This window comes from Ruegeria sp. BA12, from assembly GCF_056539625.1.
The window spans coordinates 1-57,671 of sequence record NZ_JBQFVF010000008.1; the positions used below are offsets into that span (position 1 = coordinate 1).

A 57,671-nucleotide genomic window follows, 5' to 3' on the forward strand; every position below is an offset into this window, starting at 1 on the left:
CGTCGACAAATACTGGTCCCCCGTCAACCGCGTCGACAACGCATATGGCGACCGAAACCTCGTCTGCACATGCCCACCAATGGACGCATACCTCGACGCAGCTGAGTAAATCACACCCCCCGCCAAAAGGCGGGGGGCACACCGACCAAAACAACGCAGCCAAATCAGGCAGGGGGAGGAGAAATGAAACACTATGTCCTCGGCAACAACCACGTACAGTTGGCCCGAACGGCCTCTGAACGGCTGCGAAGTATCGACGTTTTTCTAAACGATCCCGAGGCCGAAGGTTCGGCCGAAATGGTTACCGAGTTTTTTCATGCTCTGAATGATCTTGTCGAAGATCACTCCTATGCCGTCACCATTCGGAATACATCCGAAGCCTTTACTGGCGACCCCCTGTATTGGGCGGGTCGCACTGCGATTTTTTGGGGCGACATTCACAAACCCTGGCACTGCGCCAGACAGGACAAGACCCGCGTTGCGCAGATACTGAATCTGGCGTCACGCTCCATTCTGGTCGGGGGGGCTGCTCTGCTGCTGGCGCACAGCGCGAAGACTGATGAGCCCCTCGCCGCCATCCATCCGAACTTCTCGGCCGCAGCGCAGGAGATCGGGCTTGCCGACTGTCACAAACCCACGCACAAATCACCCGATGGGCGGGTACACAGTGCCGCGACCAAACTGAGCGCCCTGCGCCTGCTGGCGGAATTCGTAGCATTGGACCACGGTGAACATCTAGCCGAAAGTCTACGCGGCTACATTGGCCTGACCGAACCAAAACGCGGCTGTGCAAGCCAGTTGGCCAACCGCCTGATCCAACGGTCCGGGGCTGATCCGATGGTCCGGCAGGTGATCGATAAGATGCTAAACAATGTCGAAGACCCGCTGAAAATTTCGGACCTGTCGCAAGCGCTCGGGGCCTCGACCCGACAGTTGCAGCGGCGGTTTCTGAACAAGACCGGTGTCAAATTGTTGACCACCTATCGCGAGCTGCGGCTTGAGCGCGCCTACAGCTTGCTGCGCTATACCGACATGCCACAGCTTGAGATTTCAACAGCAACCGGGTTTTCATCAGCTTCTGCCCTGGGGCGGGCTTTCAGGGCGCAGTATTCCACCACGCCCGAGGCCGTTCGCAGCTGCCGATTTGCCGGAGAACTTAGGGATCACGGCGCGCTACACTAACCTGCCAGACACCCCTTGCCGGGCCCGTAGGTCCGGGCCAATCTGCACGAATTCTGCACAACTGCTGCAAAGGTTCTGCGATCTGCCCCTGCAATCTTGAGGAAACTCAAGCAGGAGGCTGATATGCCCAATGAACTTATAATCCGGGGGGTGCCCCGCTCACTTGCCCATGATGGCTGGTGGCTGGCCAGTGAAAGTGGCACGTCGGTTGACCTAACGCCCCCGCCTGCGACCCCGGGAAACGTGCTGGACGGCGTCCGAAGGTTTCCGCGGGTTACTGCACTGATCCTGCTTGTTCTGCTGGGCGATCTACTGTTCTGGGGCCACAAACCCGGGCTCTCACTGGCCCTTTTCGCTTGGTGCATCTTTGCTGCCGTCTGGGTGAACAAGCCCACCCGCTCAAAACTACTGGTGCCCTCAGCTGTGTTGATGCTGGCCACTCTGCCCTTGATAGAACATGTCCAGCTTTTGTCGGTGACCTTCCTGATCGCGGGGCTGCTCAGCGCGATCGTGTTGTTGCAAATCCCACCAGAGGTCAAATACCGCAAGCTCCTTCCTTGGCTGGCAGGTGGAGTATTGCACATTATCAAAAGGGTTCCGACTGCCGGGCTGAAGGAATGCGCAACGCACGTTCGGGGATGGCGCCGTAAACCGGTAGCACATGGCGAAACCGGCCGTTCAATAGTTCATGTATTCATCCACAACTGGGCCTTTCCGTTGGGTGGCTTCTTCGTGCTTGGGGCGTTGCTGATCAGTGCTAATCCGGTGTTGGAACATGCTTTGGTCCGAGTGCTTAAGGTCGATTTCGACCTGTTTGTGCTGATCCGCCGGATCGCGTTCTGGGGCGGACTGGCCTTGTTGATCTGGCCGTTCCTGACAGCCCCCGCGCCGGATGTGCCTATGGCAGCCCCCACCCTAAGCTGGAACATGTCACGCCTGTTGAACGCCGGATCGGTTTTCAGGGCATTGGTTCTGTTCAACCTCATGCTGGCGGCGCAGAGCGTCATGGACATCTCGATCCTGTTCGGCGCCGCCGCCCTGCCCGAAGGTATGAGCCACGCCACATATGCCCATCGCGGCGCTTACCCCCTGCTGATGACGGCCTTGCTGGCCGGGGCCTTCGCACTGGCGGCGCGCCCCTTTCTTGGGCAAAGCCCAGCGTTGAAACCCTTGTTGCTTGTATGGCTGGCACAGAACGTTTTGCTGACCTTGTCCGCAGCGTTCCGGTTGGACTTGTATATCGACGCGTTTGGCCTGACTTACCTACGGATCTACGCGCTGATCTGGATGGGATTGGTGGCAATTGGGTTGGCCATGGTGGCCTGGCAGGTGCAAAGGGGGCGTTCGTCTGTCTGGTTGATCCTGCGGGTCACTATGTTGAGCGTGGGAACCCTCTATATCTGTGCGTTCATAAATTTCGCTGCGCTGATTGCGGCGGATACATTGTCGCGTGCTGCAGATTCGGATACTGCGACCCGGACCGACTGGACCTATCTGTGTGGTTTGGGGCACTCGGCCTCCAAGGCAATTTCTACCCAGATTGCCAAACAGCCGATCATGCACATTCCCGACTGGGCCCAAAGCTGTGTGCATCCTGCCCCAACCCATCCGAACTGGCGCGAATGGGACTTTCGCACCGCACGTGTGAATGGCTATCTTACGGCGAACCCCAAAGGCGAGGCGCGATGAAAATCCTGTTGGTTGATGATGATCCCCGCCTGCGCGATCTGGCTGGTCTGGCGTTGGAACGCGCCGGCTTTCAGGTGATCACCGCCAGCGATGGCCAGATGGCCGTGACCCACGCCGCCCGCGAAGCACCGGATCTGATCGTCCTGGATATTGGCCTGCCCGAGATGGACGGGTTCGAGGTCTGCCGTCGCATCCGCGCCCGATCCGAGGTTCCGATCCTGTTCCTGACCGCGCGCGATGATGAGATTGACCGGATACTGGGCCTGGAAATGGGCGCAGATGACTATGTCACCAAACCCTTCAGCCCGCGTGAGCTGGTGGCGCGGGTGCGCGCGATCCTGAAACGTGCATCCGGGTCGCGATCCAGCCCGACCTTGACCCATGGACGGATCACGCTGGACCCAGGCGCGCATGTCTGCAGGTTGGACGGAAACGCCATATCGCTGACCGCGACCGAGTTCACTTTGCTGGCCACGCTGGTCGAACGTCCCAGTCAGGTACACACCCGCGCGCAGCTGATACAGGCGGTCTGGGGGGCGTTGTCGCAAGTCTCGGACCGTACTCTGGACAGCCATCTACGCAACTTGCGAGGTAAGCTGGCGCAGGCCGGTTGCACTGGGGTGATCGAAACTGTGCATGGTGTCGGCATCCGCATTCAGGACACCGCGGCATGAGGCGCAAGTGGCGCCCCAGCCTTGCCTTCGTGCTGGGCGGCGCCCTATGCGGCACATTGCTGTTGTCCCTGACCGGGCTGGTTGCGTTTCGGTATCTGGGACCGGAACTGGGCTATCGCAATGCCGCCGTTTTGCTGGCGGTGATCATCACGGCGGCCACGGCTGTTCTAGGCTGGTTGTTGGTGCGGCTATTGCTGCGACCGATCTTTGCGCTGGAACGTTTTGCCACGCAGGTTGTTCGGCACCCCGCCGATCCCCTCTCGCCGCCCTCACGTTTTGGCACTCAGGAGCTTGGCACCACCGCCCAGCGCGTCATCGACATGGCCGAAACCCTGCGCAACCGTGAAACCACTATCCGCAGTTTCTCGGACCATGTCACGCATGAGTTGAAGACGCCTGTTGCAACACTTAGGGTAGCGACGGAATTACTGCGCGATGATGACACGCTATCGGCTGAAAACCTGAGGCTGGTGGACCAGATTGCCGGCGCGGGCGTGCAGATGGAACAGCAGATCGACGCCATGCGTCAGGTAGCCCGCGCGCGCGAGTCGCGTCATGAGGGGGTGACCTGTCTGAACGCGGTGCAAGACGCATTGTGCCGCGATTTTCCCACTCTCGAAATGCGTTTTGACGGCGGCGATCTAATTATCCCGATTGGTTCCAATGGCTTGCTGGTCGTGTTGCGCCAATTGCTCGGCAACGCGCAAGAACATGGCGCGCAGGTTGTGACCCTGTCGGCAACAGAAGACGATACCGAAGTGATCCTGCGGCTTGGCGATGATGGGCCAGGAATTTCCTCCGGCAATAAAGCGCGGGTATTTGATCCGTTCTTTACCACTAAACGCGATCAGGGCGGGACTGGTATGGGGCTGTCCATCGTGCGCAATACACTGCGGGCACATGGTGCGGATATCTCGTTACTACCGACACATGACGGCGCTGCTTTTTCGATCTGTTTCTCGACCAAATAGGCGCAGATCATTCCCAGGATCAGTCAGTGTTCTCGACGGTGCTAGTCGATCCAATCTAATGCGCCCCTGAAGGTCACGCTCAGACAAGATTAGGTTTCAGTCTCGTTTTCTTCGTGGCGCGCACGCCGCAGATCATTGATCATCGCCTTGGCCAGCGAGACACACATCAGCAACAAGACCACGCTAAAAGGCAGCGCACCAATGATCATGGAATTGGTCAATGCCTCAAGCCCGCCGCCCCCGGCCATCAGCAGGGTTCCAATCACCAGCGTCAGCAATCCGCCCCACAAAACACGGTGCATGACCCCGGTTTTTTCGGCCCCGCCGGACATAATCGTGTTCATCACCAGAATGCCGGAATCCGCAGACGTGACCAGAAAGGTCATGGTCAGCACCACGCACATAAAACTGATGATTACCAGCAGATGTCCCGAGATCATCTCGCTGAGCGTCACAAATAGCGTCGCCGTGGTCGAGGCCGCGAGAATGGCGCCATCGGCGTCTCCGTTCAGTTCCAGATCAATGGCCGAGCCGCCCAGAATGGTCATCCAGGCAAAACAAACCAAAGACGGTGCAACCACTGCGCCAAGGATGAATTCGCGCACTGTGCGCCCACGCGAGATGCGGGCCAGAAACAGACCGACAAAAGGGGAAAAGGCAATCCACCACGCCCAATAGAAGGTCGTCCAGCCCGATTGCCAGCCGAACAGCCGCCCCGGTGTACCTGCATCATAGGCGGCCTGCTTTGTCGTGTCAGGCAGGTCGGCCACGTCCCCGCTTAACCCTGCCAAAAAGCTGTCACGCGTGTCCCAGGCATCAGTAGCGCCGGGAAACAGCTCGGCCACGAAGGGGGCGGCTTCAGGTGGCAGGGCTGCGGCATACTCGGATTGGGACATCGGGGAATGGGCCTGAAGGCTGAGCGGTATAAAATTGACGATATAGTCCACCAATGCCTGCCCATAGATCCTGATCGCTAAAGAAAACGAGCCAAAGAAAATGAACACCGCCAGAAGAATCAGCGACAGGATCAGATTAAGGTTCGAAAGGTATTTCACCCCTCGCCCCACGCCGGACACCGCCGAAAGGGTCGACATCATCATGACTAACGCCAGCGCCGCAATCAGACCAGCGGTCGAGGGTTTCATGACCCCTTCCATCAACCACTGCGCACTGGTGATCAGGAAGGCGCCGTCGACAAGCTGCGACACTCCGTACCCGATGGTCACCGCCACCCCGAGGATGGTCGCCACCACGCCCAAAATGTCGATCACGTGGCCCGCAACCCCGTTGGAATACTCGCCCAACAGCGGCGTCAGCGCCGTTCTGATCGTCAGAGGCATGTCGCGAGTATAGGCGTAGTAGGCCAGGCTCAACCCTGTCACCACGTAGATTGCCCAAGCGTGGAACCCTGTATGCAGAAAGGTATAGCGATAGGCACCCTGAAGTGCCTCGGCGCTTTTCGGGGCGACCTCACCAGACATGGTCAGCGGATTTGATTCCCACAGGCCTAGTGGTTCTGCCGTGGCATATACCATCAGCCCTACGCCCAGCCCGGCCCCGAACATCATCGAAAACCATGAGAAGTTGGTGAATTCGGGCCGCTCATCATCACCCCCCAATCGCATACGCCCGGTGGCAGGAAGGAGAGCAACCACAAACAGAAAGAAGGCAAACAACGCGACCGAGAGGTTGTAGAAGACGTTGAACTCGCTCAGCAGCCCGGATTTCCACGACCTCAGCGTTTCATTCGCATTCAGCGGCCAGACCAACGCCCATAGCACCAGCAACGAGACAGCGATCTTGCTGACCAGCGCAATCGGCAGGTTGTAGCCCTTGTAAAACCCGCTGTCCTGCCGTTCGATTTTAAGATCCGTAAAGGGGTCTTGCAGCGACATTTTGCGTGGGCCCACCTCGGTTTCCGTGCCGTTCAGCATCCGAGAAACCCCGGAAGACTGCAACAATTTTCAGGTCTTGCGGGAACTACTCGTTGGCAGTTCGCAACCCAGACAGCCATTCCCGAACGGTCTGAAATGCCGCATACAGCACCGGGATCATAAGCAGACCCAGCGTGCTGTCCAGGATCATGCCAAACAGTACCGGATACCCCACCGAGACCCGCGCCGCCGCCCCTGCCCCGCTGGACAGAACCAGAGGCATAACCCCCACGATGAAACACAGGCCCGTCATCGTCACCGGCCGGAACCGGATTTCAGCCGCCTTTAAGGCCGCGTCCTTAATGCTGGCCCCGCTTTCACGTTGCTGATTGGCAAATTCGACCACCATGATCGCCTTTTTCGCGGCCAACCCGATTAGCAGCACCATCCCCACCTGCGCAAAGATATTGCTGGTCAGGAACGGTAATACCACCAATGGGATCAACGCGCCCAACAGGGCAAAGACCGCCGACGTGATGATCGACAGCGGCAGAATCCAGCTTTCATACAGCACCACAAGAAACAGATAAGCCAAGACCAGCGCCGACAGCATGATGAAGGGCACAAGCCCCTGTGCCTTCACCTCTTGCTGGGTGACACCCGACCAGTCGATCCGAAACCCGTCAGGCAGCGTCTTGTCGGCAATCGCCTGCATCGCGATGATTCCGTCGCCCGAACTGACCCCTTCGGCCAATTGCGCACTGACCGAGGCCGCCGTGAACAGGTTGTAGCGCGGGATCGTGTCCGGTGCGAGGACCGGTTCGCTGCTGACGAAATTGCGCACGGGCAGCGAGTCTCCGGCGCTGTTTTTGACATAGATGTTATCCACGTCATCCAGCGTCTGACGGAATTCGGCATCGGCTGAAATCACCACCCAATAGACGCGCTCGTCCAGTATGAAGTTGTCCACGAAGTACGAGCTAAGATTGGCCTGCAACGCGGTAAAGATATCCGCCACGCTGACGCCTAGCGTCTCGGCACGGTCTCGGTCGATGGACAGCTTGTATTGCGGGCTTTGGGCCGAGAAATCGCCATGTGCACGCGAAAACTCGGGAACGGCATTCAGGGCGGTTACAAAGCCGTTCATTACCGCATCCAATTGTGCCCCGTCGCCTTTGCCCAGATCCAGCAGTTGGACCGAGATACCCCCCGTCGAGCCCAACCCGTGAATGGTTGGAAAGGGAAACACGTATGAGACCCCTTCTGACAATGTCGCCAGCTGTCGTTCAAGCCCATGCATGATGGCGTACCACTGCAAATCCGGACTGGTGCGTTGATCCCATGGGGTGAGCGTAACAATGGCCATGCCCACATTCGAACGCCCCCCGGCCAGCATGGAATGACCCGAGACCGTTGTGACCGCTGCAACCCCTGGCGTCTGTTCGATCAGCTTACCCACCTGCGCCATGAAGGCCTGGGTGCGCTGTAACGAGGCCCCGTCCGGCAGTTCCATCGACGCCATCAGAACGCCGTTGTCTTCCTGCGGAATCAGGCCGGTGGGCACAGTTTTGAACAGATACACCGTCACGCCGACGGCCCCGGCAAACACCAGCAGCGACACCGCCATATAACGCAGCATCAGCGCCACAAGGCGCAGGTATTGGCGCCGTAGCCAGACAATCACTGCCGGAACAATCGCCAGCGGACCGATGGGCCTGCTGTCAGTTTTCAGCATCATCGCGCACAAGACCGGTGCCAACGTCAGGGCGTTCACCGCAGACAGGACAAAGGCAAAGATGATCGTCAGCGCGAACTGGAAATAGATCGTCCCCGTCACGCCCGGAAAGAAGCACACCGGCACGAACACGGCTGCCAGAACAAAGGTCGTCGCCACGATCGGCCGGTTGACCTGAGACATCGCCTTCAGGGTCGCCGCACGCGGGTCCAGCCCCTCATCCCGCAGGATACGTTCGGCGTTCTCGATGATGATGATCGCGTCATCCACCACTAGGGTAATGGCCAGAACCAAAGCGAACAGCGTGATCATGTTGGCGCTGAACCCGATGGCATAAATCAGCGCCACAGCACCCAGCAGCGACACCGGGATTGCGATGGCCGGTACGATGGTTGCACGCAGGCTGGCCAGAAACAGAAAGGTCACCGCAATCACCAGCCCCGCCGTCAGGGCCAGCGTCGTCATGATATCGCGGATCGAAACACGCACCGCGTCAGTAACGTCATAGGTGATCTCATACGACACGCCCTTGGGAAATTTCGCCGACAGATCCTTCATCAAGGCGCGCAGCGAGTCTGAAATCTCAAGCGCGTTGGCGGCGCTTTCCTGATAGACGGCGATTGTGGCCGAGTCGTTGCCGTTCAGCTTGGTCGACCCGGAATATGTAGCCGCGCCCAGCTCGATTCGAGCGATGTCCTCAAGCCGCGTGACTGACCCGTCGGGGTTCGAGGCGACAATGATCCGCCCAAATTCCTCGGCATCGCGCAGCAGCCCCTCAGCCCGCAGCTTAAACTGGAAATCGGTTCGTCCCTCGGCAAATGGCGGAGCTCCGACCTGTCCGGCGGCGGCGATGACGTTCTGATCCTCGATGGCGTCGGCAACCTCGGACGCGGTGATATTCAACGCGGCCATACGCACCGGATTGATCCAGACCCGCATGCTGTATTCCAGCTGACCGAATTGCGACACCGTCCCTACCCCCGGCAATCGCTGCAACGGGTCGTGCAGGAAATCAGCACCGAAATTGCTGAGAAACAGCTCATCCCGCGATCCATCAGGCGAGGTCAGGTTGATCACCACAATCATGTTGCCTGACCGCTTGGTAACCTCGACCCCTTGCTGCAACACGGCCGAGGGCAGTTCGGAACTGGCCAATGCCACACGGTTTTGCACCTCAACAGCCGCCACGTCGGGGTCAGTGCCTAGCTCAAAGGACACGTTCAGCATGTAAGTGCCGTCATTCGAGCTTTTGGACGACAGCGATAACATGCCCGGAATGCCGTTCACACGCTCTTCGATGGGGGTGGCGACGGATTCAAGAATGACCTGCGCGTCCGCCCCCGGGTAAGACGTATCCACATAGATCTGCGGCGGCGTGATATGCGGGTATTCGGTAATCGGGATCAGGCGTACACAGACCGCGCCGAACAGAACCATCAGGATCGCAATCACGGCTGCAAAATGCGGCCTGTCGATGAAGTAGCGTGCGATCAAACCGGCCCCTAACCCTGACTGTCGACCGCTTGCACGACCAGCCCGTCATGTATTTTCTGAAGTCCCTGCACCACCACACGGTCGCCTTCGCTCAGCCCAGATACCACCTGAGTGCGGGTCGCGGTCTGAGTGCCGATCTCGATATTCCGCCGGTGGGTTTTGCCGTCACCGTCGACCGAAAACACGAAATAACCCTGCTTGTCGAACTGCACAGCGTTGCGCGGAACGGTCAGCACTTTGGGCTCCTCTGAACCGGCCAAACCCACGGTCACGAATTGACCGGGGATCAGCACGCCGTCAGGGTTGGCGAAACTGGCGCGTAGCTCAATCGTGTCGGTGTTCTGGCTGACGCTGTCGCCCACGAATATGACTTTGCCCGTGGAGGCATAGGTTTCCCCATCCGCCAGTTTGATGTTTGTGGTCAGTTTGATGTTGCCCGGCGTGATGCGCCCTTTGCGGCGTTCTTGCAGCAAGACCGGCTCGCTGATGTAAAAACTCACCATCATCGGATCAACGCTGTTAACCGTTGCCAAAACTCCGGTATCGGAGCTTACCAAATTGCCCGCATCCACCGCTGACAACCCGATGCGCCCATCAATGGGACTGAGGATTTCCGTGTAATCCAAATCAATCTGCGCGATTTTCAGATCGGCCTTCGCCTCATCCACCGCAGCCTGCCCTGCGGCATAGGTTGCCAATGCCGTGTCCAAAACAGCCTGTGGGACATCGCCCTTATCGAACAGAGCCTGCTGGCGATCCAGCGCCGCCTTGTCGGTCTGCGCGCTGGCCAGCGCGCTTTTCAGCGCCGCCTGTGCGCTGTCCACACTGGCCGCGTATTTCTTCTTTTCGATGCGAAACAGCACATCCCCTTTGGCAACTGTTCCGCCTTCGGTAAAATTGACCTCTTCCAGAAACCCTTCGACACGGGCCTGCAGATCGACGCTTTGATCCGCCACGACCCGGCCAACAAACTGGGCCTTTTTCTGCAAATCCTCCAACGTCACCGGCGCGACGGTCACACTTGGCGGCGGCGCGTCGGACTGGGCCGCTGCCGGGCCCGGCAGAAACAGGGGGATCAATGCGCAAACAAACAGCTTGGTAGGGTTCATCAAGGATCCCCGGTAGTTTGTGATCCCTTCACTATCCCTGCATCCCCCAAACGGTGCAACGGTTTTCTGACTGTCACGGCGTACGCATTTCCCTGCTATATCAATCCCTTTGATACAGGGCTTGCCTGTCGCTGGTTCTTGGGATTTTCTGACGCCAACCACCAATTAAAAGGCCGGGCCTTCATGAAACTTGAATTCCATCACATCAACTTTGTCTCGGACGATGTTGAGCGGTTGCACCGTTTCTACACTCAGGTTCTGGGGTTGGCCGATATCCCGATCGAGAATTTCCCTCGGCCCGATGAGACCGACGACAAGGGCTATAGCGGCAAGATCCGCTTTGCCACCGACGGGGCCATGCAGATGCATCTGGCCGAAAAGAACCTCGACGTCGCGTTCAAACATGGTGAGACTATCAACCCTGTCGAACGCGGCCACATCGCGTTTCGCACCGATGATATCGAGGCGTTCAAAAAGCTGCTCGACGACAACGGCATTCCGTATTCGGACTATGGCACCGCATTCGCGAAAGAGTGGCACCAACTGTTCTTCTACGACCCCGAGGGCAATATCATCGAGGTTCATCAAGCGGTTTAGCCAGCATCGGAGGCATTGATTGAAACAGGCCGTATTGGTTGTCGACGTCCAACCCAGCTTTGACCCGCCTGATTGGCTGGTCGAACGCAGCCGTCTGTTGGCGACCAAATTCCCCTCGGTCGCTACCGTTGAACGCCATGACGAGGACAAAGTTCCTTTTTTTCGGCAAATTGGGTGGAAGCCACGTTCTGTCGACGAAAGCCTTGTTCAGGCAGATCATATTGTCCTGAAATACGGCTACAGTCCGCCCCTGGAAGTCATCGCACAATTTCAAAGCTGGAAAGTCGACCGTGTGCTGGTCTGTGGCATCCAGGCCGACACCTGCGTTCTTGCCGCAGGGTTCGCCCTATTTGACGCGGGCCTGCAACCGACCATAATTGCCGATACGGTTGTTGGGTCTTCGCTTGATCGCAGCGGTAAACTGGGCGTGGACCTGTGGCAGCATCATTTTGGCCAGGTGATTGATAGGCACTCGGATATTTTGTGACGTCGCAATCCCTGTCCGCATCGGAGAGGAGAGCTATTGTGACCTCGAACCCCATTTTAAGAAAACAGCCTTTGCCATTTTTGCGGCCATCCCTTGTGCAGCATATGCAGAAGGCTTTTCACTGACCGGCCAATACGAAGGGCGCTATGCCTGTGACAGCACCACGGGTGGCGTGCCCTCAAGCTGGTCCGACCCCATGAGCGCCGGGATCGTTCAGGACGGAGACCGCATATCCATCGACCTGCGATACACGGACAAACAAGAGCTTGGGGCTGAATACTCGCTTTATACCGGATCAGTTGTTCTGAACCCCGAGGGCACCTTGGTCAGCGGCTATTTCGAAGCCTGCGGCGGCACTTTCCCGTCGAAAGAACTTGCGCGGTTTTTTCCCGCTGCTGCAAACACGCCATTCAGTTTTTCGGTGACCAGTGTTTGGGCTTCGGATCAGGTGCCAAACCTGCCAGGTCTAACTGTTCAAACCTGCACCTGGAGCCTGCAGCGCGTGTCCACGGAAACACCCACAGTCAGGCCGTGCGAGACGGCGGCTCAATAAGGAAATTTTCAATCTGGACCTATTTCTTAAGTCCAGATGTTTAAATTGGATCCAAAAGACCCATATAGCCGCAATCTTATAAATTAACCGTGCTTGAACAGCGACAATACCCCTGTCAGGCCCCCAATCAAACTGGATGGTCCCGATGAATTTTATTCTACGCGGTAGCCTGGTTACGCAAATCATCATCGGTCTGGTAGCCGGTGCCCTTCTCGCCACCCTCTGGCCCGCTGCTGGTTCAGCCGTCGGTCTGCTGGGTGATTTCTTTGTCGACGCGCTAAAAGCCGTCGCCCCCGTTCTGGTGCTGATCCTTGTCTGCGCCGCAATCACCAACCACAAGAAAGACAGCCAGGCCCGCATGGGGCCGGTGGTGATGTTATACATTCTCGGCACGTTTGCCGCTGCACTGGTTGCAGTGGGCGCCAGTTTCCTGTTCCCCGTCTCTTTGCACCTGACTGGCACGCCCGAGCTTTTGGACGCCCCGGACGGGCTGGCAGAGGTGGTCAAGAACATCCTGCTGAAGATCGTGGACAATCCGGTGAACGCGCTGGCGCAGGCCAACTATATCGGCATTCTCGCCTGGGCCATCGGCCTTGGGCTGGTTTTCCGCCACGCCAGCGACTCGACCAAGACCCTGATGTCTGATCTGGATGGCGCGATCACCAAGATCGTGGCTGCCATCATCCGGGTTGCACCCATTGGTATCTTTGGCATCGTGGCCTCGACCATTGCTGAAACCGGCTTTGAAACGGTTGCCAGCTACGGCCAGCTGCTGTTGCTGCTGATTGGCTGCATGGCGTTTATGGCGCTGGTTGTGAACCCGCTAATCGTGTTCCTGCGCATTCGTAAGAACCCCTATCCGCTGGTCTTCACCTGCTTGAAGGAATCCGGGATCACCGCGTTCTTCATGCGCAGCTCGGCCGCCAATATTCCGGTCAACATGGAGCTGTGCCGCCGCATGAATCTGGATGAAGAGACCTATTCGGTCACCATCCCCATCGGCGCCACAATTAACATGGCCGGTGCCGCCATCACCATCACGGTGATGACACTGGCGACCGTGCACACCATGGGAATTCAGGTCGATTTCTTCTCGGCTCTGTTCCTAAGCATTATCGCTTCGGTTGCAGCCACCGGCGCGTCGGGCGTCGCGGGCGGGTCCCTGTTGCTGATCCCAATGGCCGCCAGCCTGTTCGGTATCGACAACGCAACGGCCATGCAGGTGGTCAGCATCGGGTTCATTATCGGTGTTCTTCAGGACTCGGCGGAAACCGGTCTGAACTCGTCCACCGATGTGCTGTTCACCGCGGCAGGATCGTACAAGCAAGGCGATCCCTATCCCCGCAAACTGCCGATGGAGCAAGTCGCCGCCTAAGCGGCCCTGACCCCCCCACAACCGTCAGGTTTTACTCGGCGGTTGTGGGGTCTGCACTACCCCACCCGGCGGCGCGCATTGCCGAAGTCAAATCCCGTACAGGACCTGGATCGGCAAATACCCTGGTTTTCAACGCCCCCAACGGAAAGTTTGGCCAGGTCCTGGCGTATAATTCGGCCAGTCTGCGTGCCTCACCCCGATCACCGTTTCTCCAATGCGCGGCCATCAGATAGGCAGTTGAAATTGGCCCGAATGGGCCGCCGCGCGCGATCGTATTCTCATAGGTTCGGATTGAGCCCGCATAGTCGCCGGTGTGAAACTGCGCCGCACCCAGCGCGTTTCCGGCCACCGACCCACCACCATCTTCAGCCAGCGCCTGATAATGCTGTGCCTGTGAAAGTACGCGTTCAAAGTCAGAAGTATAAAGCGATATCAGGGCGTCAAATTCCGCAATATGTGGATCATTGGGGGCCAGCTTGGTTGCCCTGTGAGTCAGACTGACGGCCTGATCGAAATTGCCAGCAGCGAACTCAGACCATGCTCTGGCAGACAAAGCCCAGGGCGCATCCGGGGCCAGTTCAAGTGCATGGGCGCTGTTCTTATCGGCGGCTGCAAGCAACTCCTCTGCGACAGGATCGTAGAACTGCAAAATGGCAAGCATGGTTTCCACCTGCGCAGCCCCTGCATAGCCGCAGTAATACAGCGGGTCTCGCTGTATAGCCGTTTCAAACACCATCAGAGCCGGGCGGAGTCGTTGTAAATCCACAACCGGAAAAATCAGGTCCTGACCAGCGCTACACAGGTTCATCGCCTCGACCCGTGTCGGAGAAACATCGTAGATCGTGGATTGATCGCCGGTGATCGGTGGCCCATTGCGGCCGCTCAGATGCGTGGTTGCCACATAACCGCCAAGGCCCAGCAGAACCGCTCCAGTCATCGCTCCGACCAGCAGCAGGTTGCGCTTACCTCCAACCTCGGCCGCACCCGACTGAAACTCTGGCGCGTAGCTGCCGACGGGCAAGGTGATGACCACCGGGTCCGACGCGCCTTGCCCCCCGTAATACGCCTTAAGTTTGCGCCGAACGCGACCCGCGTCGACACGCACCACCCCCTCACGCCGGGACAGGTCATCGGTGCTGTAACCGTAGACATCCATGGCAATCGTCTTGGCGCGGATTTCATCCGTGCGTCCGGCAAGCGCCTCGGTCACGACATAGGTCAGAAAGGACTGCATCCGCGCCGAACCCTTGAAATCCTTCGACGCAAGAACCCGATCAAGCGCCGACTGGATCTGTTCCTTTGGGAACGATCCTGCATCCCTCTGCGTGGTATCGTCGGTTGCGGCAGTCAAGAACTATCCTTTCAAGGTAAGGACTTGGCGGCATGCTGCTACGGTAGCATGCGGTTTAATACGTTCAAGACATATTCTTGGACAGGCATGTTTGAATGGCGAATCCAGCGGATGCCGTTACAATGACAGATGATGACTTCTTTGCAGCACAGTTTCCCGGCGCGGCACATCAATTGCAGGCATTGCGCGCGCGGGACAAGGAGTTTGACCAAATCTGCGCCGATTACCACGAGGTACTCCGCGAGTTGGCGCTTGCCCCGCGATCCGCAGGTGGAACGCAGACCCGTTACCTCGCGGATCTGGCCGAAAGTGTCTCGGACCTGCGAAGCAGTATTGAAAAACGGCTGCACGCCCCTGACCGCACAAATGAGTGAAAGGTTGACTATGAAACTCTGTACCCTTCTGCCCCTGCTGATCCTGACCGCCAGCCCGGCCATTGCTCAGGACACCCCAATCATTCACGATGGTGAGTTCGAATACCTGCGCGCGCAGTTCGGCACGGCCTGGGACGCACAGGATGTTGAAATTGACGCCAAGCTTGCCGAAATCCGCGATGCGAATGGCGGCCAACCACCCAATTTCCTTTACATCCTGATTGATGACGTGAGCTTTGGTCAGATGGGCGACCGCAAGATGAACTACGTCATGGGGATCGAGACACCGAACATCAACCAGCTGGCAACCGAGGGTCTGTCGCTGATGCGAATGTATACAGAACCCTCCTGCACACCCACACGCACGGCAATGCTAACGGGCCGCCATCCGGTGCGAGCCGGGGTGGAAGAGGTCAAGGTGGCGCTGGTGGGCGAGGGTCTTCCGGCCTCAGAAGTCACTCTCCCTGAAATCCTGAAACAAGCGGGCTATAACACCGCCCATGTCGGCAAATGGCATCAGGGCGATATCGAACAATCCTACCCCCACAATCAGGGGTTCGACTGGGCCGCCTTCCCCCTGCACCAACAAGTACAGCTGAGCCTCATGACCCCCGAGGCGATGCGGTCCAATGCCATGCTCGGCTATGTACCCGAAGGACAGAACAATCAGTTCCTTCTGGACGCGCGGTTCAAACCCTACGGTCTGGTCACAGGTGTCGAGGCCGAGGCGGGGGGCGTGGCCCGCGAAGTCGACATGGCGGCGGGCGAGGTTTGGACGCAGGTGAAATACGAAGACATGAACCTGCGCTATCAGCAGCAAGCTCTGGAACAACTTCAGCGCGTTGCGGCTGAAGATGCGCCATTCTTCCTGCAATACTGGCCGCTATACCCGCTGAATTTCGTCTATCCCGATCAAGCGATTTCACGCAACGGGGGCTTTCACGCGGACAAGCTACAATTGCTGGACAGCTGGATCGGTGATCTGCTGGCCGCGCTGGAAGAAACCGGCGAAGCCGACAACACGATCGTCGTCCTGATGGCCGACAATGGCCTGATGTATCACTACGAGGGCACGTCGGGTCTGAACCAGCTGATTTATCGCGGCGGCAAGACCCAGCATCTTGAGGGCGGCGTACGCACCGATGCCTTTATCCGCTGGCCCAATGTGATCGAAGCCAACAGTGCAGCAGGCGATATCTTTCACGTCTCTGATATATACACCACCATGGCCAGGATCGCGGGAGCGACGGACTATATCCCGCGCGACCGTGTAATCGACGGCATCGACCAGACCGCCCTTTTGCTGAACGGCGAAGGCCACGGACGGCGCGATTATGTCTATGTTTACGAGGGGCCGGTCCTACGGTCTGTGGTCAAGCAAGAGTTCAAGATGCACCTGCCCGCCCCCGGACAACCCGGCGCTGGCGCACCGACCTACAACATATATCGCGACCCGCGCGAACAACACCCGCTGGTGGGGTATTCCCTTTGGGCCGGGGCCTCGTTTCAGGACATGGTCAAACGCCATCAGAAAATGATCGCCAAATACCCGCATTCCGAGATTGGCACTGGCCTGCCCTATGAAGGGATCGAAAACCTGCGCCCAGAATCGGAACTGGCGCGCGAAACCTTCATGAGCTGGCAATGAGGTAAACCGTAGAAATTTAGAAATAAACATCATAATGTTTCAATGTGAGAATGCCTCGGCAGCCATAGGCCAAGAGAACATCTTGCATACAAGGGGAGTACGGAATGAAACTGGGATGGTTAATCACCTTGTCATCAGGTCTTGTGGCCACATCGGCATTGGCGCAGGAAAACCCCATTCAGCACGACGCAGAATTTTACGTTCTGCAAGCCCAGCACGCCGACCAATGGGCACAGGATGATGCTGCTGTAAACGAAGCATTAGCCGCGTTTAGGGACGGCAACGGTGGCAATCCTCCGAACATCATCAGCGTGTTGATCGATGATTTGGGCTTTGGCGACATGGGCATCCCCGAATTGAACGCAGTGCGGGGCTATGAGACGCCAAACATCAACGATTTCTCGGATCAGGCCATGCGAATGGTGCGTATGTACACCGAGCCATCATGCACGCCGACCCGTGTGGCACAGATGACTGGGCGTTTGCCGGTAAGGATGGGGATGGGCGACACCGCCGTGGATATAGCAGGGTTTGGCTTGCCCGGCGATGAGGTCACCCTACCGGAAGTTTTGAAACAGGCGGGCTATGCCACAAGCCATGTGGGAAAATGGCACATGGGGGACATCGCAGAAAGCTGGGCCATGAACCAAGGCTTTGACTACGCCCAAATGGCCGTACACCAGCAAGGACAACTAACCATTTTCAACGATGATGCCATAAAGGAACAGGTATCTGTCGCGATCCGCGATTATGACGACAAATACACTTTGGACAATTGGTTCAGACCTGATGCATCCGCGATGATGACAGTAATCGAAGGCGAGGCCGACGGACCGATCCGCGAAATCCGCATGGAAACAGGCGAACGTTGGAATGCCGCCAAATACGACGAGATGAACCAAGCCTTTCAGGACAAAACCTTGTCTGAACTTGAGCGTTTGGCCGGCGATGAAGAACCTTTCTTTCTCCAATATTGGCCAATGATTCCCCTTGATAACACGCGTGCTGGTCGTGACGGACCCGAAAGCGCCAACGGCGGGCTGTATGTCGACAAAATGCAGTTGCTGGATCAATGGCTTGGTGACCTATTCGCCAAAGTGGACGAGCTTGGGCTAACCGAGAACACCATCATTGTCGTAATGGGCGACAATGGCCATTTCACCAAGTATTCTCCGCAATCAGGGTTCACCCCAATGATCTTCCGCGGTGGAAAAGCTGACACGACAGAAGGTGGTGTTCGTGTTGATGCCTTTATTCGCTGGCCGGGAATGATTGAAGAAGACGCATTGTTGAACAGCATTGTTCATGTCTCTGACATGTACACAACGTTTGCGCGGTTTGCTGGTGCGGAAGAGTTCATCCCTCGCGACCGGCTTGTCGATGGTGTGGACCAGTCGGCCGCACTTCTTTTTGCCGATGAATCCAAAGCACGCCGGGATCACGTGATCATCTATTCGGTCGCCAAGCCCGAAGCTATCGTCAAAGATCAGCTCAAGCTCAAGCTGCCGGGACCCGGTGAAAGCCCGATTGTTGCCAAGTTTTTCGACCTATATCGCGACACGCGTGAGGAGTATTCGGTGTCGACCGAAGTTGGTGCCTGGGGTGGACAGGAGTTCGTTCGGATTCTCGGGCGCCACAATGCGCGAAAGGAAAAATTCCCGGATACTCCTCCGGCCACGGGTGTTCCGTACGAGGGCATCGACAACATCCGCCCCGAGACACAGCAAGCGGTTGAAGCGTTCCTGGTCAAACGCCAATCGTCACAACAATAAGCTTAGACTGCCCGCAGTATTTCCGCGGGCGGCCTTTTCAACTGACAGCAGGTAAGGCGATGGCTGGAAACATAATCTTCGCACTTGGCATAGTGGTGTCGCTTGGCATTGGCTTTGTCTATTTCCGCGATCTGGGCGACATCTCGCAAATGCTGTTGAAGGTGAAGCGCGAGAATATGGTGCGGTTCATCCGGCATGAATACCGCCTGATCGGTATCGGGTTGGGTGCATTTGCCGTCTCCACGCTGACCTTTCTCTTTTTGGGTGGCGGGTCGTTCTGGTTGTGGGCTTTGTCTGCGTTGCTGGTGCTGTTCTTTTACGGCTTCCCTTTTGTCTGGGTGCATCTGGGCCTGCGTAACCAGTTGAACGACGCGGCCTTCTTTCCGATCAGCGAGGCCCGCAAATATGTCGGCCCAACCGCGCCGGTCATTGTGATGGATCACAACGGCCATGCCCGCGCGCACCCGGATGCACAGATCATGCGACCTCATCTGGCCGGTGACGTCGATGGGTTGGGCGGTGAAGATGTGGTGATGACCTATTGCGCAATGGCCAACCTCGGCCAGGGATACACCCCACGGATCGAGGGCAAGCGGCTGGACCTTGAGGTGCTGGCCCAGCACGGCAACAACCTGATCCTGCGCGACAATGAATCCGGCGAGCCGATCCAGCATATCTATGGCTTCCGCGAGGCTGACCGCGACCCGAACGCAGATGGGCTCGCCTGCCCCCTGCGCCCCGAGGCGCAGATGAAGCCCTGGCCGACCTACCGGATGACGTTCCGAGGATTCCAAAAGGCCTTTCCCGACGGCGAAGTCTTTCTGAACAAACCCTCGTCCAATCCTCTGCTGCGGCTGCTGGACATGGTGACCGAGATCACCTTTGGCTGGGGCATCGGCCGCCAGCATCAGGAAGAAGCACCCGTGATGGACAATATGGATCGTTCCGATGACCGGCTGCCCAACAAGACCTATGTCTGGGGGATCACAATCGGCAAGGATGCCGCCTGCTGGACGGATGATTTCGTCATCGACAACAACTGGATCGTCAACGCTACCGTCGGTGGCCGCGACATCGTTGTCAGCCTGGACCCGAAGTACGAAAGCCTGGGCGTGTGGTATAATGACAGTGGTCAGCTCGTTTCACATTGCGATTTCTGGGGTGTGTCGGACCAGGGTCAGTTGCAACGGGTAGAAACCCTGCGGGCCGGAATATTCTGGCACGTCTGGTCCGAGTTTTTCCCGGACACTGACATAAATCGCGTCGGCTCGGGCGCAACGGATTCTGAGGACGTAGCGGCATAGGACCCATTTCGGAAACACATAATTTAAGACAGAAATAGTGAGGGACAGAATGGTACAAACCAAAAAAACAAGGCTCGGCACCGTCGCAGCGGCCTTACTGACATCCGTGGCAGCACCCACCTCAGCGCAGCAGTCCGATTGGTCTTACGAGGCCACTATCTATCTGTTCATGCCCGAGACCGAGACCAGCATTGAAACCCCTAGGGGTACGCTTGACGCGACACTTAGCTTTACAGACGCGCTGGAAAACCTCGACTTTGCGTTCATGGGCGCGCTGGCGGCAACAAACGGGCAATGGAGCGTGCTGGCCGACTATAACTATACCAACTTGTCCTTTGGCGATACCGGGCCTGGCGGCGGCGACCTTGAAACTTCGGTCAAGACACAGTTCCTGACGGCCTTACTGGGTTACCGAGTGCGCAATGATCCAACCGTCAAGGTGGACCTTGCGGGCGGCTTCAGGTGGTACAGTACCGACACTGATTTCTCGCTGACACCTGTAGGAGGTCCCGCCTTTACCTCTACTGCCGACGAAAGTTGGGTCGACCCGGTAATTGGGGTCCGGGCACGGTTTACGCTATCCGATTCATGGACCAGCACCGCTTATGTGGATTACGGCGGATTTCGCAGCGGCAGCCAGACCTGGTCGGTTCTGCTGACTGCAGACTACATCATCAACGACAGGTGGATGCTGCGGGGTGGATACCGTTACATATCTTTCGACCACGATATTGACGGCAATGATTACGAATTCGATCAATCCGGCCCGCTGATAGGTGCTACTTACCGGTTCTGAGTGCGCAATCTTTAACAACTGGGGTTACGACAGATGCGCTGTGGCCTCAATCTCAACCATGGCTTCGTCTTCGACCAAACCGGCAACGATGATCATCGACATGGCGGGGAAGTGTCTGCCAAACACCTCTCGGTAGGCTGCGCCGACTTCGGCCTGTTTTGCCAGGTATTCGCTTTTGTCGATGACAAACCAGGTCAAGCGGGTCACGTCGGCTACCTCACCACCTGCGGCTTCGACAATGTCCACGATATTTTGCAGGGCCTGTTTCATCTGGCCAATAAAGCCGCCGTTGACGAATTCCTTGTTCGCGTCCCATCCGATCTGGCCGCCAATATGCAAGGTTCCGTCCTTAGTCAGAACGCCGTTCGCATAGCCTTTGGCCGGAAGCCAGCCGTCGGGCTGAATGATCTTGTGGCTCATGTCGCGTCCTTTCTGAATGTTTCCAGCTTGCTGCGGATGGTATCTGGCCACGCCTCGGGGCGGCCATCGGCGTTGACGTGGACCAATGTCGCCAAAGTTGCCAGCCGCACCTCATCCCCACAACGGGCGGTCATCGTGTACCCCGCCGAGCTGTTGCCGATCTGTGTGATTTCAAGTTGGAAAACCAATTGGTCTCCATGGCGGCTGGGTGCGGGAAACTGGGTCTGGATCTGAACAGTTGGTACAGCACCTGCGCGATGCAGATCGTGGAACGGCGCGTTCAAACCCTGATCGAAGAACGCCTCGACGCAATCATTGATCATCTCGAAGTAACGCGGAAAGAACACGATCCCGGCAGGGTCGCAATGTTTGAACAAGACTTTTTGATGAAACTCAAACGCCATCAGACCCCCACATATTTTTCGGAAATTTCAGGGGTCAGGTCAGTGATGGCACCGGTCCAGACGGTGCGGCCCCGCTCCAGAATGACCGCTTTGTCAGACACAGCCGCCAACTCCTTCAAAGATTTGTCGATCAGCAGGATCGCCACGTTGGTCTCTTGCCGCAGGCGGTGCAGCGCTGCCCAGATTTCCTGCCGGACGATCGGGGCAAGCCCCTCGGTGGCCTCATCCAGGATCAGCAGTCGGGGGTTAGTCATCAGCGCGCGGCCTATCGCCAGCATCTGCTGCTCTCCTCCCGAAAGGGAAACCGCCCGTTGCCCCTGCCGTTCACCCAACCGGGGAAACAGCTCGGTCACACCACGCAGGGTCCAATCCCCTGGACGTGCCGCCGCAATCAAGTTTTCACGCACAGTCAGGTCGGCAAAACAGCGGCGCCCTTCGGGCACCAGCCCCACGCCTTTACGCGCGACCTTGTGACTGGGCAGCGCATGCAGATCCTGACCGTCCAGCGTCAGCGTGCCGTCTGACCGGATCATCCGGCAAATGGCCTTTACCGTGGTGGTCTTACCCATCCCGTTCCGCCCCATCAGGGCAGTGACCTCACCCTGCGCAATCTCAAGACCCACACCAAACAGGGCCTGACTGACACCGTAAGAGGCGCTGAGGTTTTCTATCCGCAGCAGACTCATGCCTCGTCCCCAAGATAGGCGTCGCGCACCTCGCGGCTGGTGCGGATTTCTTCCGCCGTGCCCGTGGCGATGACCTTGCCATAGACCAGCACGCTGATCCGATCAGCCAACGCAAAAACCGCGTCCATGTCGTGCTCGACCAGCAAAATGGGCGCTTCCTGCCTCAGTCCGTCCAGAAAACCCGTCAGCCGTTTCGACCCTCCGGCACCAAGCCCGGCCATTGGCTCGTCCATCACAAAGGCTTTGGGGGACAAGGTCAAAGCAACTGCAACCTCCAATTGCCGCCGCTGACCATGGCTGAGGTTGGCACAGCGCGTATCGCGGTCATCGCTGAGGCCCACGCGCTCCAACGCGGCCTCGGCCCGCTCGCGCAGCGCGGGTCGTTTCAAGGCAGGTCGCCAGAACCGCCAAGCCATATGCTCGGCCCCCATCGCGCCCAGCACGGCGTTTTCCAGAACGGTATCTTCCATGCACAGTTGAGAAATCTGAAAGGTGCGCCCCAGCCCATCCCGCGCCCGCACCTGCGTGCTATGCCCCGAGACATCTTGACCATTCAGCAGGACCCGCCCGGAATCTGACTGCAACCCACCGCAAATCTGTTGGATCAGCGTCGATTTGCCCGCCCCGTTTGGGCCGATGATCGCATGGATTTCGCCGGGTATCAGGTCAATCGACACGTCGTCCGTGGCCTTGAGTGCGCCAAAGCTTTTGTTCAGGTTCAGCGTGGAAAGGACGGGATCAGACATGTGCCCCCTCTTTCCCGGTCAGCAGACCGATCAGCCCCCCACGCCCGAACAACACAATGCACAGCAGGACCACGCCCAGGTAGACGTGCCAGAAGTCAGTTAGCTCGCCCAAAAAATGTTCCAACGCGACAAAGACGCAGGCCCCGATGACCGGCCCCATCAAGCGCCCCACCCCTCCGATGATGATCAGCACGATCAATTCACCCGACAATTGCCAACTGAACATCGTGGGGGAGACAAAGCGGTTCAGGTCTGCAAACAGCGCGCCTGCCAACCCGGTGATTGCCCCCGAAAGGACAAAGGCCAACAGCTTCAACCGCATCGGGTTCAGGCCCACGGTCTCAACCCGAGTGGGCGTCTGACGCGCCGCGTTCAGCGCCAATCCGAAGGGTGAGCCCTGAAGGCGGGCGAACAGAAATAGCACCACACAAAGCAGCGTGAAACAGATGCCATAGAACTGGATCGGTGCTAGTGTGTTCAGACCAGGAAAGTCGTTGCGGACATAGATCGACAGCCCATCTTCACCCCCGTACTGCGCCCAGGAGATCGCGAAGTAGAAAAACATCTGCCCAAAGGCGAGCGTGATCATGATGAAATACACCCCGGACGTGCGCAGCGACAGCAGCCCGATAAAGAACGCCACCATCCCTGAAAGGATCATCGCCACCAGCCAGATCACCGGCATAGCTTTGGTGCCATCGGTGGTGAATAGTCCCAGATCAAGCGCCGTGTAGGTCTGCGCGTGATAGGCAAGGATGCCCATCGCGTACCCTCCGATTCCAAAGAACACTGCATGACCAAAGCTGACCATGCCGCCGATCCCAAGGATGATGTTCAACCCCACAGCCGCCAGCGCAAGGATCACCGCCCGCGTCACCAATGTGATCGTAAAGGGTTGATCAGCCACAACGGCCCAAAGCGGCAACACCAGCAGGCCCAAGATCATCGCGGCATTGAGGTATTTTTCATTCAACCTCATGTGCGTGCTCCGAACAACCCGGTGGGTCGCCAGATCAGCACCAGCCCCATCAGCACGTAAATCCCCATAGAGGCCAGCGCTGAGCCGCTTTTCTGTGCCGCGCCATTGTCCATGAACAGCTTGAACAATTCGGGCAGGAACACCCCGCCCAGCGTGTCGGTCAGCCCGACCAGCAGCGCGCCGATAAAGGCACCACGAACTGAACCGATCCCGCCGATGACAATGACCACAAAGGCCAGGATCAGCACCGGTTCTCCCATCCCGACCTGAACCGATTGAATCGCCCCGACCAAAGCGCCAGCCAATCCGGCCAGCGCCGCGCCCAACGCAAAAACCAGCGTGTAGAGTTTCGAGATATCGACGCCCAGTGCCGCGATCATCTCACGATCATTCTCTCCCGCTCGTATTTGAATGCCTAGACGGGTGCGTTCAATCAGCGCCCAAAGACCCACAGCCACGGCTAGCCCGATGCCAATCAGGGTCAGACGATACAGCGGGTATTCGATCCCGCCCGGCAAAGTGACAGGTCCGGACAGCGCGTCGGGAATGTCCAGAAACAACGGAAAAGAGCCAAAGACCCAGCGTGTTCCTTCAGAAAAGATCAGGATCAGCGCAAAGGTGGCCAGCACCTGATCCAGATGCGGCGCGTCATACAATCGCCGGATCACCACCATCTCGACAATCGCTCCGGCCAGCGCTGCGGCGGCCAGGGCGGCAACCAGCGCCAGCAGGAAAGACCCAGTTGCGCCCGCCACAGCCGCCGCCGCAAAAGCCCCCACCATGTAAAGAGACCCGTGCGCCAGATTGATCAGGCCCATCACGCCGAAAATCAGCGTTAGACCAGCCGCCATCAGGAACAGCATCACACCGAACTGCAGCCCGTTAAGGATCTGCTCGATAATCAGGATCGAGGACATGGGAACTCCGGTGGTCTGCCCGCCCCGCAATCGGGGGCAGGCAGAGGGTCAGTTACATTTTGCACTCGGCCGCATAAGCGTCAGAGTGGTTTTCCAGCGCAACGCCGAGGATCTTGTTGGTGAATACGTCACCTTCCTTGATCACTTCACGCGCATAGATGGTCTGAACCGGGTGATGGTTTGGGCCAAAGCTGAAATCGCCGCGGGTGCTGTCGAACTCGGCCGCTCGCAGCGCCTCACGGAAAGCATCGGCATCTGACGGGTCGGCCTTGTCCAGCGCCGACAGCAGCAGATTGGCGGTGTCAAACCCTTGGCTTGCGTAGAGCGAAGGCAGACGTCCGTATTCCGCCTGAAAGCTTTCCACAAACGCCGCATTGGTCGGGTTGTCGATATCCTTGTTCCACTGCGAGGTGTTCACCACCCCCATCGCCGCATCACCAACTGCCTGCAGGATGCCCTGATCAAAGCTGAAGGCCGGACCGACCACGGGCAGGTCGATCCCACTGTCGGCATATTGCTTGAGGAAGGAAATCCCCATACCGCCTGGCAGGAAGAAGAACACGCTATCCGCATCGCTGGCCCGGATCTGAGCAATCTCGGCGGCATAGTCGGTCTGTCCCAGTTCGGTATAAATTTCACCGGCCAGATCGCCTTCGAAGAACCGTTTGTAGCCTGTCAGAGCATCCACACCAGCCGGATAGTTTGGGGCCAAGATAAAGCTGTTCTTGTAGCCCGCACCGTTGGCATAGGCCCCCGCAGCCTCGTGCAGGTTGTCGTTCTGCCAGGCGACGTTGAAATAGTTCTGATGGCAACCTTTCCCGGCCAAGGGAGACGGGCCCGCATTGGGCGACAGATAGAATACGTTCTGGTTCACCGCCGCAGGCACAACCGCCATGGCAAGGTTGGACCAGATGATACCGGTCATCACATCGACCCGTTCGGATTGGATCATCTTGTCCGACAATTGCACGGCGATGTCGGGCTTGCGCTGGTCGTCTTCGATTACAACCTCAATATCGTCGCGGCCCGATTGCGTGATGGCCAGCATGAACCCGTCCCGCACATCGATGCCCAACCCGGCCCCGCCACCAGACAGCGTAGTGATCATCCCGACCTTAACCTCGGCCACCGCACCGGTGGCGCACAGCGCGGAAACCGCAGCGGCCGCTAGAAACTTTTTCATCTTCATCTCCCTTCGTTGGTCTTTCGAACGCGCCTTTTGCCAATCTTCCCCGCGTTCAGCCTATGCCCCTGACAGGGCGTTCTTTTTTGTTATGCCGCTATTCACACCGATCACGCCCCGTTCGTCGAGGGGGATTTCAACCTGAAGCGCTGAATTTTTCCCGTCGCGGTCTTTGGCAACGCGTCGCAGAACCGGATCGAGCGTGGGTATTTGTAGGGCGCGATGACGGATTTAACATGAGTTTGCAGCGCCTCGCGCAGGCTATCCTCTGCCACAGCACCTTCGGTCAGCACGACATGCGCCTCGACAATTTCGCCCCGATCCGGGTCTGGGGCACCGATCACGGCGCATTCCAGAACAGCCTCATGCGCCAGCAGCGCGGCTTCGACCTCGGGGCCTGCGATGTTGTAACCGGCCGAGACGATCATATCGTCATTGCGTGCCGCGAAATGGAAATAGCCGCCTTCGTCCTGATAGAAACTGTCGCCGGTGATGTTCCAGCCGTCGTGAACATAATCCTTTTGACGATCATCATTCAGATATCGGCAGCCGGTCGGGCCTCGCACCGCCAATCGGCCAATGTCGCCCGTTTTGGCCTCGGTCCCGTCGCGGTTCAAAACCTTCGCTTCGTACCCTTTGACCGACCTTCCGGTGCAAGCGGGCCGGTGATCGTCGAACCGGTTTGAGATGAAGATATGCAGCAATTCCGTGGCCCCGATGCCATCGAGCATCGGCTTGCCTGTACGTGCAATCCAGTCGTCATAGACGGGTTTGGGCAACGTCTCGCCCGCCGAAACGGCAGCGCGCAGGCTGGACAGATCGGCCCCGTCCTCCATCGCTTGCAACATGACCCGATAGGCGGTTGGAGCTGTGAAACAGACGGTGGCTTTATACTTCTCGATGATCTCGATCATACCGGAGGGAGAGGCTTGTTCCAGCAAGGTCGCCGTTGCCCCAAATCGCAGTGGAAACACCGCCAGTCCACCCAGCCCGAAAGTGAATGCCAATGGAGGGGACCCGACAAAGACGTCCTCAGGCTGCACGTTCAGAACCTCGCGCGCATAACCATCGGCGATGATCATCAGATCGCGGTGAAAGTGCATCGTGGCCTTGGGCTCTCCGGTCGAACCTGAGGTGAATCCCAGAAGGGCAACGTCATCGCGACCCGTTTGCACGCATTCGAACTGAACCGGTTTTTCCAGCGCCAGACGATCAAGTTCGGCATCGTGGTTTGAGGTGCCGTCGAACCCCACGACGCGCTCTAGGGACCGGCTATCCTGTGCGCAGGTTTCCATTTCCTCCATCAAACGCGTATCGCAGAGGGCGAACTGGATCTCGGCCTTGTCCACATGTTTGGTCAACTCTCCCGCCCGCAGCATGGGCATGGTGTTGACGACTACGGCCCCAGCTTTGGTCGCGGCCAGCCAGCAGGCCACCATGGCCGGGTTATTTGCCGACCGGATCAACACCCGGTTACCGGGCTGTACCCCCAGATCTTCGACCAGCACGTGCGCCAGACGGTTGGTCCAGTCGGTCAGCTCTTTATAGGTCCGCTGCCGCCCATTTCCGATCAGGGCGATGTTGTCGCCAAACCCCTTGTCCACCATCGCATCAGTCAGCTCATACGCAGCATTCAGAAGGTCGGGATAGTCGAACCCGTCCAACAGAAAATCTGGCCACTGCTCCTCGGACGGCAAGCTATCGCGGCTGAACGTATCGATATGTGCGGACGGTCCCAACATCACTTCCCCTCCCTATGCGCGGCCATTGCCTGACGGGCGATGACCACTTTCTGAACGTCCGAGGCACCCTCGTAGATGCGCAACGCCCGGATTTCACGGTACAGCGCCTCGACCGGCATGCCCGATCGGACACCATCACCGCCGAACAGCTGTACCGCCTTGTCGATGACCTGCTGCGCGTGGTCGGTGGCAAAAAGCTTGGCCATTGCGGCCTCACGTGTGATCCGTGGTGCCCCACTGTCTTTGGTCCAGGCGGCGCGGTAGACCAGCAGCGCCGCCGCATCGACGTCCAGCGCCATATCGGCGATGTGACCTTGCACCATCTGCAGATCGAACAGCGGGGCGCCTTGCACATGCCGGGTACTGACCCGCGTCAACGCCTCATCCAACGCGCACCGGGCGAACCCCAAGGCCGCTGCCGCCACGGTCGAGCGGAACACATCCAGCACTGACATGGCGATCTTGAACCCGGCACCGGGCGCGCCGATCATCGCCGACGCTGGGATACGCGTATCAGAAAACCGCAGTGTCGCCAGCGGATGCGGAGCGATGGTGTGCAGCTGTTCGGCAACCTCAAACCCCGGCAAGTCGGGTGTTACCACAAAGGCAGACAATCCCTTAGCACCCGGCGCCTCGCCCGAGCGGGCGAACAGTGTGTAGACATCGGCAAGGCCCCCGTTCGATATCCAAGTCTTTTCGCCGTTCAGAACATAGTGATCGCCATCTCGTATTGCGGTCATAGTAGAATTCGCCACATCCGATCCTGACTGTGGCTCGGTCAGCGCAAAGGCTGAAATCGCCTGCCCGCTGCGCGTTTTTGGCAACCATTCGGCCTTTTGCTGGGGTGAGCCGAACAGGGAAATCGCACCGGTGCCAAGGCCCTGCATGGCAAAGGAAAAATCGGCTAACCCATCATACCGGGCAAGGATTTCCCGGGTCAGACACAAAGTCCGCACATCCAACTGGCCGTCTTCATCCGCAGTTGGCTGCAGCAGCCCCGCCGCACCCAAGTCGCGCACCAGCGCGCGGCAGGCGGCATCCGTGTCCGCGTGGTCGACCTTTAGCTCCTGCACGACCTCTTCGACTCGCGCGGCCCAGCTGCGGTGGCGTGGCTCGAAAAATGGCCATGACAGGAAGCTGCGATCTGCCATCAATCCCCCTCGAACTCTGGTTTTTCTTTGGCGACAAAGGCGTTGTAGGCACGCTCAAAATCGCCGGACTGCATGCAGATGGCCTGCGCTTGTGCCTCGGCTTCGATGGCCTGTTCGATCGACATGGACCATTCCTGCGCCAACATGGTTTTGGTCATCATATGCGCGAAATTCGGTCCCGCAGAGATACGCCGGGCCATGTTCTGCGCCGCGCCCTCAAGCTGATCCGCCTCGACCACGCTGTTGTAGAACCCCCAGCCAAGCCCCTCCTCGGCGCTCATAGACCGCCCGGTATAGAGCAGCTCTGCCGCCCGCCCCTGCCCGATGATACGGGGCAAGATGGCACAGGCTCCCATGTCACAACCAGCCAGCCCAACCCGTGTGAACAGAAAGGCGCATTTCGCCTGTGGTGTGGCGATACGCAGATCGGATGCCATGGCGATGATTGCTCCAGCCCCAACGCAGATACCGTCCACCGCCGCAATCACCGGCTTACCGCAATTCACCATCGCCTTGACCAGATCGCCGGTCATGCGGGTAAAGGCCAACAACTCTTTCATATTCATGCGGGTCAGCGGGCCGATGATGTCATGCACATCGCCACCTGAGCTAAAATTGCCACCATTCGACGCAAAGACCACGGCGTCCACATCATCGACATAGACCAGATCGCGAAACCAGTCGCGCAGCTCGGCATAGCTGTCGAAGGTCAGCGGGTTTTTCCGCTCAGGCCGGTCCAAGCTGACCGTGGCAACGCGGTCCTGCACCTCACACTGGAAATGTTTGACGTCACGGATCATTAGGCTCCTCCGGCAGGCTGAATTCGGTGGTGAGCGTCCTTGCATCCTCGGCCGAGAATTGGCCCAGCATATCGGCGATCCATGCCTCATGCGCAGCGGCCTGGCGGGCGAATTCCGCGCGACCCTTTTGGGTCATACACACGCGATGGGCGCGGCGGTCTCCGGGCACCGGCACCCGCACCAGCAGACCATCGTCAGCCAGCCGGTCCACGATCCCGGTCACGTTGCCATTGGAGACGCGCAGCACGCCCGAAATCTCGCTCATTTTCAGGCCGCCCTCAAAGCGCGAGAGCGCTGCCATCACGTCGAACCGGGGCAAGGTCGTGTCGAACTCGGCCCGGAAATTCTCACGCAGTTTGGCCTCGATACCTCGGGTGGTTTTCAACAGACGCAACCACAGACGTAGCCGTTCTTTCGAGGCATCCTCAAGCGGGGGGTGTGCAAGGGTCGGGGTCATAATTCACCTCCCGAAAGGCTGAGCGTGTGTCCGTTCACGGATTTCGCAGCGTCCGAGCACAGCCATTTCACTGCGCTGGCGACCTCATCCGTTTCGATAAACCGGCGTTGGGGGTTGCCCCGGTGAAGCGAGGCGGCGGCGTCCTCTGCGCTCATCCCCGTTTTTTCGACGATGGTTTCGATCGAACGTTCCAGCATCGGCGTGTCTACAAAACCGGGGCACACGGCGTTGACGGTGATCCCGGTCGGGGCCAGTTCAACTGCCAGCGCGCGGGTAAGGCCGATAACCCCGTGTTTCGCGGCGCAATAACCAGAGACGTAAGGATAGCCTTTCAATCCCGCTGTCGAGGCGATGGCGACCAGACGCCCGGCGCCCGCCGTCTGCATGTCTGCCAGCCCGGCCTGCCAGACGTTGAACACACCGATCAAGTTGACCTCGGTCATGCCGCGCAGGTCATCCGCCGTCATTTTGGCAAACGGCACCGAATGCGCCGCGCCTGCATTGGCGATGACCGCCGTGACCGGGCCGCGTTGGGCGCGGGCGGACTCGAAAGCGGCCTGTACTTGCACCGTGTCGGTCACATCGCAGACTTCGAAAGGTAGGCCCTGCTGTTGCAAGGTAGCCTCGGTCCGACCTAAAAGAGTGATCGCCACGCCATCCTCAGCAAGCGTCTTCGCAATCGCTGCACCGACCCCGGTGCCACCGCCTGATATGACTACGTGACTCATACCTTACCTGCCATTTCTGCGTCGCGGTCGGCCAGACGCCAGGCCTGATCGCGCCCAGCCTCATAGGGTTTTGGCCAGATCTCCTGCCGGTCGCCCAGCGCCGTGGCTGCGTGCAAGGTCCAATAAGGGTCGTTCAGATGCGGTCTGGCCAGACAGACCAGATCGGCGCGCCCTGCCATCAAGATCGAATTGACGTGGTCGGCCTCGTAGATGTTGCCAACTGCCATTGTCTTGATGCCACGTTCATTGCGGATACGGTCCGAGAATGGGGTCTGGAACATCCGCCCATAAATCGGCTGCGCCTGTGTCGAGGTCTGGCCTGCGGACACATCCACGATATCCGCCCCCGCCGCCTCGAACATCGCCGCGATCTCAACGGCCTCTTCCGGTGTGATGCCGTTTTCACCCGCCCAGTCACTGGCCGATATACGCACTGCCATCGGCTTGGCCTCGGGCCAGACCGCGCGCATGGCCGCGAACACCTCAAGCGGGTAACGCATGCGGTTTTCCAAACTGCCGCCATAGTCGTCGTCTCGTGTGTTTGAAAGCGGAGAAATGAAGGACGAGATCAGATACCCATGAGCCGCGTGCAGTTCTATCATGTCGAACCCGGCGCGATCAGCCATTTGGGCGGCTGCTGCGAACTCAGCCATGACGCGATCCATATCCCACCGATCCATCGCTTTGGGTATGGCGTTGTCGTCTGACCACGCAATGGCCGAGGCGGAAATCAGGGCCCAGTTGCCTTCCTCCAACGGCTGATCCATGCCCTCCCACCCGATGCGCGTCGATCCTTTGCGCCCGGCATGACCGATTTGGCAGCAAATCTTGGCGTCGGTCTCGGTGTGGACGAAATCGGTCAGGCGGCGCCATGCCGCCTCATGCTCGGGCGCATACAGACCGGGACAACCTGGCGAGATGCGACCATCGGCACTGACACAAGTCATCTCGGTATAGACCAGCCCTGCCCCGCCCTTGGCGCGCTCGCCATAGTGGATCAGATGCCAGTCGGTCGGGCAGCCATCCACGGCCTTGTACTGTGCCATGGGTGAGACCACGATCCGGTTCTTCAACTCCATCCCACGCAGACGGAATGGCGCAAACATGGGCGCGCGGGCGGGAGCGTTGATCCCGACCCCCGCTTGCGCCATGAACCAGGCCTCGGCCCGGCCCAGCCACCCGGCATCGCGTTCGCGCAGGTTTTCATGGCTGATCCGTTGCGACCGGGTCAGCATGGAATAGTTCAGCTGCACGGAATCCAGATCCAGATAGCGTTCAACATCCTCGAACCACTCAACCGAGTTCCGCGCCGCCGATTGCAGTCGCAGTACTTCGAGCCGCCGTTCGTCTTCATAACGGGCAAAGGCAGCCTCAAGCGTGTCTTCGCTGTGAATATACTCGGCCAGCGCAATCGCGCTTTCCAACGCCAATTTGGTTCCCGACCCGATCGAGAAATGCGCCGTAGCCGCAGCATCCCCCAGCAAAACGACGTTGTCGTGGCTCCATTTCTCACACAGCACGCGCGGAAACCGCAGCCAGGCTGAGCCACGGATATGGTTGGCATTAGTCATCAGAGCATGCCCGCCCAGATGATCCTTGAAGATGTCTTGGCAAACGGCAATCGAGTCCTGCTGGCTCATCTTGTCAAAGCCATAGGCATCGAATGTCTCTTGTGTGCATTCGACAATGAAAGTCGCGGTGTCTGGATCGAATTGATAGGCATGGGCCCAAACCCAGCCCTTATCGGTCTTCTCGAAGATAAAGGTAAAGGCGTCGTCGAATTTCTGGTGCGTTCCCAGCCACACAAACTGACACAGGCGCTGGTCGATATCCGGTTTGAACACATCTGAAAACTCGGCGCGGGTTTTCGAATTCAGCCCGTCCGACGCAATGACGACGTCATAGTTGGCCATATAGTCCAAGGCGGATGCAGCCTCGGTTTCGAACCGCATCTTCACATCCAATTCGCGGGCGCGGGCCTGCAGGATCAGCAACAGCTGCTTGCGCCCGATGCCGCAGAACCCATGCCCGCCAGACACAGTGCGCTGGCCTTTGTGAACCAGCGCCACATCGTCCCAATAGGCAAACTGTTCCCGAATTCTCTCAGCGCTGATCGGATCGTTGACCGCCAGATTGTCCAACGTTTCATCGGACAAAACGACGCCCCAGCCAAAGGTGTCATCGGGTCGGTTGCGCTCGATCACCTCAATCTCGGCCGCCGGATTTCGAAGCTTCATCGAAATCCCGAAATAAAGACCCGCCGGTCCGCCGCCAAGGCAAGCAATGCGCATCGCTAAACTTCCCCTCATCCGTCTGAATACCTGAAACGCTAGACCGAGTCGCTGATCCCTTCAAGTTAAAATATTTTATGCTTGAAGTTTTTTTGCGAGAAGTTACGCTTTCAATTATTCTCCAAAACGTCGGGTGGCCGGATGGTGGTGCGTGTCGAAACAAAGGACGATTTGGCGGTTGTGACGATCGACAACCCGCCTGTGAACGCAGCCAGTCAGGCAGTGCGCGCGGGGCTGTTGGCAGCCATTGCCGAGACCGAAGCGAACACTTCTGCCAAGGCCGTCATACTGTGCGCTGAAGGTCGGACATTCACTGCTGGTGCGGATGTACGCGAGTTTGACAAGTCGCCAATGGAACCCCACCTGCCGGACGTCATCCAGGCGATTGAAGACACAATAAAGCCCTGGGTCGCGGCACTGCACGGTTCTGTCCTTGGCGGTGGACTTGAGATCGCGCTTGGGTGCAGTCACCGCGTGGCGCTGCGCAGCACCAGGTTTGGCCTGCCCGAGGTAACGCTGGGCCTGATCCCTGGCGCGGGCGGCACCGTTCGACTACCGCGCCTGATCGACCCGCTTGAGGCGCTGAACATGGTGACCAGCGGTAAGCCGATCTCTGCTATGACGGCGCTGAACCTAGGTCTGATTGACGGTATCGCCGACGGTGACCTGATGGCCTGTGCCAGTGCGCTGGCCCGGTCGGCCGCAAACGTTCGGCCTAGAACTGCATTGCGGCACCGGAACGCCAAACCAGTTATGGACTTAACAGCTTGGGAAGCAGCAAAGACCCGCATCATCACAAAAGCGCGCGGCGCACATGCGCCTGCCGCAGCAGCAAGGGCCGTGCAAGCCGCGCTCGATCTGCCCGCGGATCAAGCTCTGTTTCAAGAGCGTGAGACGTTTTTGACCCTGAAATCCGACCCGCAAAGCGCGGCCTTGCGCTACATCTTCTTTGCTGAACGATCAGCGTCAAAACTGTCCGAACTGAAGGACATGGAACCCCATCCGCTCACAAGCATCGGCGTGATTGGTGGGGGCACCATGGGGGCCGGGATCGCCGCCGCCTGCCTGCTGGCAGGGCTGCCAGTGACCTTGGCTGAACGGGACGACGCTGCCCGTGCAGCCGGGCAAGGTCGCATCACAGCCATCCTAGACAACAGCAGAAAGCGCGGCCTGATTGACCAAGGCAAGCAGGAGGCTCTGACCGCCGCTTTATCAACCACGACCACATTCAAGGCTCTGACCGAAACCGATCTGATCATCGAGGCCGTATTCGAGGACATGGAGCTGAAAGCGCAGGTGTTTCAGGAGCTTGATAAGCATATCCGGCGCGACGCCATTCTAGCCAGCAACACGTCTTATCTGAATATCAGCGCCATGGCCGCCCAAACCAGACACCCCGAACGTGTGATCGGCCTGCACTTTTTCTCACCCGCGCACATCATGAAACTGGTTGAGGTCATCATCCCAGACAATGCCGCCTCATCCGTTGTTGCCACAGGGTTTGCGCTGTCGCGTAAGCTTGGAAAGATCGCCGTGCCCGCCGGTGTATGTGACGGGTTTATCGGCAACCGCATCATGTCTGCCTATCGACGTGAATGCGAATACATGGTCGAAGACGGCGCCCTGCCTTGGGACGTTGATCAGGCGATGCGCGATTTTGGCTTTCCCATGGGGGTGTTTGAAATGCAGGACCTTGCGGGCCTCGACATCAGATGGGCCAAGCGCAAAAGCCAAGCTGCGACCCGCGACCCCGCCCAGCGCTATGTTCACATTGCCGACAAGCTGTGTGAGGCGGGACGTTTCGGGCGCAAGGCTAGCCAAGGTTGGTACGATTACGCGGACGACAAAGCGACCCCATCGCAATGGGTGGAAAACCTTGTTCTGGCCGAATCCGCGCGCAAGAAGATCGCGCGCACTCCGATATCCGACACCGAGATCATCCAGCGCATTCTGACCACTATGCAGACCGAGGCGCAGGCCCTTTTGACGGAAGGCATAGCGCGGCGCCCCGAGGATATCGACGTGGTCATGGTCAACGGTTATGGCTTTCCACGCTGGCGCGGCGGCCCGATGTTCCTGAAAAACCACCCTTAGTTGGATTGAACACCCTCAGAAACTCGGCGCGATCATGTTGGCATAGTTGTTGGCCAGCACCTCGGCATCAGCGCGGTTGAACTTGACCGAGGGCAGCGCCTGCATGTCGATCTGTGCCGCATTGTCGAATAGTTTCGCCAGATCGACGGTCAGATGAACCTCTTGCTTTCCGTCTGCCAAAACCTCCGCCGGAACTAAAAATTCGACCTCGCGCGCGTTCTCGGAAAACCCCACGTGATAGACCAGGGGGGACACGTCCCCACCCACTTGCAGCGCCCCTTCGAACACGACAAATTTGTACCCGACCTCCCAATTCCAGGCCATCTGACTGTTGGGGTCCAGATCCCCGCGCACCTCAATCGAACTGTTCGCAGCCGGGTCGACACCGATCAAAAACCGCACAGTTTCAATCGATGGCAATGGCACGGCAGGCAAGGTGATCGAATGCGCGCTGTCCGCATTGTCAAAGCGCAGCAAATGATAACTTTCGGGTTCGGCATAGGTCTCATCCCCGTGCCCGAAAGACAGGTTGCTGAGGTAGAACCTGAAGTCGCGAACCCTGAACTGACCCTGCCCGCCCGGATTTTCATAGATGAATTGATCATAGATCAGAGGCTCATCCCCCATCTGGGCGTGGAATGTCAGCGTGATCGGCGTGGCTTTGTTTTGCCCCGGGTTCAGCACGAACCACCCCGCGATCAGGACCACCAAGGCTGAAATTACAATGATCGGACGCATCACGACCCTCCCTCGAACGGGTTGGAAAACTGCGGGTTGGTCATAAACGCCTCATCCGTCAGAGTGTGCAGGAAGGCGATGATGGCCTGGATTTCATCGGGCGTCATGCGCAGGCCCACCGTTTCCTGCCCCGCCTCGGGCGCGTTGTCGGCCTCAAGGATCAACGGGCTGAGTGTATCGCTGACCACGATACCATCGTTGTAATGGTCCATTACATCCTCCAGCGTGTCGAACCGACCGTCATGCATGTAGGGAGCTGTGACGGCGATGTTGCGCAGGGTCGGAACCTTGAAAAACCCCTTATGCGCCGGGTTGCCCGTCACCGCCATCAGACCGTCGGGCAAGGTCTCATCCGGATCCAGCCCGTTGTTGGAAAACCCGTCCAGCGCATCGCGAAAGCCCGAGGTCAGGAACTGACTGTGGCAATCGATGCAATTGCCGCCCCTCAGGGACACCTTGGTATCGGGATGCGCCATGAACAGCTTGCGCCCATGTTCTTCCTGCGCGGTCAGCCGGACCTCACCCCGTAGGTATTGATCGTATTTCGAGTTTGACGAGATCAAAAGCCGCATGAAAGTCGCCAGCGCCTTGGCTGTATTTTCGGGCGTTACCGCACCATAGGCCTGACGAAACATCTTGCGATAAGACCCTGAGGCCTGAAGCTCCTCCATCAGCGCATCGATATCCTGCCCCATCTCATCCGGATGTTGGATCGGCATCAAAGCCTGCTCTTCCAACGAGGTCGCACGGCCGTTCCAGAAAAACCTCTCCTGCCCCCAAAGCAAATTGGCGAGGCTCATCGAACTAAAGTCCAGCTCACCCCCGGACAATGTCGGCGACTTTGCCAGCCCATCGGTAAACGCCAATTCCTGCACGTGACAGGTTGCGCAGGACACCTCATTGTTGCCCGACAGGATGGGGTCATAGAACAGGTGCCGGCCCAACGTGAACGCCTCTTGCGTCAGCGGGTTGTCGGGCGGAACGGCAAACCGCCCGAACACAAAAGGGGCTGAGAAATCGGCAATGGGCGTTACCGTCGGGCCGCGCATCCGATCCCAGACCATCCAACCAGCCACCGCAATCCCTGCGGCGGCCAGGATCAACACAACCCAACGCATTCCGCCCCCCCAACGGCCGTCAGTGGTGGTGAACAAACCCCGAGCCGAACAGTCCTTCGAGGTTATCCACTCCCTTGTTGTAACGCTCTTTGAAATCAATCGTGGCCAGACGCTCTCCGGTCTCCAGATCATGAACCGAGATCGTATGGCTGGCCAGATCGGCGATGAAATCCACATCGGTCGGATCATCTTCAGCCCCGTTGCCCAGATTCAGCAGATTGTTCTGAACGGCAATCAAATCGCGCCCCGAAGCCGAGGTGAAAAAGATCATATGATGCGCCCCCGGATCGGCGACGATATCCGGCCCGCTGGGCACCAGCTCGGGCAACGCGGCCAATTCATAGCGTTTCACCACACCCGGGAGGGCATGCGAGATGAACAGCTCATCCTCGGTGCCGTAGAATTCCAGAGGTACAGCCGTTTCATTGGCAACACCGCTATAGATCACTTCGGCCTCACCAAAACTCTTGGAACTGGCGTCATAAGGTACTTTCCACGTCTCGAACCCGAACATTGTATTGGCCAGAATGGCCGGTTCGATATCTGGATGGATGCCCGGGCGGGCAAACAGCACCTCGACCGGAGAGGACGGAAAGTCCAGCGGCTTTTCTTTCTCAACCACGATGTTTTCAATGGGCTCCAGCGCGTTCAGATCAATGATCGTCAACATGTTGCCAACACCGGTGGCCAGATCCGGATGCACGGTCGAGGTCACGACCATGCGGTCCTCAAAAGCCGAGATACCATGCGGATACATGATATAGGGCGCGCCTTCGCCCACCTGGCTTTTGCGGGCTTCGATCACTTTTACGACCTCATTCGTCTGTGGATCAAAAACGCCCACCGAACCGCCATCATCGCCGCCGGTTCCGCCCATGAAGGTCACGAACATGTATTCCTGACCGTTCGAATTGGCCCACATGATGTCTTCACCCACCATCTGTCCCTGCGTATCCAGACAGGTAAAGCCCGAAATTACCGGCGCACCGCCCGCATCGCGGGCCAACCCGACCTCGGCCAGGCTGCACGAGGGATCAAGCCCCGTGGCATAGAGCCTGCCATTCGGGCTGTAATACAGATGGTGCAAGGGATGCTCCATCTCAGGCTGTTCAACCTCGCTGAGGATTTCTCCGAACCGATCCGACTCCGGGTCCAGCTCAATGATTGCGATACTGTGACTCGTATCCAGCGTCGGCAGCCCGCGCAGCAGCACCATGCCCTGGCTTTCCTCGCGGTCCTGCGACAATGCAGGCGACAGACCTGCCAGTATCAGGCCCGCACCAATCAGAACACTGCGTGTAGTATGGCTGAATTTCATAACTTCCCCCCCTGAGATGAAATTTAGGAATACTTGAGAATAAGATGCACCTTACCCTACGTCATATCACAATATTGGAATGGAACCAAATTCATGGGGGCCGAAAGATTTGTTGACGGATGGGGCATTCCTCACTCAATGTTCTAGGCATCAGAGGATAAGGAACCGAAGCTGTGACAGCCACCCTTCGACAACCGATGATGCGTCGCGACACCGGGTGCGATCTGGTCGTCTAACCCGCGGGGACAGACCGTTATCATCTGACCCGGCTTCGGGTTTGTTCCACCTTTTCAGGCTGATACCCAAATGATCCAACCAGATGGATTGCGCATGGCAATCGATATCGGCGGTACGTTTACTGATACCGTCCTGCTGAACAGCGCATCGCAGGTGGTGGCAACCACCAAAACTCCCACCACTCCACATCGCCCTGCCCTTGGTGCCGTTGCGGGTGCCACGCATGTGCTTGAAGCCGCTGGTGCCGATTGGCATCGGGTAACCGGTTTCATTCATGGCACCACGCTGGCCACCAATGCGTTGATCGAACGGCGCGGGGCCGCGACCGCCACCATAACCACGCGAGGGTTCCGGGATATCCTCGAAATCGCTTATGAACGGCGCTACAGCCAATATGCGATTGATCTGGTCAAACCCGACCTGATCGTGCCGCGTACCCATTCGCTGACCATCGGTGGGCGCATGGACGTCAACGGGCAGGAACTGGAACCGTTGGACGCTGCGGCCATCGCGCCTTTGGTGGACGAACTGACGGCGCTTGAGGTCGAGGCCGTCGCCATCTGCCTGCTGCACGCCTATGCCAACCCTGCACACGAACTGGCCCTGCGCGATCTGCTGGCGCTGCATATGCCCGATTTGGTCATCTCACTCAGCCACGAGGTCAGCCCCGAAGCGCGCGAGTTCGACCGGCTGTGTACCACCATTGCCAATGCCTACGTGCAGCCGCTCATGGCCGGATATCTGCAGGATTTTGAGGCGCGCTTTCGGCAGATGGGATTAACCTGCCCGATCCTGATGATGACGGCAGGCGGCGGCATGACCACGCTCGACACCGCTGCCCGGCTACCGATCCGTCTGGTCGAATCCGGCCCCGCCGGTGGCGCCGTTCTCGCCGCTCGCATCGCCGAGGCCACTGGAGAGGCGGACGTGCTGTCCTTTGACATGGGCGGCACCACGGCCAAGCTGTGCCTGATCGACGAGTACCGCCCTCAGACCGCGCGCAAGTTCGAAATCTCGCGGGCCAAACGCTTTATCAAAGGCTCAGGCATGCCGGTTCGGATACCTGTGATCGAGATGATCGAAATCGGCGCTGGGGGCGGTTCCATCGCCAGCGTCGACCGTCTAGGCCGCATTCAGGTCGGCCCCCATAGCGCGGGATCAGACCCCGGCCCGGCAGCCTTTGGAAAGGGCGGGGAAAACCCCACCGTCACCGATGCCGATCTGACGCTGGGTCTGATCGAGCCTGGGCGCTTTGCCGAAGGACGGCTGCAGATCGATCAGAGCGCAGCGCAACAGGCGATGGCGAAAGATGTGGGCGACCCTTTGAGCCTTAACCCCGATCAGGCCGCCTTTGCGGTCAGTGAGATTGTCGACGAAAGCATGGCCAGCGCAGGTCGTATGCACGCGGTCGAATCCGGCAAGGACCTTGGCAATCGGCTTATGATCGCGTTTGGCGGCAACGGTCCACTGCACGCCACCCGTGTGGCCCGTCGCGCCCAGATGCGGCGCGTTCTGATCCCGCGTGACCCGGGCGTCGGCTCAGCTGTTGGATTTCTGTTCGCGCCGGTTTCGTACGAGGTCATCCGGTCACGCTATGCCCGGTTGGACAGCTTGGATATCGACGGGTTGAACCGGTTCTTCGATGGTATGCAGGCCGAAGCGGAACAGGTTGTTCGCGCCGGTGCGCCCGAGGGCGAATTGCTGCAACGCCGGATCGCCTATATGCGATATTACGGGCAAGGGCATGAGATCGAAATCCGTCTGCCGGATCGGGCTATGGCCGCCTCGGACCTCGACGCGCTGAGGCAAGCTTTTGAGACGGAATACAGCCGACAATTCAGCCGGATCGTGCCCGGCATGACGATCGAGATTCTGAACTGGGGGCTGTCTGTTTCATCGCCCGCACCTGCGCATGAACCTTATCCCGACAACCCGGCCCATCAACAGGCAGAAACCACCGAACAGCGCCAGATCCTGTGCGACGTCACCGGAGAATGGCGCGCCGCAGGCGTCTACAACCGCACCGACCTGACGTCCGGAGCCGCGCTCAGCGGTCCGGCGCTGATTGTCGAGGCACAAACGACCACATTTGTTAGCGCAGATTTCAGCGCAACCGTGGATGGCCAGGGCAATATCTGGCTGACGCGGCAAGAGGAGGCACAGGGATGATCCAATCAGATACACGCCTGCAAGTGATGTGGAACCGACTTCTGGCCGTGGTCGAGGAACAGGGTCAGGCGCTGATCCGCGCGGCCTTCAGCCCCATTGTGCGCGAATGCGGCGATATCTCGGCCGGGATATTCGACATGCAGGGCCGGATGCTGGCACAAGCTGTCACCGGCACGCCTGGACATATCAACACCATGGCCGAGGCGGTCAAAACCCTGCGCGCCAGATTTGCCCAAACCAATATGAAACCCGGCGACATCTATATGACCAACGATCCTTGGATTGCCTCGGGTCACCTGAACGACTTTTTGCTGATGATGCCCGTGTTCTTCGGCGACACTGTTATCGGCTATACAGCCTGCACCTCGCATCTGGTCGATCTCGGCGGGTTGGGCATGGGGCCGGAAGGGTCGGATATCTATGACGAAGGGCTGCTGATCCCCCCCTGCAAACTGGTCAGCCAAGGCGAAGTCAACGCGCTGGTGCTTGAGATCGTCAAAGCCAACTCTCGCGAACCCATCGCCAACGAGGGCGACATTTATGCCCTGATCGCCTGTTGCGAGGCCGGGTCAACAAGGCTGGTTCAGATGATGCAGGAATTTGGCATCACCGACCTGAGCGCGCTGTCCGATTACATCATCGAAACGTCACGTCGCGGCACGTTAGAGGCCATCGCCGGCCTGCCCAAGGGCACATGGCAACACGTGCTGAAAGTAGATGGTTACGACAAAGAGATCGAGCTGCACGCAGCGCTGACCATCGCCGATGATCACCTGTTGCTGGACTTCGACGGCACAGCGGCCTGTGTGGGTAAAGGGATCAACGTGCCACTGAACTATGCAACCGCCTATTCCGTCTTTGCCCTACGTTGCATCATCGGGGCGGATATCCCGAACAATGCGGGTTCGCTCGATCCGTTTCGGGTGACGGGCCCCGAGGGTTGTATCCTGAACGCGCAACCTCCGGCACCGGTGGCGATGCGGCATACGTTGGGGCAGATGACCCCCGACCTGGTCTATGGCTGCCTGTCGCAGGCCCTGCCTGAAAAGGTTCCGGCCGAGGGGGCATCATGCATGTACGATCTGCCCCTGCGCCACGCGCCGGAAGCGATCGACCGGGGCGATGACCAGTTTGCGTTGGAATTGGTGTTCAATGGCGGCACAGGCGCACGCCCCGGGCTGGACGGTTTGTCGGCCACGGCCTTTCCCAGCGGCGTTTGGGGCAGTCAGGTCGAAACCACCGAGGCGGTTGCCCCTGTGCTTTTTCACCGTCGTGAACTGCGGCCCGATTCCGGTGGCGCCGGGCGTCTGCGCGGCGGTCTGGGGCAGCATATCGAACTCAGCGCGTCCAAGGATCAGGATTTGATGCTGTTCCTGTCGGTCGAGCGGATCAAGAACCCAGCCAACGGCCGAGAAGGCGGGTTGGACGGCGCGCCCGGTCGCATCACCGTGATGCCGGAAAACCGCCAACTGCCGGGCAAAGGTGAGGTTCGGATCAAGGCCGGTGAAACGCTGATCTTTGAAACTCCGGGTGGGGGTGGCTTTGGCCTGCCCGAGGAACGCCCGGAGGAGGCGGTGCAAAGCGACGTCCGCGCGGGCCTTGTCAGCGAGGCGATGGCCCGAACCCAGTATCGGAGGCAAATATGACCCAACCGCACCCGCATATTGCGTGCATGTCCCCTTATGCGCTGGCCAACCTTGACGCGCCCGAGGGCAAAACCCTGATCTCGCTGTCGCAAAATGAAAGCCTGCGCCCGCCCAGCCCCAAGGCGACCGAGGCGGCAGCGCAGGCGTTGGGCAGCTCGATGCTCTATCCCGATCCGGACTGGACGGACCTGCGGCACGCACTGGCCGAACTGCACGGAATAGATCCCGATGGTATTTTGTGCGGCAACGGATCGCTCGACCTGATCGGATGCCTGGCGCGCGTGTTCGCAGGGCCAGACCGGGCGGTGTTGGCGCCCGCCCATGCCTATCCGTTCTTTCAAACGGTGGCGCAGGTGACAAACGCGCGGTTCGACCCTGCCGCCGAAGTAGATGCCGTCGTCAGTGTCGACGCCATGCTTGCCGCGGTCCAACCGGATACCGGGATCGTCTTTGTCGCAAACCCCGGCAACCCGACCGGCACGCGCATTCCGAAAGCCGAACTTGTCCGCCTGCGTCAGGGCCTGCGGCCTGACATTCTGTTGGTGATCGATGAAGCGTATGGCGAATTTTCTGATCACCTGGGCGAGCGGTGTTTCGATCTGGTTCAGGGCGGAAACACAGTCGTTTTACGCACGTTTTCAAAAGCCTACGGCATGGCGGGGTTTCGCGTCGGGTGGGGTCTGTTTCCATCTGCCATCGCCAGAGAGTTGCGTAAAGTGATGAACCCGAACAACGTCCCGGCCAGCGCCCAAATCGCTGCAGCGGCAGCCGTGCGGGACGATGCCTATATGCGCGAAACCTGCGCGATCACCGCAAGCTTGCGGGATCAGGCAACGGCCCAGTTGAAACAGGCCGGGTTCGCGCCTTATCCCAGTTTCACCAACTTTGTGCTGCTCAACATGGGCAGCACCGAAGCCGCAGCAAGCGCGGATCAAAGGTTGCGGTCCGAGGGCGTGTTCCTGCGCCCGCAAGGCGGCGCGGGCCTGCCTCATACCCTGCGCATGACCGTCGGTCCGCAGGCGGCGCTGGTCAAAGCGATAGAAATCCTGACGCAATGGAAACAGGAGGGACAGATATGACAGCTTCCAGAGGGCGGGCCCGGTTCGGCCTGCTGGTGCCCTTCACCAACACCAATTTTGAGCCTGACCTGGCCCTGATGTCCCCGGCAGGCGTTTCACTGCACGTAGCCAGATTGGGTGGGTATGACGAGGACGAAATCCCCGACGAATCCCAGATGCACGATCTAGGGGCCGCCGACTTGGATGAGCCTTTGCGCCTGTTGATGGGAACCAAGCCGGACGTTGTCTTTTACGGATGCACCTCGGCCACGCTGACTCATGGCCCCGAGTTCGACCGAGATCTGGCCAACCGCATCAGCGCCGATAGCGGGGCCAAGACGGTGACCGCAGCAGGGGCGTTGGTCCATGCGTTGTCCACCTTGGGGGCCAAGCGTATCGGTTTCGCCTCGCCCTATGTTCCGGCGATCAACGACATGGCAATTGCTTTTCTGGGCAAGCTGGGGGTGGACACGATCCAACGCTCGGAAGTGTCTGAACCGCTTGGCAATGAAGGCCAGGGGGCGTTGGAGCCGGATGCCGTATTCGAACTGGGCCGCGGGGCTGATCACCCCGAGGTCGACGCGCTGGTTCTGTCCTGCACCGACATGCGCAGCGTCGAGGTCATAGCCCGGCTGGAAGACGCGGTTGGGAAACCGGTGATCAGCTCGAACCAGGCGATGCTGTTTCAGGCGTTGCAACTGTTGAATATCGATGAACCCATCCCCGGGTACGGACAGCTATTGGAACGCGAAAGGTGATCCGAGCGGTCAATCCTTCAGTTCACCAACGGATGTCACTCCGATTTGGGCCATGGTGATGCTGAATTCTTCGCTCAACACATCCCAAAGCTGCTGCAGGCCCGCCTCGCCTGCGGCGGACATGGCAAATTGCAGGATGCGGCCAAAGAACACATAATCCGCACCCGCGGATAAGGCCTTTATGGCGTCCTCACCGGACTGCAACCCGCTGTCATAGAACAACGGGTATTCGTTGCCCACGGCGGTGCGTATCTCTCGCAGCGCTTCAATCGCCGCCGGGGCGCTGTCCAATTGCCGCGCGCCATGGCTTGAGACCTGAAGGGCATCAGCGCCCGCTGCTTTCACGGCCAGCGCGTCCTCGGGGTCTAGCACACCTTTGACGACCAGCTTGCCCTCCCATTGATCGCGCAGACGGGCCAGCGTCTCCCATGTTGCCTTTGCGCGGCTTTCGGTGCGGTCGAACTCGTAACCCTCAGTCAGAAAGTTCGCCATCTGAGGTTTACCTGCCATCAGGGTTGAAAGGGACCACTTCGGATGCAGGGCAAAGTCCACGAATTGGCGTGGGCCGATCCGAAAGGGCATCTTGAACCCATGGCGCAGCTCACGTGGGCGCCGCCCGACCTCGGGAACATCCACGGTCAGCACCAGCGTCTCGTAACCTGCAGCGCGGGCGCGATCGACCAGCTTGAACGTGCCCGAGCCGTCGCCGCTGAAATAAAGCTGGAACCAGGCGTTGCCTTCGGCTTCGACAATAATCTCCTCCATCGACGTCGAAGCGACCGTGGACACGCCCAAGGGCACGGAATACCGCGCGGCCAGACGGGCCAGCATCAGATCTGCCCCGGGTGCGGACAGGTTACACATGCCCATTGGCGCGATACCGAAGGGGCGTTGTGTGGGCTGGCCGAAGACTTCGGTCGCCAGAGACCGTTCGCTGACGTCCCGCAACACCCGCGGGCGTATTGTCATAGCGTCCAGGGCGGCACGGTTGCGGGCCGCGCCGGTTCCAAGCCCCGCCGCGCCGTCAATATAGTCGAATACCATCCACGGCAGACGCCGCCGCGAAATGCGGCGAGCGTCTTCTGCGCTGTGGATCGCATTGCTTGGGATCAAGCCTGAACGGCCTTCATAAAGCGGTCACGGATGACTACCGGATCCATTGTGATGACAGGCATCTTGGCATTCCCGCTTTCGCATTTGCTGACAATGATGGTCATCTGTTTGGCATCCAGCGCCTCTTGCAGCACACGACCTGTATCTTCGGCCTGGCATTCGATCACACGTTCGCACCCGGCAGCCTCGGCCATTTTCGCCAGAGAAGTTTTCTGCCCCGCATAGGTCGGTTGATCCCCGGTTGAGCCATAAGAGCCATTGTCGACGATCAGCAGGATATAGTTATCGGCCACGTTGTTGGCGATGGTCGGCAGCGTGCCAAGATTGGTCAGTATCGAACCATCCCCGTCAATAACGATCACCGGCTTCGGCTGCGACAGCGACAGCCCAAGACCGATGGATGAGGCCAGCCCCATCGTGCCCAGCATATAGAAATTGGTCGGCTGATCATCGATGGCGTGCAGTTCCTGGCTGGGGATACCGATGTTGCAGACAACCAGTTGATCACGCAGGATCGGGGCGATTTCTTTCAGAATCTCAGAACGGATCATTGGTCGCCGTAGCCTCCCCAGAAATTGGCATCGGTCAGGATTGCGACCGGCTTGTTGCACATGAAGGTGTATTTCAGGATCGCATCCAATTCCTCGACATCCGCCTGATGGTGAAAGTGGTAGGTCGGGATGTTCATCTGCGCCAACAGGGCCTTGGTATGCACCGCCATTTCCACCTGACAGGCAACGGGTTCGCGCAATTCTCCACGGTATGAGATCAGCATAGGCAGCGGCATGCGATAATACTGGATCAGCGTTGCCAGCGTGTTGATGGTCACTCCAATCGCGGTGTTCTGCATGATGATGGCCGGGCGCTTACCGCCCATCCACGCGCCTGCGCACAGGCCCATCCCTTCGTCTTCCTTGTTTGACGGGATGTGGAAAATCTCGTCCCGCGCGTCGATCTCCTCGATCACGCCAGCAAGCTGCTTACACGGGACGGTGGTTACAAACGAAATATCGTTCGCCACCAGATCGTCTGTGATCTTCTTGTCTATGTTCATTTCCGGTCTGTCAGTCCTGTTTGGGGCGCCCGGGGCGCGATTGATGGTTCAGATGCCACGATGCACATGCACCGCACATCCGGCATGACGGACGACGCGCGACGCGGTCGATCCCAGAAAATAGTCGCTGAGGCCCGGCTTGTGCGAACCGATGACGATGCAGTCAAAATTATTGCTGTTGGCGTAGTCAATGATGCTCCGGGCGGTGTGGCCCTTGACGATCTCGGGCTGGATGCCCTCAAGATCCTCAGTCTTTTCTTTCAATACTCTGGCAGCGGCCCGAAAGCCTTCCGCGACCATCTCTTTGTCCAGATAGGCACTGACCGAACCCTGTGGCATCTCATAGACGTGCAGCGCGACGATCTCGCCACCCTCGGCGGTCAACGCGCGGGCGACCTCTAGCGTGTGTTGCGAAATATCGTGATCCAACGCCATTGGAACCAGAATTTTCTTATACATGAATCCCTCCGTTTCTTCCGGGCCTATGCCCACGGCATGAGGATGATTTTCGGTGCCGCAACGACCCCATTGCGCAAGTCACGAAACGCCTCGGCGCCTTCAGAAAGAGCCCGTTCTTCAACCCAATCCAAACCACCCAATCGGCCATCAAAAATGGCCTGCGCGGTTTGCCGGAAATCCTCGGCCGTATATGTATAGGTGCCGATAAAAGTGATTTCCTGCAAGGTCATGCGGCGTATATCCAGCCCTCCGGCGTCTTCGCCCAGCCCGACATGGGCAATTACCCCGCCCGGCTGAACTATCGTTGAGGCCAGGGACCTAGTGGCAGCAAAACCGACCGCGTCGATCACAAGGGGGAAGTCTTGCATCGTCTCTTTGACCACGTTGAACGCACCAGTGCTCTGCAAATATGCGCGCCGTCCGTCGCTGGGTTCAACGATAACCACATCATCAACATCCATCGCAGACAATGCCAGCGCTGCGGCCACACCGATGGCGCCGCCGCCAATCACCAACGCTTTGCGATCCATCGTGGGATGCAGCGCCTCAAGGCCCAGCCGGACCGCGTGCCAACTGACCGCCAGAGGCTCGGCCAGCGCAGCCATTGCAAAGCTCACATGTGCCGGTACTTCGACCAGATTGCTGGCGGGCATGGCGACATATTGGGCAAAGGCCCCTTCACGCGGTGGCATTGAAATGATCTGACGGTTGGCGCACAGGTTCTCGCGCCCCGACTTGCACGCGCTGCACTTGCTACAACTCACCAGCGGGTTGATGGTGACGCGCGCGCCATCGCGTGGGCCGCCTACAATCGTGCCTGCGGCCTCGTGCCCAAGGATCAAGGGTGCCGGGCGGCGTGCATCGTGGCCCAGATAGGCGTGCATGTCCGATCCGCAGATGCCGGCGGCCTCGATCCGGATAAGATGTTCGGCTTCCCGCGGCGCAGCATCCGGGACATCCCGAAAGGCCACTTGTTCTACACCTTCATAGACCAGAGCTTTCATTTCGCCGTAAACCCTCCGTCAACCATCAGCACCTGCCCGGTGACGTAATCTGAGGCCTTCGAGCACAAAAACAGGATCGGCCCGTCGATATCCTCAACCCGCCCGTTGCGCTGGGTACAAGTCTGAGCCGCGTTGCGAGCGGCACGTTCGGGATCATCGAACACGGCTTGGGTCAGTTCGGTCGGGAAGAACCCCGGCCCGATGGCGTTTGCGGTGATCCCGTGCGGCGACCAAGCCTCGGCCATGGCGCGGGTTAGTTGCCCGATCCCGGCCTTGGTTGCACCATAAGCAATGCCCCCCGGAAAAGCCCGTGTGGTTTGCAGCGAGGCGAAATTCACAATCCGTCCCCAACCGCGTTTCTTCATGGCAGGCACCATCGCCTGGCTCAGGAAAAACGGCGCGCTGAGGTTCAGCGCGAGCGTGGCATCCCAACCTTCGGCGGTGACATCATCCGCTGCTTCACGCGTGTTTACCCCGGCCGCGTGAATAACAATGTCCGGCGATCCGAATTTCGAGCCTATCTGTTCCACCAACGCCCCTGTCACCGACCGATCGGCCACATCGGCAACCACGGTTTCGGCACGCTCACCGATTTCGCGTTTCAAATCTGACAGTGCCTCGGCCCGGCGGGCCACGCCAACCACCTGAGCACCGGCAGCAGCCAGAACAACCGCCACCCGGCGACCAAGCCCCGAACTGGCCCCGGTCACGCAGGCCACCTGCCCCGTCAGATCAAAGAGAGATCGGGGGTCATCCATCTGACGTCAGGTCAAACTGTTCATCAGGAAAATACTTGGCCAGACGAACATCTGCCGCCCGGGCGTGCCCCTCCATCCCTTCCAGGCGGGAAATCCGGGCAGTTGCCACAGCAATGGGCTTTGAACCTTCGCGCGTGGCCCTCTGCCAGGTGACGATTTTCATGTACTTGTGAACACTCAGACCGCCGGTATAACTGGCGGCACCCGATGTCGGCAGCACATGGTTGGTTCCGGTCGCCTTATCGCCGTAAGAAACCGTCGTTTCCTCACCCAGAAACAACGAGCCATAGCAGGTCAGCCGATTCAGCCACCAATCCAGATCTTCGGCCTGAACGGTCAAATGCTCGGGCGCGTATTCGTCAGAACAGGCCGCCATTTCTTCACGATCCGAACAAACGATCACCTCGGCATAGTCACGCCACGCGGCCGAGGCGTTTTCTCGGTTCAGTTCCGGCAAGTCTTCAATAAGCGTTGGCACCAACTCCATCACTTTTTCGGCCAGGGCACGATCATCAGTGACCAGCCAAACCGGCGAGTTGTAGCCGTGTTCAGCCTGAGAGACCAAATCGGTCGCAACCACATGCGCATCGGATGAACTGTCGGCAAGGATCAGGCTGTCAGTAGGCCCTGCGATCATGTCGATGCCGACCTTGCCGTAAAGGATACGTTTCGCTTCGGCGACAAACTGATTGCCAGGGCCAACAAGGATATTGGCGCGCGGCAATCCGAACAGGCCATAGGTCATCGCGGCCACACCCTGCACGCCGCCCATGGCCAGAATGCTGTCAGCACCACAGATATGCGCCGCATAAACTATCGCCGGGGCCACCCCTGCACCAGGGCGTGGAGGGGAACAGGCCGTGATATGGCGGCACCCGGCAACCTTGGCCGTCGTGACCGTCATGATCGCGCTGGCGATATGGCTGTACCGGCCACCAGGCACATAGCATCCCGCCGCATCCACCGGGATCGCCTTTTGGCCAGCGACGAAACCCGGCACGATCTCCATCTGAACATCGGACACGGTTGCCTTTTGCGTTTCCGCAAAGCGGCGCACGTTATCATGGGCAAATCGGATGTCAGCCTTCAGTTTTTCCGGCACCAGCGCGATGGCGGCGTCAATCTCGTCCTGAGTCATCAGGACATTGCCGTCGAATTTGTCGAACTTGGCGGCATATTCCATGGCCTTGGCGTCGCCACCTGCCTCGATATCGGCAAGGATGGTCTTGACCGTTTCATGCACTTCGGACGCATGAGATTCAGGGGTCAGCGTCGCCTTTTTCAGATAGTCACGAGGCATAGTCAGCAAGTCCTATTGGTAGATTTCAGGTAGCAAAGTGGTCGACACCGCCGGGACATACGCAATCAGCAGTACCACGATCAGCATCGTTAATACGAAAGGCACAGCACGCGCGGCAATCTTCAGAATGGACTCGCCTGTAATGCCAGATACGACAAACAGGTTCAGGCCCAGAGGCGGGGTAATGAAACCCACACCCAACGCGGTGATCATCATGATACAGAACTGAATTTCGTTCATGCCGATATTGTCCGCCAACGGCTTGAGGATGGGGGCAAGGATGACGATATTCGGTGTCGTTTCCATGACGCAGCCAGCGGCGATCAGGATGCCGATCATCAGCAGGATCAACAGATAGGGGTCATCGGTCAACGATGTGATCGAGGCCACGAAACCCTGCGGCACACCCATGATCGCCAGCGCCTCGGCTAAGGGGGCAGAGAAAGCGATGATGGGCAGGATAACGCCGTTCACCTTGGCGGAACTGACCAGCATTGAGGGGAAATCGGCCAGCGTCAGCGTACGCAGGATAAAGCCCATGATGATAGTGACAACAACGGCGGTGGCGCCGGCCTCCGTCGGAGTCAGACGCCCCGAGAAGATACCGTAAAAGATAATGCCTGGCACGATAAAGGCGTACCAGCCGGATTTCAGCGCTTTGCCTAGATTGGCCAGCCATTCGCCCATGGTCATCATGCCGCCGCCCTCATAGGCATAGAGGCGATTCATGATGATGTTGGTGACCAGAATCGACACCAGAATGGCCAAACCGGGGATCAACGCCGCCAAGAACAGGGTCGAGGCGGAAATTCCCAACACAAGGCCGATGATGATATAGGCGATGGACGGCGGGATCAGTATACCAGTACAGGCACCGGCGGCCACCAGCGCGCAGGCATAGGGGCGCGGATAACCACTTTCGACCAGCCGGTTGATGGTCATGCGGCCCACTGCGGCAGCCCCCGCCGCGTCCGAGCCGGAAATGGCCGCGAACATGCCGCAGACCAAAACGGTGGCGGATCCGAAACCGCCCTTGGCGAAACAGGTCAGCGCCTCGGCTACATCCAGAAACTTGCGCGATAGCCCAGTGCGCACCAGCACGTCGCCGGTCAGGATAAACAGCGGCACGGCGGTCAGCGCAAAAGCGTCGATGCCGGTGAACAGGCTTTCGCCAACAAGGCTGAGCGGCAGGTCGCCCGACATAATCAGCATGACAATCGCAGCCGTACCAATTGCGGCCCATACCGGAACCGCAAGCGCGATCAGGCCCACGAACATGATTACAGGCAGATAAAAATCCCAGCCCAGCTCAACGGTTTGATTGAGGGAATTCCAGAGCATTCTGTTTCTCCTCAGTCAAACAGCTTGTCGCCTTCGAAAACGGGCGTGCCGTCACGAAGGGATTTCAAATCACGCAGGAAGGATTGGATCAGACGCCAGATCATCAGCGCGAATCCGGTGGGCACCGCCATCAGGAACCACACCTTGGACACTCGCAGCCCGTCCGTCACCGAGCCGAACTTGGCCGAAACGTGGACCGCCTCGAACGACCAGTAAAGTGCAATGATCGCCACGACGAACATCACCAGGTCGCCGAATATATACAACAGCGCTTTGGGTCGTTGCGGCAAGTAATGCATGATTACGTCGATGCGGATATGGGCGCGTTCCCGGACCGCAGCCGCAGCCCCGATCCACGCAAGATAAATGAAGGAATAGCGAACGATTTCCTCACCCCAGATCGAGGAAAACGCGAAAATCTCTCGCCGCAGAACCTCGATGGCCATTGTAATCACCAGCATCACGTAGAACACCAGCAGCAGCCAGCGTTCGGCGTTGCGGTCTATGTTTTGAAGAACGGTCATCGTATCCCTCGACAAAAGAGCAGTCAGGCGTTGGCCTTCTGTTACGGGCCGGTTTCGGCCTGACTGCTAAGGATGATAGCGGGCACGTTGGCTGCGCCCGTCGGCTTGGTATTACGCGTCGTGGACGTAGTATTTGCCCTGCGTTCCGGCCGCTTCGACCAGCTTTTCAAAATTGTCCATTGATCCGGCCAACTCGGTCTTGAACGGATCCCATTCCGACCGCTGATAGCCACCGACATCTTTCCACTCGGCCAACTGATCATCTGTCAGCGACTGGAATTGCACACCGGCCTTGTTCAGTTCAGCCATGGCAAAGGCGCGGGCCGAGGGTACTTTGGACAGGTTCTGGTGGCTGGTCATTTCCGCCCCCCACATGATGCCTTCCTGCACATCCGCAGGCATCGAGTTGAACCATTCAAGGTTACAGGAATAGACCTGACTGTCTGGCACCGCCTGCGTGAAGGTCACGTTGCTGAGAATGTCTTTAAACCCAAAGACATAAAGCGCGCCGACCGACGGATCGAGCGCATCGGCCACGCCTTGTTTGATTGCCGAAGGTGTTTCACCCCAGGCCACCGGCGTCGGGTTCGCGCCAACCATCCGGTAATATTGCTGCAACATCTTCGAGCCCGGCACGCGGAACTTGACACCGCTCATATCGCCCGGCGTGACGATTGGATTGCCGCCTTGACGCACCGCAACGACGCGCGGGTCGATCACCACATAGAACAGCGCCTTGAACCCTGCGGCCTCGACCTTTGGGTGAACCTCATTTTTCCAGGTGTCGGAATGCACCAGATTGGTGAAGCGTTGGTTCGAGCCGCACAGATAGGGCATGTTGATCAGGTCAACCGTGGACGCAAAAGGCGCGAAGTTCGACAGCGAATGCTGCGCGGCCTGAATGGTGCCGCCTTGCACTTTCTGCACCAGTGATCCGCCCGCACCCAGCTGACCACCCGGCGCCAGTTTCACATAAACCTTGCCATTGGTCGCATTCTGGATGTTTTCCTTCAGGTCCAGCTGCATGATCGGATAGCTGCGTGATGCGCCCAGCACGTAGGCCGTGGCGATTGTCATCACATGCTCTGCCGCGTTCTCGCGATCTTTCTCCTCTTTGGCGGTCTGCGCTGCGGCCTCGGACGACCACAGGACGCCACCCGCACCAGCGACCAGTGCGGCGGTGAAGGCACCACCTGCGCTGAGCTTTAGGAAATTGCGGCGCTCTGCCGAGGCCAGTTCTTTTCTGTCGTTGTTCATCAATTGCCCTCCCAAGCAAAAAAGTCAGCCGTCGCTTTCTGCGTCGCGGTCAGCTTCCCTTTTCAGAATTGCGACAACGAACAGGATCGACGCCGCGAACAGGACCAACATCTCTCCTACGTCCCCAAGAAACGCGCTGCCCGCAAATGCCCCCATGGCAACGTTCGCAAAATAGATGACGAACACGATGATGGATGCGGTCAGAAACATTTCTCAGGACTCCCTTTGGAATCGGTCCGGCCTCATTTGTAAGCGCTTACATGAAAAATGCAAGCGCTTACATAACGGCTTTCCTTGCGACCCGGTTAAGTTTAGACTTATTGGCAAAAGTGAATGGCGGATTTGAAAATGTCGAAACTTGGATCGGCGCCAACATTGGATGATGTGGCCAAACTGGCTGGCGTTTCGACCGCAACCGTATCACGTTGCCTCAACAACCCAGATCAGGTGGTCAAGGCGACGCGCCAGCGCGTTCAGTCAGCTGTAGACGCGCTGGGTTACGTGCCAAACTTTGCTGCGCGCGTGATGGCAGCCAAGCGGTCCTCGACGATTGGTGCGATTATTCCGACGATGGAGAACGCCATCTTCGCCCGTGGCCTGCAGGCGTTTCAGGAAGAATTGCACCAGCACGGATATACGCTGCTGGTCTCAAGTTCGGCCTACAAACCGGAGATCGAGGAAGAGCAGATCCGAACGCTGGTCGCGCGTGGCGCGGACGGCTTGCTGTTGATCGGACATGACCGCAAACCGCAGATTTACGAAAACCTTGAGCGATGGAAAATTCCAACTTTGGTCGCTTGGTCATACCTGCCCGATGGGCAGCTTCCCTGTATCGGCTTTGACAACCGTGCGGCAATGGCCGAACTGGCAAACCGTGTGATCGGTTTGGGCCACAGAAGGATCGGCGTGATTTCAGGCATCAGCGCAGGCAATGATCGCGCCCGCCTGCGGATCGAAGGTGTACAGGATGCGGTCAGACAGAATGATCTGACCTTGTCAGACCTGACTATCATCGAAACCCCTTATGAGATTGAAAACGGGGCCGCGGCCTTCTCGGGCTTGATGGCGCAGGATATGCCGCCTACCGCGATCCTGTGCGGCAACGATGTTTTGGCCGTGGGCGCCCTGCATCGGGCGCAGGAAATGGGATTGAGTGTGCCCGGGGACGTCTCCATCACCGGATTTGACGATATCGAGCTGGCCCGGATTGTCACGCCCCGCCTGACAACCGTACACGTCCCGCACCGGGAAATGGGCCGCAGGGCCGCATCAGAGCTGATCGGAATGCTTGAAAACCAGGCAGGTGGCAGCGGTAAGCGGCTGGCCACACATATCGTAGAGGGCCAATCCCTCGGGCCGCCTGCTGACAGCTAGGCGGCTTCGGCCTCCATGGTGCGGAAATCGTCTTTTAGCCAGGCATGGCTCGCACTCATGGGGTCGGTGAAATGCTGCCGTATCAGCGTCGCCATTACCTTTTGGATCAGTTTCGAGGTTGTTTCGGGATACACCTCGGTTGTGAACAGCGACACGGTGCGCACAAAGTTCCGCCCCGGAAACGGGATCGCCCTGAGACTATCGTGGAACCTCTGAGCGCGATGGAAACAGGCGGCGGTCGTAATTGCCCAGCCGCTACCCTCGGCAACCAGCCCGATGATCGAGTGATTGCATTCCAATTCGAACCGGTTGGGCAGGTTGTATTTGCTGCGGGTCAGCTGAATCTCGATCTGTTTGCCGATCATAAGGTCGCGTGAATAGCGCAGCAGAGGCAACTCTGCATCAGGCGTCAGCAGATCTTCGGGTGTACCCTGATATCCAATGGGCAGGATCACAATAAACGGATCGCGCATCAGCGGGTATTCGATCAGCCCTTCCGTCCGTTCCGAAGGCCGCGTGGCGACGCCTGCGTCAAGTTTATGCTCTTGCAGATTGGCGATGATCTCGTGGCTGGGGCGCGTATAGTGGCGAAAGCTGCATCGCGGCAGGGCCTGAGCCAGAAAGCGGAATAAATCCGGCGCGATCTGATTGTCGAAATCGTCGATCAGGGCCAGCCGCAGGTCCGTTGCATGCTGCCAGTTGCCGGACCGGATTTCAGCCTCGCCCCGTTTCAGCACAGTCAGCCCATCGCGAACATATCGCGCAAAAACCTCACCCGCAGGGGTCAGACCCATTGGGCGACGCCCGTGATCGACCAGATCGACGCCCAGCGCGCCCTCAAGGCTACGCAGGTGGTTCGAGACGGTGCTGATCGACAGCCCCGTCTCGGATGCGACCTGTTGGATCGACCCTGATTTGGCTACCAGCCGGAAGACTTCCAGCCAACGAAGGCTCAGAGATTTCGACACCGCGAACACCCATTGTTTCGATTTCTTCGAAACGAACCCAAGCAAAGTTTTGCGCTGGCGGCAATGGTGAAGTCGACTGACGGGCTGAATTACCCTCGCATCCGCTCGAATCCCGGATCGTAGGGTGACGGCGGTATGACCGTAGCGCGCACGCGATGACCGCAGGAATCCAGCTCCATTTCAGTCCCGATATCGGACAGTTCGGGATTGACAAACCCATGTGCCAGATTGAGCCCGGTGCGGTGCCCCCAATCGCCCGAGGTAATTGTGCCCACAACACGCTCACCTTGCATCAATGACGCGCCGGGATGCGCAGGCTGTTGTGTTGCGTGGACCTGCAGAGCAACCAGTTTTTTGCGCGCGCCCTCTGCCTGCCGTTTCAGTAATGCGTCGCGCCCGATAAATTCACCCTTGTTCAGCTTCACAAAGCGATCCAGCCCCGTCTCAAACGGATCAAATTCGGTGATCAGATCGGCCTTCCAATGTAGAAAGCTCTTCTCCATGCGCATGGATTCCACTGCCCGCGCGCCGAACAGTTTCAACCCGTGCGCGTCCCCGGCCTGACGCAATGCCAGATAGGCTGCATAAAGCGAGGCGTTGGGCACGTGGATTTCATAAGCCAGCTCACCCGAGAAACTGATACCCATAACCATCGCCGGGGCGATTCCGACAAAACATTCCCGCACGCTGAGCCACGGAAACGCCGCGGCGGACCAATCGCCACGTGCGCAGACGGACAATACTTCGCGGGCTTTCGGGCCAGCAAGCACCAGAATGGTCTGTTCGCTAGTCAGGCTGCGCAGTTGCACATCTTCACTGGCCCTAACATGCTGTGCCAGCCAATCCATGTCGTGAAATTCACTGGCGGCGGCCGAGCCATACCACAGACGGGCGGGGCCCCGATCGCTGGCGGGCAGGTTGGCAACGGTCGCCTCGGCCTTGACCATGCCGTGATGGTTCAACAAATACCCCAGCCCCACCCGGCCCTCGCGCCGGGTGACGGTGCCGCAGAACATCCGATCCAGAAATGCGTGCCGATCCGCACCCGTGATTTCGATCCGGTTGAAACCATTCACCTCGGCCAGCCCAACGCCGGTTTGCACATTTGCCACCTCAGCCGCGACCAGATCAAAGGTTTCGTCAAAATCGAAACTAAGCGTCGGAGAAAAGCTGGGGGAAGGCCTGATGTACTCTACCCTTTCCCACCCGTTGACCACGGTGAATTCCGCCCCTTCTGCCGCCAACACCGGCGTTAACGGCGTCGTCTTGGCCGGTCGTCCGGCAGGGCGGTGTTCATGGGGGAAGTGAAACCGGAATTCGTTCTGATAGTCTTCAATTGCTTTCAGCGCCGTGAGTTCCACATTCGCATGACCCGTGAATCGGCGCGGGTCCAGACACCAAGTGTCATAACAGGCCTCTCCATGCACGATCTGCTGGGCCAGCAGCCAACCGTGGCCGCCCCCTTCACCCAACCCCGCACGCAACCCGATGATACAGAACGCATTGCGTTTGCCGGGGATCGGCCCAACTAAAGGCGCGCCGTCAATGGTATAAGTGATCGGCCCGTTGACAATCGTATGAACCCCGACCTCCATCAGTGCGGGCATTCGGGCAAACGCGCCTTCGAGCACGTCAGTCACCCGGTCCAGATCATCCGGGCACAAGGCGTTGACGAAGTTTGGGTCGATCCCGTCCATCCCCCAGGTCTTGCAATCCTGCTCATAAAACCCCAGCAGCAGCCCGTTTTTTTCCTGTCGGCAGTAATAGTCGCTGATCGGGCAGCGCAGCAGAGGCATCCGGTGCCCCGCATCTCGGATGGCCGGGATTTCTTCGGTCAGGAAATACTGATGCTCCATCGACGCGACCGGATGGTGAACCCCCATCATCGCGCCAA

52 protein-coding genes (1 of these 52 running past the window's edge) are annotated in these 57,671 nt (G+C 58.7%); 19 read left to right on the forward strand and 33 right to left on the reverse strand.

What is annotated here, in order from left to right; all coding sequences use genetic code 11:
- Positions 1–183 precede the first annotated feature (183 nt).
- The 4 genes from ACR0B0_RS14845 (at position 184) to ACR0B0_RS14860 (ending at position 4,516) form a co-directional block, all read left to right on the forward strand.
- Positions 184–1,182: a helix-turn-helix domain-containing protein gene (locus tag ACR0B0_RS14845; RefSeq protein ID WP_480648446.1), complete on the forward strand. Its 999-nt coding sequence runs from the start codon at positions 184–186 to the stop codon at positions 1,180–1,182.
- Positions 1,183–1,305: 123 nt separating this feature from the next.
- A complete protein-coding gene (locus tag ACR0B0_RS14850) occupies positions 1,306–2,871 on the forward strand; it encodes a DUF4153 domain-containing protein (RefSeq protein ID WP_480648448.1) in 1,566 nt (521 codons plus the stop codon).
- On the forward strand, positions 2,868–3,545 hold the full coding sequence (locus ACR0B0_RS14855; RefSeq protein ID WP_480648450.1) for a response regulator transcription factor: 678 nt from the start codon (positions 2,868–2,870) through the stop codon (positions 3,543–3,545). Before ACR0B0_RS14850 ends, ACR0B0_RS14855 begins: the two co-directional genes overlap by 4 nt.
- On the forward strand, positions 3,542–4,516 hold the full coding sequence (locus ACR0B0_RS14860; protein ID WP_170350947.1) for a sensor histidine kinase: 975 nt from the start codon (positions 3,542–3,544) through the stop codon (positions 4,514–4,516). Before ACR0B0_RS14855 ends, ACR0B0_RS14860 begins: the two co-directional genes overlap by 4 nt.
- Positions 4,517–4,605: 89 nt before the next feature.
- On the opposite strand, the gene ACR0B0_RS14865 is transcribed toward ACR0B0_RS14860, so the two are convergent.
- The 3 genes from ACR0B0_RS14865 to ACR0B0_RS14875 all read right to left on the reverse strand — a co-directional run bounded on the left by ACR0B0_RS14865 (position 4,606) and on the right by ACR0B0_RS14875 (position 10,728).
- Positions 4,606–6,411 carry a BCCT family transporter gene (locus tag ACR0B0_RS14865; protein WP_480648622.1) on the reverse strand — a complete coding sequence of 602 codons (1,806 nt, stop codon included), beginning with the start codon at positions 6,409–6,411 and terminating at the stop codon, positions 4,606–4,608.
- 85 nt (positions 6,412–6,496) lie between these two features.
- Positions 6,497–9,619 carry an efflux RND transporter permease subunit gene (locus tag ACR0B0_RS14870; RefSeq protein ID WP_480648452.1) on the reverse strand — a complete coding sequence of 1,041 codons (3,123 nt, stop codon included), beginning with the start codon at positions 9,617–9,619 and terminating at the stop codon, positions 6,497–6,499.
- A gap of 8 nt (positions 9,620–9,627) precedes the next feature.
- On the reverse strand, positions 9,628–10,728 hold the full coding sequence (locus ACR0B0_RS14875) for an efflux RND transporter periplasmic adaptor subunit (protein WP_170362137.1): 1,101 nt from the start codon (positions 10,726–10,728) through the stop codon (positions 9,628–9,630).
- A 183-nt stretch (positions 10,729–10,911) separates the two neighbouring features.
- Here ACR0B0_RS14875 and ACR0B0_RS14880 point away from each other — a divergent pair, with 183 nt between their 5' ends.
- The 4 genes from ACR0B0_RS14880 to sstT all read left to right on the forward strand — a co-directional run bounded on the left by ACR0B0_RS14880 (position 10,912) and on the right by sstT (position 13,740).
- Positions 10,912–11,325, forward strand: coding sequence for a VOC family protein (locus ACR0B0_RS14880; protein ID WP_170350944.1), 414 nt, complete (start codon positions 10,912–10,914; stop codon positions 11,323–11,325).
- A gap of 19 nt (positions 11,326–11,344) precedes the next feature.
- Positions 11,345–11,812: a cysteine hydrolase family protein gene (locus ACR0B0_RS14885; RefSeq protein ID WP_170517256.1), complete on the forward strand. Its 468-nt coding sequence runs from the start codon at positions 11,345–11,347 to the stop codon at positions 11,810–11,812.
- Positions 11,787–12,365 (forward strand): hypothetical protein, encoded by a 579-nt coding sequence (locus tag ACR0B0_RS14890; RefSeq protein WP_480648455.1) that lies wholly within the window; start codon positions 11,787–11,789, stop codon positions 12,363–12,365. The genes ACR0B0_RS14885 and ACR0B0_RS14890 overlap by 26 nt, the downstream gene beginning before the upstream one ends.
- Positions 12,366–12,510: 145 nt before the next feature.
- Complete coding sequence (gene sstT, locus ACR0B0_RS14895) at positions 12,511–13,740, forward strand: serine/threonine transporter SstT (RefSeq protein WP_170350941.1); 1,230 nt, start codon at positions 12,511–12,513, stop codon at positions 13,738–13,740.
- A 31-nt stretch (positions 13,741–13,771) separates the two neighbouring features.
- On the opposite strand, the gene ACR0B0_RS14900 is transcribed toward sstT, so the two are convergent.
- The gene (locus ACR0B0_RS14900) at positions 13,772–15,091 is read right to left on the reverse strand and encodes a tetratricopeptide repeat protein (RefSeq protein WP_170350940.1); all 1,320 of its coding nucleotides are present in this window, start codon (positions 15,089–15,091) and stop codon (positions 13,772–13,774) included.
- Between the two features lie 122 nt (positions 15,092–15,213).
- Between ACR0B0_RS14900 and ACR0B0_RS14905 the strand changes: the two genes are divergently transcribed.
- The 5 genes from ACR0B0_RS14905 to ACR0B0_RS14925 all read left to right on the forward strand — a co-directional run bounded on the left by ACR0B0_RS14905 (position 15,214) and on the right by ACR0B0_RS14925 (position 20,985).
- Positions 15,214–15,465 carry a hypothetical protein gene (locus ACR0B0_RS14905; RefSeq protein WP_170362133.1) on the forward strand — a complete coding sequence of 84 codons (252 nt, stop codon included), beginning with the start codon at positions 15,214–15,216 and terminating at the stop codon, positions 15,463–15,465.
- 10 nt (positions 15,466–15,475) lie between these two features.
- Positions 15,476–17,113: a sulfatase-like hydrolase/transferase gene (locus tag ACR0B0_RS14910; protein WP_480648457.1), complete on the forward strand. Its 1,638-nt coding sequence runs from the start codon at positions 15,476–15,478 to the stop codon at positions 17,111–17,113.
- A gap of 104 nt (positions 17,114–17,217) precedes the next feature.
- Positions 17,218–18,885 (forward strand): sulfatase-like hydrolase/transferase, encoded by a 1,668-nt coding sequence (locus tag ACR0B0_RS14915; protein ID WP_170350937.1) that lies wholly within the window; start codon positions 17,218–17,220, stop codon positions 18,883–18,885.
- A gap of 59 nt (positions 18,886–18,944) precedes the next feature.
- Positions 18,945–20,189, forward strand: a complete 1,245-nt coding sequence (locus tag ACR0B0_RS14920; RefSeq protein WP_480648459.1) for a DUF3179 domain-containing (seleno)protein — start codon at positions 18,945–18,947, stop codon at positions 20,187–20,189.
- 49 nt (positions 20,190–20,238) lie between these two features.
- Positions 20,239–20,985, forward strand: coding sequence for an outer membrane beta-barrel protein (locus ACR0B0_RS14925; protein ID WP_480648461.1), 747 nt, complete (start codon positions 20,239–20,241; stop codon positions 20,983–20,985).
- Positions 20,986–21,009: 24 nt separating this feature from the next.
- Here ACR0B0_RS14925 and ACR0B0_RS14930 read toward each other — a convergent pair whose 3' ends face one another.
- The 13 genes from ACR0B0_RS14930 to ACR0B0_RS14990 form a co-directional block, all read right to left on the reverse strand.
- The gene (locus ACR0B0_RS14930) at positions 21,010–21,405 is read right to left on the reverse strand and encodes a RidA family protein (RefSeq protein ID WP_170413395.1); all 396 of its coding nucleotides are present in this window, start codon (positions 21,403–21,405) and stop codon (positions 21,010–21,012) included.
- A complete protein-coding gene (locus tag ACR0B0_RS14935; protein WP_480648463.1) occupies positions 21,402–21,809 on the reverse strand; it encodes an acyl-CoA thioesterase in 408 nt (135 codons plus the stop codon). Before ACR0B0_RS14935 ends, ACR0B0_RS14930 begins: the two co-directional genes overlap by 4 nt.
- Positions 21,809–22,495: an ABC transporter ATP-binding protein gene (locus tag ACR0B0_RS14940; RefSeq protein WP_480648465.1), complete on the reverse strand. Its 687-nt coding sequence runs from the start codon at positions 22,493–22,495 to the stop codon at positions 21,809–21,811. The genes ACR0B0_RS14935 and ACR0B0_RS14940 overlap by 1 nt, the downstream gene beginning before the upstream one ends.
- Positions 22,492–23,241 (reverse strand): ABC transporter ATP-binding protein, encoded by a 750-nt coding sequence (locus ACR0B0_RS14945; protein WP_480648467.1) that lies wholly within the window; start codon positions 23,239–23,241, stop codon positions 22,492–22,494. The genes ACR0B0_RS14940 and ACR0B0_RS14945 overlap by 4 nt, the downstream gene beginning before the upstream one ends.
- Complete coding sequence (locus ACR0B0_RS14950; RefSeq protein ID WP_170377954.1) at positions 23,234–24,220, reverse strand: branched-chain amino acid ABC transporter permease; 987 nt, start codon at positions 24,218–24,220, stop codon at positions 23,234–23,236. Before ACR0B0_RS14950 ends, ACR0B0_RS14945 begins: the two co-directional genes overlap by 8 nt.
- The gene (locus ACR0B0_RS14955) at positions 24,217–25,137 is read right to left on the reverse strand and encodes a branched-chain amino acid ABC transporter permease (protein WP_480648470.1); all 921 of its coding nucleotides are present in this window, start codon (positions 25,135–25,137) and stop codon (positions 24,217–24,219) included. The genes ACR0B0_RS14950 and ACR0B0_RS14955 overlap by 4 nt, the downstream gene beginning before the upstream one ends.
- Positions 25,138–25,189: 52 nt before the next feature.
- Positions 25,190–26,320 carry an ABC transporter substrate-binding protein gene (locus ACR0B0_RS14960; RefSeq protein ID WP_480648472.1) on the reverse strand — a complete coding sequence of 377 codons (1,131 nt, stop codon included), beginning with the start codon at positions 26,318–26,320 and terminating at the stop codon, positions 25,190–25,192.
- Between the two features lie 110 nt (positions 26,321–26,430).
- Complete coding sequence (locus ACR0B0_RS14965; protein WP_480648474.1) at positions 26,431–28,062, reverse strand: AMP-binding protein; 1,632 nt, start codon at positions 28,060–28,062, stop codon at positions 26,431–26,433.
- Positions 28,062–29,213: an acyl-CoA dehydrogenase family protein gene (locus ACR0B0_RS14970; protein WP_480648476.1), complete on the reverse strand. Its 1,152-nt coding sequence runs from the start codon at positions 29,211–29,213 to the stop codon at positions 28,062–28,064. Before ACR0B0_RS14970 ends, ACR0B0_RS14965 begins: the two co-directional genes overlap by 1 nt.
- Entirely contained in the window at positions 29,213–30,013 is an 801-nt protein-coding gene (locus ACR0B0_RS14975; RefSeq protein ID WP_170362121.1) for an enoyl-CoA hydratase family protein, read from the reverse strand. Before ACR0B0_RS14975 ends, ACR0B0_RS14970 begins: the two co-directional genes overlap by 1 nt.
- Entirely contained in the window at positions 30,003–30,470 is a 468-nt protein-coding gene (locus ACR0B0_RS14980) for a MarR family winged helix-turn-helix transcriptional regulator (protein ID WP_170350925.1), read from the reverse strand. The genes ACR0B0_RS14975 and ACR0B0_RS14980 overlap by 11 nt, the downstream gene beginning before the upstream one ends.
- A complete protein-coding gene (locus ACR0B0_RS14985) occupies positions 30,467–31,198 on the reverse strand; it encodes an SDR family NAD(P)-dependent oxidoreductase (RefSeq protein ID WP_480648478.1) in 732 nt (243 codons plus the stop codon). The genes ACR0B0_RS14980 and ACR0B0_RS14985 overlap by 4 nt, the downstream gene beginning before the upstream one ends.
- Entirely contained in the window at positions 31,195–33,489 is a 2,295-nt protein-coding gene (locus ACR0B0_RS14990) for a bifunctional salicylyl-CoA 5-hydroxylase/oxidoreductase (protein WP_480648480.1), read from the reverse strand. The genes ACR0B0_RS14985 and ACR0B0_RS14990 overlap by 4 nt, the downstream gene beginning before the upstream one ends.
- 141 nt (positions 33,490–33,630) lie before the next feature.
- Here ACR0B0_RS14990 and ACR0B0_RS14995 point away from each other — a divergent pair, with 141 nt between their 5' ends.
- Positions 33,631–35,583, forward strand: a complete 1,953-nt coding sequence (locus ACR0B0_RS14995; protein WP_480648482.1) for a 3-hydroxyacyl-CoA dehydrogenase NAD-binding domain-containing protein — start codon at positions 33,631–33,633, stop codon at positions 35,581–35,583.
- A 15-nt stretch (positions 35,584–35,598) separates the two neighbouring features.
- Here ACR0B0_RS14995 and ACR0B0_RS15000 read toward each other — a convergent pair whose 3' ends face one another.
- Genes ACR0B0_RS15000 through ACR0B0_RS15010 form a run of 3 tightly spaced genes read right to left on the reverse strand, consistent with a single transcriptional unit; the run spans position 35,599 to position 38,757 of the window.
- Positions 35,599–36,321 carry an MbnP family protein gene (locus tag ACR0B0_RS15000; RefSeq protein ID WP_480648484.1) on the reverse strand — a complete coding sequence of 241 codons (723 nt, stop codon included), beginning with the start codon at positions 36,319–36,321 and terminating at the stop codon, positions 35,599–35,601.
- Entirely contained in the window at positions 36,321–37,439 is a 1,119-nt protein-coding gene (locus ACR0B0_RS15005) for a cytochrome-c peroxidase (protein WP_480648486.1), read from the reverse strand. Before ACR0B0_RS15005 ends, ACR0B0_RS15000 begins: the two co-directional genes overlap by 1 nt.
- Positions 37,440–37,458: 19 nt before the next feature.
- Positions 37,459–38,757 (reverse strand): hypothetical protein, encoded by a 1,299-nt coding sequence (locus tag ACR0B0_RS15010; protein WP_170350920.1) that lies wholly within the window; start codon positions 38,755–38,757, stop codon positions 37,459–37,461.
- Positions 38,758–39,063: 306 nt separating this feature from the next.
- Here ACR0B0_RS15010 and ACR0B0_RS15015 point away from each other — a divergent pair, with 306 nt between their 5' ends.
- The 4 genes from ACR0B0_RS15015 to ACR0B0_RS15030 are packed head-to-tail and all read left to right on the forward strand — an operon-like array spanning position 39,064 to position 44,625.
- Positions 39,064–41,163 carry a hydantoinase/oxoprolinase family protein gene (locus tag ACR0B0_RS15015; RefSeq protein WP_480648488.1) on the forward strand — a complete coding sequence of 700 codons (2,100 nt, stop codon included), beginning with the start codon at positions 39,064–39,066 and terminating at the stop codon, positions 41,161–41,163.
- On the forward strand, positions 41,160–42,809 hold the full coding sequence (locus ACR0B0_RS15020; RefSeq protein ID WP_480648490.1) for a hydantoinase B/oxoprolinase family protein: 1,650 nt from the start codon (positions 41,160–41,162) through the stop codon (positions 42,807–42,809). The genes ACR0B0_RS15015 and ACR0B0_RS15020 overlap by 4 nt, the downstream gene beginning before the upstream one ends.
- Positions 42,806–43,888 carry a pyridoxal phosphate-dependent aminotransferase gene (locus ACR0B0_RS15025; RefSeq protein WP_480648492.1) on the forward strand — a complete coding sequence of 361 codons (1,083 nt, stop codon included), beginning with the start codon at positions 42,806–42,808 and terminating at the stop codon, positions 43,886–43,888. The genes ACR0B0_RS15020 and ACR0B0_RS15025 overlap by 4 nt, the downstream gene beginning before the upstream one ends.
- Complete coding sequence (locus ACR0B0_RS15030) at positions 43,885–44,625, forward strand: maleate cis-trans isomerase family protein (protein WP_480638948.1); 741 nt, start codon at positions 43,885–43,887, stop codon at positions 44,623–44,625. The genes ACR0B0_RS15025 and ACR0B0_RS15030 overlap by 4 nt, the downstream gene beginning before the upstream one ends.
- Positions 44,626–44,634: 9 nt before the next feature.
- Here ACR0B0_RS15030 and ACR0B0_RS15035 read toward each other — a convergent pair whose 3' ends face one another.
- The 11 genes from ACR0B0_RS15035 to ACR0B0_RS15085 form a co-directional block, all read right to left on the reverse strand.
- Entirely contained in the window at positions 44,635–45,735 is a 1,101-nt protein-coding gene (locus ACR0B0_RS15035; RefSeq protein WP_480648624.1) for an alpha-hydroxy acid oxidase, read from the reverse strand.
- Positions 45,735–46,289, reverse strand: a complete 555-nt coding sequence (gene comE / locus ACR0B0_RS15040; RefSeq protein ID WP_170350915.1) for a sulfopyruvate decarboxylase subunit beta — start codon at positions 46,287–46,289, stop codon at positions 45,735–45,737. Before comE ends, ACR0B0_RS15035 begins: the two co-directional genes overlap by 1 nt.
- The gene (gene comD, locus ACR0B0_RS15045; RefSeq protein WP_170362110.1) at positions 46,286–46,792 is read right to left on the reverse strand and encodes a sulfopyruvate decarboxylase subunit alpha; all 507 of its coding nucleotides are present in this window, start codon (positions 46,790–46,792) and stop codon (positions 46,286–46,288) included. The genes comE and comD overlap by 4 nt, the downstream gene beginning before the upstream one ends.
- A 48-nt stretch (positions 46,793–46,840) precedes the next feature.
- Complete coding sequence (locus ACR0B0_RS15050; RefSeq protein WP_170350913.1) at positions 46,841–47,251, reverse strand: universal stress protein; 411 nt, start codon at positions 47,249–47,251, stop codon at positions 46,841–46,843.
- Between the two features lie 23 nt (positions 47,252–47,274).
- Entirely contained in the window at positions 47,275–48,255 is a 981-nt protein-coding gene (locus ACR0B0_RS15055) for an alcohol dehydrogenase catalytic domain-containing protein (RefSeq protein ID WP_480648495.1), read from the reverse strand.
- The gene (locus ACR0B0_RS15060; protein ID WP_170350911.1) at positions 48,252–49,013 is read right to left on the reverse strand and encodes an SDR family NAD(P)-dependent oxidoreductase; all 762 of its coding nucleotides are present in this window, start codon (positions 49,011–49,013) and stop codon (positions 48,252–48,254) included. The genes ACR0B0_RS15055 and ACR0B0_RS15060 overlap by 4 nt, the downstream gene beginning before the upstream one ends.
- Positions 49,006–50,313, reverse strand: coding sequence for a histidinol dehydrogenase (gene hisD / locus ACR0B0_RS15065; RefSeq protein ID WP_170350910.1), 1,308 nt, complete (start codon positions 50,311–50,313; stop codon positions 49,006–49,008). Before hisD ends, ACR0B0_RS15060 begins: the two co-directional genes overlap by 8 nt.
- Before the next feature lie 12 nt (positions 50,314–50,325).
- Positions 50,326–51,654 (reverse strand): TRAP transporter large permease, encoded by a 1,329-nt coding sequence (locus ACR0B0_RS15070; protein ID WP_058282850.1) that lies wholly within the window; start codon positions 51,652–51,654, stop codon positions 50,326–50,328.
- An 11-nt stretch (positions 51,655–51,665) separates the two neighbouring features.
- Positions 51,666–52,178 (reverse strand): TRAP transporter small permease, encoded by a 513-nt coding sequence (locus tag ACR0B0_RS15075; protein WP_170350908.1) that lies wholly within the window; start codon positions 52,176–52,178, stop codon positions 51,666–51,668.
- A gap of 111 nt (positions 52,179–52,289) precedes the next feature.
- A complete protein-coding gene (locus ACR0B0_RS15080; RefSeq protein ID WP_480648497.1) occupies positions 52,290–53,435 on the reverse strand; it encodes a TRAP transporter substrate-binding protein in 1,146 nt (381 codons plus the stop codon).
- A 24-nt stretch (positions 53,436–53,459) separates the two neighbouring features.
- Positions 53,460–53,645 (reverse strand): hypothetical protein, encoded by a 186-nt coding sequence (locus ACR0B0_RS15085; RefSeq protein WP_170350906.1) that lies wholly within the window; start codon positions 53,643–53,645, stop codon positions 53,460–53,462.
- A gap of 138 nt (positions 53,646–53,783) precedes the next feature.
- On the opposite strand from ACR0B0_RS15085, the gene ACR0B0_RS15090 reads away from it, so the two are divergent.
- On the forward strand, positions 53,784–54,809 hold the full coding sequence (locus ACR0B0_RS15090) for a LacI family DNA-binding transcriptional regulator (protein ID WP_480648499.1): 1,026 nt from the start codon (positions 53,784–53,786) through the stop codon (positions 54,807–54,809).
- Here ACR0B0_RS15090 and ACR0B0_RS15095 read toward each other — a convergent pair.
- Positions 54,806–55,777, reverse strand: a complete 972-nt coding sequence (locus tag ACR0B0_RS15095) for a LysR family transcriptional regulator (protein ID WP_170350904.1) — start codon at positions 55,775–55,777, stop codon at positions 54,806–54,808. The genes ACR0B0_RS15090 and ACR0B0_RS15095 overlap by 4 nt on opposite strands.
- Positions 55,778–55,866: 89 nt before the next feature.
- On the reverse strand, positions 55,867–57,671 hold the 3' portion of the coding sequence (locus ACR0B0_RS15100; protein WP_480648501.1) for a GcvT family protein. 631 nt of this gene lie beyond the right edge of the window; only the last 1,805 of its 2,436 coding nucleotides appear in the window; its start codon lies beyond the right edge, outside the window; its stop codon occupies positions 55,867–55,869.

Coding starts and splice junctions, on each gene's coding strand:
- hisD (WP_170350910.1), bottom strand. CDS start 50,313: ATGCCTCGTGACTATCTGAAAAAGGCGACGCTGACCCCTGAATCTCAT.
- ACR0B0_RS15090 (WP_480648499.1), top strand. CDS start 53,784: ATGTCGAAACTTGGATCGGCGCCAACATTGGATGATGTGGCCAAACTG.
- ACR0B0_RS14940 (WP_480648465.1), bottom strand. CDS start 22,495: ATGAGTCTGCTGCGGATAGAAAACCTCAGCGCCTCTTACGGTGTCAGT.
- ACR0B0_RS15010 (WP_170350920.1), bottom strand. CDS start 38,757: ATGAAATTCAGCCATACTACACGCAGTGTTCTGATTGGTGCGGGCCTG.
- ACR0B0_RS14960 (WP_480648472.1), bottom strand. CDS start 26,320: ATGAAAAAGTTTCTAGCGGCCGCTGCGGTTTCCGCGCTGTGCGCCACC.
- ACR0B0_RS14935 (WP_480648463.1), bottom strand. CDS start 21,809: ATGGCGTTTGAGTTTCATCAAAAAGTCTTGTTCAAACATTGCGACCCT.
- ACR0B0_RS15070 (WP_058282850.1), bottom strand. CDS start 51,654: ATGCTCTGGAATTCCCTCAATCAAACCGTTGAGCTGGGCTGGGATTTT.
- ACR0B0_RS14975 (WP_170362121.1), bottom strand. CDS start 30,013: ATGATCCGTGACGTCAAACATTTCCAGTGTGAGGTGCAGGACCGCGTT.
- ACR0B0_RS14850 (WP_480648448.1), top strand. CDS start 1,306: ATGCCCAATGAACTTATAATCCGGGGGGTGCCCCGCTCACTTGCCCAT.
- ACR0B0_RS15015 (WP_480648488.1), top strand. CDS start 39,064: ATGATCCAACCAGATGGATTGCGCATGGCAATCGATATCGGCGGTACG.
- ACR0B0_RS14955 (WP_480648470.1), bottom strand. CDS start 25,137: ATGTCCTCGATCCTGATTATCGAGCAGATCCTTAACGGGCTGCAGTTC.
- ACR0B0_RS15050 (WP_170350913.1), bottom strand. CDS start 47,251: ATGTATAAGAAAATTCTGGTTCCAATGGCGTTGGATCACGATATTTCG.
- ACR0B0_RS14930 (WP_170413395.1), bottom strand. CDS start 21,405: ATGAGCCACAAGATCATTCAGCCCGACGGCTGGCTTCCGGCCAAAGGC.
- sstT (WP_170350941.1), top strand. CDS start 12,511: ATGAATTTTATTCTACGCGGTAGCCTGGTTACGCAAATCATCATCGGT.
- ACR0B0_RS14845 (WP_480648446.1), top strand. CDS start 184: ATGAAACACTATGTCCTCGGCAACAACCACGTACAGTTGGCCCGAACG.
- ACR0B0_RS15075 (WP_170350908.1), bottom strand. CDS start 52,178: ATGACCGTTCTTCAAAACATAGACCGCAACGCCGAACGCTGGCTGCTG.
- ACR0B0_RS14865 (WP_480648622.1), bottom strand. CDS start 6,411: ATGTCGCTGCAAGACCCCTTTACGGATCTTAAAATCGAACGGCAGGAC.
- ACR0B0_RS15020 (WP_480648490.1), top strand. CDS start 41,160: ATGATCCAATCAGATACACGCCTGCAAGTGATGTGGAACCGACTTCTG.
- ACR0B0_RS14985 (WP_480648478.1), bottom strand. CDS start 31,198: ATGAGTCACGTAGTCATATCAGGCGGTGGCACCGGGGTCGGTGCAGCG.
- ACR0B0_RS15025 (WP_480648492.1), top strand. CDS start 42,806: ATGACCCAACCGCACCCGCATATTGCGTGCATGTCCCCTTATGCGCTG.
- comD (WP_170362110.1), bottom strand. CDS start 46,792: ATGAACATAGACAAGAAGATCACAGACGATCTGGTGGCGAACGATATT.
- ACR0B0_RS14950 (WP_170377954.1), bottom strand. CDS start 24,220: ATGAGGTTGAATGAAAAATACCTCAATGCCGCGATGATCTTGGGCCTG.
- ACR0B0_RS14860 (WP_170350947.1), top strand. CDS start 3,542: ATGAGGCGCAAGTGGCGCCCCAGCCTTGCCTTCGTGCTGGGCGGCGCC.
- ACR0B0_RS14995 (WP_480648482.1), top strand. CDS start 33,631: ATGGTGGTGCGTGTCGAAACAAAGGACGATTTGGCGGTTGTGACGATC.
- ACR0B0_RS15005 (WP_480648486.1), bottom strand. CDS start 37,439: ATGCGTTGGGTTGTGTTGATCCTGGCCGCCGCAGGGATTGCGGTGGCT.
- ACR0B0_RS14990 (WP_480648480.1), bottom strand. CDS start 33,489: ATGCGCATTGCTTGCCTTGGCGGCGGACCGGCGGGTCTTTATTTCGGG.
- ACR0B0_RS14925 (WP_480648461.1), top strand. CDS start 20,239: ATGGTACAAACCAAAAAAACAAGGCTCGGCACCGTCGCAGCGGCCTTA.
- ACR0B0_RS14875 (WP_170362137.1), bottom strand. CDS start 10,728: ATGAACCCTACCAAGCTGTTTGTTTGCGCATTGATCCCCCTGTTTCTG.
- ACR0B0_RS14920 (WP_480648459.1), top strand. CDS start 18,945: ATGGCTGGAAACATAATCTTCGCACTTGGCATAGTGGTGTCGCTTGGC.
- ACR0B0_RS15085 (WP_170350906.1), bottom strand. CDS start 53,645: ATGTTTCTGACCGCATCCATCATCGTGTTCGTCATCTATTTTGCGAAC.
- ACR0B0_RS14880 (WP_170350944.1), top strand. CDS start 10,912: ATGAAACTTGAATTCCATCACATCAACTTTGTCTCGGACGATGTTGAG.
- ACR0B0_RS15030 (WP_480638948.1), top strand. CDS start 43,885: ATGACAGCTTCCAGAGGGCGGGCCCGGTTCGGCCTGCTGGTGCCCTTC.
- ACR0B0_RS14905 (WP_170362133.1), top strand. CDS start 15,214: ATGACAGATGATGACTTCTTTGCAGCACAGTTTCCCGGCGCGGCACAT.
- ACR0B0_RS14980 (WP_170350925.1), bottom strand. CDS start 30,470: ATGACCCCGACCCTTGCACACCCCCCGCTTGAGGATGCCTCGAAAGAA.
- ACR0B0_RS15000 (WP_480648484.1), bottom strand. CDS start 36,321: ATGCGTCCGATCATTGTAATTTCAGCCTTGGTGGTCCTGATCGCGGGG.
- ACR0B0_RS14965 (WP_480648474.1), bottom strand. CDS start 28,062: ATGTTGGGACCGTCCGCACATATCGATACGTTCAGCCGCGATAGCTTG.
- ACR0B0_RS14855 (WP_480648450.1), top strand. CDS start 2,868: ATGAAAATCCTGTTGGTTGATGATGATCCCCGCCTGCGCGATCTGGCT.
- comE (WP_170350915.1), bottom strand. CDS start 46,289: ATGATCCGTTCTGAGATTCTGAAAGAAATCGCCCCGATCCTGCGTGAT.
- ACR0B0_RS15080 (WP_480648497.1), bottom strand. CDS start 53,435: ATGAACAACGACAGAAAAGAACTGGCCTCGGCAGAGCGCCGCAATTTC.
- ACR0B0_RS14910 (WP_480648457.1), top strand. CDS start 15,476: ATGAAACTCTGTACCCTTCTGCCCCTGCTGATCCTGACCGCCAGCCCG.
- ACR0B0_RS14945 (WP_480648467.1), bottom strand. CDS start 23,241: ATGTCTGATCCCGTCCTTTCCACGCTGAACCTGAACAAAAGCTTTGGC.
- ACR0B0_RS14915 (WP_170350937.1), top strand. CDS start 17,218: ATGAAACTGGGATGGTTAATCACCTTGTCATCAGGTCTTGTGGCCACA.
- ACR0B0_RS15060 (WP_170350911.1), bottom strand. CDS start 49,013: ATGGATGACCCCCGATCTCTCTTTGATCTGACGGGGCAGGTGGCCTGC.
- ACR0B0_RS15055 (WP_480648495.1), bottom strand. CDS start 48,255: ATGAAAGCTCTGGTCTATGAAGGTGTAGAACAAGTGGCCTTTCGGGAT.
- ACR0B0_RS14970 (WP_480648476.1), bottom strand. CDS start 29,213: ATGGCAGATCGCAGCTTCCTGTCATGGCCATTTTTCGAGCCACGCCAC.